55 protein-coding genes and 2 pseudogenes (1 of these 57 only partly in view) are annotated in these 55,802 nt (G+C 58.8%); 29 read left to right on the forward strand and 28 right to left on the reverse strand.

All coding sequences use genetic code 11. The features are described from left to right. The first annotated feature begins 83 nt into the window (after positions 1-83). Positions 84-1,043: a Fe2+-enterobactin ABC transporter substrate-binding protein gene (gene fepB / locus LRS40_RS24335; protein ID WP_156263169.1), complete on the forward strand. Its 960-nt coding sequence runs from the start codon at positions 84-86 to the stop codon at positions 1,041-1,043. A gap of 110 nt (positions 1,044-1,153) precedes the next feature. Here fepB and entS read toward each other — a convergent pair whose 3' ends face one another. Then, positions 1,154-2,389, reverse strand: a complete 1,236-nt coding sequence (gene entS, locus LRS40_RS24340) for an enterobactin transporter EntS (RefSeq protein WP_142488601.1) — start codon at positions 2,387-2,389, stop codon at positions 1,154-1,156. Between the two features lie 111 nt (positions 2,390-2,500). Between entS and fepD the strand changes: the two genes are divergently transcribed. The 5 genes from fepD to LRS40_RS24365 all read left to right on the forward strand — a co-directional run bounded on the left by fepD (position 2,501) and on the right by LRS40_RS24365 (position 6,074). Beyond that, a complete protein-coding gene (gene fepD, locus LRS40_RS24345) occupies positions 2,501-3,505 on the forward strand; it encodes a Fe(3+)-siderophore ABC transporter permease (RefSeq protein ID WP_231312902.1) in 1,005 nt (334 codons plus the stop codon). Further along, complete coding sequence (fepG, locus tag LRS40_RS24350; RefSeq protein ID WP_231312903.1) at positions 3,505-4,494, forward strand: iron-enterobactin ABC transporter permease; 990 nt, start codon at positions 3,505-3,507, stop codon at positions 4,492-4,494. The genes fepD and fepG overlap by 1 nt, the downstream gene beginning before the upstream one ends. Continuing rightward, positions 4,491-5,285 carry an iron-enterobactin ABC transporter ATP-binding protein gene (gene fepC / locus LRS40_RS24355; RefSeq protein ID WP_231312904.1) on the forward strand — a complete coding sequence of 265 codons (795 nt, stop codon included), beginning with the start codon at positions 4,491-4,493 and terminating at the stop codon, positions 5,283-5,285. The genes fepG and fepC overlap by 4 nt, the downstream gene beginning before the upstream one ends. A gap of 122 nt (positions 5,286-5,407) precedes the next feature. After that, a complete protein-coding gene (locus LRS40_RS24360; protein ID WP_231313937.1) occupies positions 5,408-5,656 on the forward strand; it encodes a hypothetical protein in 249 nt (82 codons plus the stop codon). Next, positions 5,583-6,074 (forward strand): nucleotidyl transferase AbiEii/AbiGii toxin family protein, encoded by a 492-nt coding sequence (locus LRS40_RS24365; RefSeq protein WP_231312905.1) that lies wholly within the window; start codon positions 5,583-5,585, stop codon positions 6,072-6,074. Before LRS40_RS24360 ends, LRS40_RS24365 begins: the two co-directional genes overlap by 74 nt. Before the next feature lie 159 nt (positions 6,075-6,233). Here LRS40_RS24365 and entF read toward each other — a convergent pair whose 3' ends face one another. From entF to fes, 3 genes are read right to left on the reverse strand one after another with little or no spacing between them, the layout of a single operon-like run. Next, the gene (entF, locus tag LRS40_RS24370) at positions 6,234-10,097 is read right to left on the reverse strand and encodes an enterobactin non-ribosomal peptide synthetase EntF (protein WP_231312906.1); all 3,864 of its coding nucleotides are present in this window, start codon (positions 10,095-10,097) and stop codon (positions 6,234-6,236) included. Continuing rightward, a complete protein-coding gene (locus LRS40_RS24375) occupies positions 10,094-10,306 on the reverse strand; it encodes an MbtH family NRPS accessory protein (RefSeq protein WP_142488588.1) in 213 nt (70 codons plus the stop codon). Before LRS40_RS24375 ends, entF begins: the two co-directional genes overlap by 4 nt. A gap of 14 nt (positions 10,307-10,320) precedes the next feature. Beyond that, on the reverse strand, positions 10,321-11,523 hold the full coding sequence (gene fes / locus LRS40_RS24380; protein ID WP_231312907.1) for an enterochelin esterase: 1,203 nt from the start codon (positions 11,521-11,523) through the stop codon (positions 10,321-10,323). A gap of 254 nt (positions 11,524-11,777) precedes the next feature. Between fes and LRS40_RS24385 the strand changes: the two genes are divergently transcribed. Continuing rightward, positions 11,778-14,018, forward strand: coding sequence for a TonB-dependent siderophore receptor (locus LRS40_RS24385; protein ID WP_142488585.1), 2,241 nt, complete (start codon positions 11,778-11,780; stop codon positions 14,016-14,018). A gap of 306 nt (positions 14,019-14,324) precedes the next feature. On the opposite strand, the gene LRS40_RS24390 is transcribed toward LRS40_RS24385, so the two are convergent. The 3 genes from LRS40_RS24390 to LRS40_RS24400 are packed head-to-tail and all read right to left on the reverse strand — an operon-like array spanning position 14,325 to position 16,745. After that, positions 14,325-14,564: a bacteriocin immunity protein gene (locus tag LRS40_RS24390; RefSeq protein ID WP_231313935.1), complete on the reverse strand. Its 240-nt coding sequence runs from the start codon at positions 14,562-14,564 to the stop codon at positions 14,325-14,327. Positions 14,565-14,574: 10 nt separating this feature from the next. After that, positions 14,575-16,251 (reverse strand): S-type pyocin domain-containing protein, encoded by a 1,677-nt coding sequence (locus LRS40_RS24395; protein ID WP_231312908.1) that lies wholly within the window; start codon positions 16,249-16,251, stop codon positions 14,575-14,577. Next, positions 16,251-16,745: a hypothetical protein gene (locus LRS40_RS24400; RefSeq protein ID WP_231312909.1), complete on the reverse strand. Its 495-nt coding sequence runs from the start codon at positions 16,743-16,745 to the stop codon at positions 16,251-16,253. Before LRS40_RS24400 ends, LRS40_RS24395 begins: the two co-directional genes overlap by 1 nt. Positions 16,746-16,954: 209 nt before the next feature. Between LRS40_RS24400 and entD the strand changes: the two genes are divergently transcribed. The 5 genes from entD to LRS40_RS24425 all read left to right on the forward strand — a co-directional run bounded on the left by entD (position 16,955) and on the right by LRS40_RS24425 (position 21,912). After that, positions 16,955-17,599, forward strand: coding sequence for an enterobactin synthase subunit EntD (gene entD / locus LRS40_RS24405; protein WP_231312910.1), 645 nt, complete (start codon positions 16,955-16,957; stop codon positions 17,597-17,599). 135 nt (positions 17,600-17,734) lie between these two features. Continuing rightward, positions 17,735-18,676 (forward strand): D-ribose ABC transporter substrate-binding protein, encoded by a 942-nt coding sequence (locus tag LRS40_RS24410; protein WP_142488581.1) that lies wholly within the window; start codon positions 17,735-17,737, stop codon positions 18,674-18,676. Between the two features lie 11 nt (positions 18,677-18,687). Then, the gene (locus tag LRS40_RS24415; protein ID WP_231312911.1) at positions 18,688-19,296 is read left to right on the forward strand and encodes a DUF2291 family protein; all 609 of its coding nucleotides are present in this window, start codon (positions 18,688-18,690) and stop codon (positions 19,294-19,296) included. Further along, positions 19,296-20,822: a sugar ABC transporter ATP-binding protein gene (locus LRS40_RS24420; RefSeq protein WP_185902339.1), complete on the forward strand. Its 1,527-nt coding sequence runs from the start codon at positions 19,296-19,298 to the stop codon at positions 20,820-20,822. The genes LRS40_RS24415 and LRS40_RS24420 overlap by 1 nt, the downstream gene beginning before the upstream one ends. Before the next feature lies 1 nt (position 20,823). Further along, a complete protein-coding gene (locus tag LRS40_RS24425; protein WP_142488577.1) occupies positions 20,824-21,912 on the forward strand; it encodes an ABC transporter permease in 1,089 nt (362 codons plus the stop codon). Positions 21,913-22,017: 105 nt separating this feature from the next. Here LRS40_RS24425 and LRS40_RS24430 read toward each other — a convergent pair whose 3' ends face one another. Further along, a complete protein-coding gene (locus LRS40_RS24430; protein ID WP_156263163.1) occupies positions 22,018-22,968 on the reverse strand; it encodes a sugar-binding transcriptional regulator in 951 nt (316 codons plus the stop codon). Positions 22,969-23,142: 174 nt separating this feature from the next. Here LRS40_RS24430 and LRS40_RS24435 point away from each other — a divergent pair. Continuing rightward, positions 23,143-23,241 (forward strand): annotated as a pseudogene (locus LRS40_RS24435) (transketolase); the annotation flags it as partial. Here LRS40_RS24435 and LRS40_RS24440 read toward each other — a convergent pair. The 4 genes from LRS40_RS24440 to LRS40_RS24455 form a co-directional block, all read right to left on the reverse strand. Continuing rightward, positions 23,240-23,749, reverse strand: coding sequence for a type VI secretion system tube protein Hcp (locus LRS40_RS24440; protein WP_231312912.1), 510 nt, complete (start codon positions 23,747-23,749; stop codon positions 23,240-23,242). The pseudogene LRS40_RS24435 and the gene LRS40_RS24440 sit on opposite strands and share 2 nt — an antisense overlap. An 11-nt stretch (positions 23,750-23,760) precedes the next feature. Continuing rightward, positions 23,761-24,105, reverse strand: a complete 345-nt coding sequence (locus tag LRS40_RS24445; protein ID WP_231312913.1) for a putative T6SS immunity periplasmic lipoprotein — start codon at positions 24,103-24,105, stop codon at positions 23,761-23,763. Next, entirely contained in the window at positions 24,102-24,644 is a 543-nt protein-coding gene (locus tag LRS40_RS24450; RefSeq protein ID WP_156263160.1) for a type IV secretion protein Rhs, read from the reverse strand. Before LRS40_RS24450 ends, LRS40_RS24445 begins: the two co-directional genes overlap by 4 nt. 184 nt (positions 24,645-24,828) lie before the next feature. Continuing rightward, positions 24,829-25,017, reverse strand: coding sequence for a hypothetical protein (locus tag LRS40_RS24455; protein WP_142488567.1), 189 nt, complete (start codon positions 25,015-25,017; stop codon positions 24,829-24,831). A gap of 485 nt (positions 25,018-25,502) precedes the next feature. Here LRS40_RS24455 and LRS40_RS24460 point away from each other — a divergent pair, with 485 nt between their 5' ends. Genes LRS40_RS24460 through LRS40_RS24475 form a run of 4 tightly spaced genes read left to right on the forward strand, consistent with a single transcriptional unit; the run spans position 25,503 to position 30,244 of the window. Beyond that, positions 25,503-26,333 (forward strand): transketolase, encoded by an 831-nt coding sequence (locus tag LRS40_RS24460; protein ID WP_156263159.1) that lies wholly within the window; start codon positions 25,503-25,505, stop codon positions 26,331-26,333. Continuing rightward, complete coding sequence (locus tag LRS40_RS24465; RefSeq protein WP_142488563.1) at positions 26,326-27,276, forward strand: transketolase family protein; 951 nt, start codon at positions 26,326-26,328, stop codon at positions 27,274-27,276. Before LRS40_RS24460 ends, LRS40_RS24465 begins: the two co-directional genes overlap by 8 nt. A gap of 34 nt (positions 27,277-27,310) precedes the next feature. Continuing rightward, entirely contained in the window at positions 27,311-28,729 is a 1,419-nt protein-coding gene (locus LRS40_RS24470; protein WP_231312914.1) for an L-fucose/L-arabinose isomerase family protein, read from the forward strand. Positions 28,730-28,744: 15 nt separating this feature from the next. Next, entirely contained in the window at positions 28,745-30,244 is a 1,500-nt protein-coding gene (locus LRS40_RS24475) for an FGGY family carbohydrate kinase (protein WP_231312915.1), read from the forward strand. A gap of 96 nt (positions 30,245-30,340) precedes the next feature. Here LRS40_RS24475 and LRS40_RS24480 read toward each other — a convergent pair whose 3' ends face one another. The 3 genes from LRS40_RS24480 to LRS40_RS24490 form a co-directional block, all read right to left on the reverse strand. Next, positions 30,341-30,493, reverse strand: coding sequence for a Hok/Gef family protein (locus LRS40_RS24480; RefSeq protein WP_231312916.1), 153 nt, complete (start codon positions 30,491-30,493; stop codon positions 30,341-30,343). A gap of 345 nt (positions 30,494-30,838) precedes the next feature. After that, positions 30,839-30,991, reverse strand: a complete 153-nt coding sequence (locus tag LRS40_RS24485) for a Hok/Gef family protein (RefSeq protein WP_142488557.1) — start codon at positions 30,989-30,991, stop codon at positions 30,839-30,841. Between the two features lie 240 nt (positions 30,992-31,231). After that, positions 31,232-31,945, reverse strand: coding sequence for a GNAT family N-acetyltransferase (locus tag LRS40_RS24490; protein ID WP_142488555.1), 714 nt, complete (start codon positions 31,943-31,945; stop codon positions 31,232-31,234). 209 nt (positions 31,946-32,154) lie between these two features. Here LRS40_RS24490 and LRS40_RS24495 point away from each other — a divergent pair, with 209 nt between their 5' ends. The 5 genes from LRS40_RS24495 to LRS40_RS24515 all read left to right on the forward strand — a co-directional run bounded on the left by LRS40_RS24495 (position 32,155) and on the right by LRS40_RS24515 (position 37,234). Beyond that, a complete protein-coding gene (locus LRS40_RS24495) occupies positions 32,155-33,723 on the forward strand; it encodes an ABC transporter substrate-binding protein (RefSeq protein ID WP_231312917.1) in 1,569 nt (522 codons plus the stop codon). A 138-nt stretch (positions 33,724-33,861) separates the two neighbouring features. Next, positions 33,862-34,875 (forward strand): ABC transporter permease, encoded by a 1,014-nt coding sequence (locus LRS40_RS24500; RefSeq protein WP_231312918.1) that lies wholly within the window; start codon positions 33,862-33,864, stop codon positions 34,873-34,875. Next, positions 34,875-35,708, forward strand: coding sequence for an ABC transporter permease (locus tag LRS40_RS24505; protein ID WP_142488549.1), 834 nt, complete (start codon positions 34,875-34,877; stop codon positions 35,706-35,708). Before LRS40_RS24500 ends, LRS40_RS24505 begins: the two co-directional genes overlap by 1 nt. Continuing rightward, positions 35,701-36,537 (forward strand): ABC transporter ATP-binding protein, encoded by an 837-nt coding sequence (locus LRS40_RS24510; protein WP_156263153.1) that lies wholly within the window; start codon positions 35,701-35,703, stop codon positions 36,535-36,537. The genes LRS40_RS24505 and LRS40_RS24510 overlap by 8 nt, the downstream gene beginning before the upstream one ends. Next, positions 36,524-37,234, forward strand: coding sequence for an ABC transporter ATP-binding protein (locus tag LRS40_RS24515; protein WP_231312919.1), 711 nt, complete (start codon positions 36,524-36,526; stop codon positions 37,232-37,234). The genes LRS40_RS24510 and LRS40_RS24515 overlap by 14 nt, the downstream gene beginning before the upstream one ends. Positions 37,235-37,309: 75 nt before the next feature. On the opposite strand, the gene LRS40_RS24520 is transcribed toward LRS40_RS24515, so the two are convergent. From LRS40_RS24520 to LRS40_RS24540, 5 genes and pseudogenes are all read right to left on the reverse strand, one after another. Next, entirely contained in the window at positions 37,310-37,792 is a 483-nt protein-coding gene (locus tag LRS40_RS24520; protein WP_156263151.1) for a cold-shock protein, read from the reverse strand. Positions 37,793-37,888: 96 nt separating this feature from the next. Further along, the gene (locus LRS40_RS24525) at positions 37,889-38,134 is read right to left on the reverse strand and encodes a YmjA family protein (RefSeq protein WP_142488543.1); all 246 of its coding nucleotides are present in this window, start codon (positions 38,132-38,134) and stop codon (positions 37,889-37,891) included. 79 nt (positions 38,135-38,213) lie between these two features. Continuing rightward, positions 38,214-38,576 carry a cupin domain-containing protein gene (locus LRS40_RS24530; protein ID WP_156263150.1) on the reverse strand — a complete coding sequence of 121 codons (363 nt, stop codon included), beginning with the start codon at positions 38,574-38,576 and terminating at the stop codon, positions 38,214-38,216. A 35-nt stretch (positions 38,577-38,611) separates the two neighbouring features. Continuing rightward, positions 38,612-38,686 (reverse strand): annotated as a pseudogene (locus LRS40_RS24535) (AraC family transcriptional regulator); the annotation flags it as partial. Then, the gene (locus LRS40_RS24540; RefSeq protein WP_142488542.1) at positions 38,682-39,119 is read right to left on the reverse strand and encodes a nuclear transport factor 2 family protein; all 438 of its coding nucleotides are present in this window, start codon (positions 39,117-39,119) and stop codon (positions 38,682-38,684) included. The pseudogene LRS40_RS24535 and the gene LRS40_RS24540, both read right to left, overlap by 5 nt. Before the next feature lie 193 nt (positions 39,120-39,312). On the opposite strand from LRS40_RS24540, the gene LRS40_RS24545 reads away from it, so the two are divergent. Next, positions 39,313-40,434 carry a YbdK family carboxylate-amine ligase gene (locus LRS40_RS24545; protein ID WP_231312920.1) on the forward strand — a complete coding sequence of 374 codons (1,122 nt, stop codon included), beginning with the start codon at positions 39,313-39,315 and terminating at the stop codon, positions 40,432-40,434. Here the strand turns inward: LRS40_RS24545 and LRS40_RS24550 are convergent. The 3 genes from LRS40_RS24550 to LRS40_RS24560 form a co-directional block, all read right to left on the reverse strand. Further along, the gene (locus LRS40_RS24550; RefSeq protein ID WP_231312921.1) at positions 40,424-43,519 is read right to left on the reverse strand and encodes an efflux RND transporter permease subunit; all 3,096 of its coding nucleotides are present in this window, start codon (positions 43,517-43,519) and stop codon (positions 40,424-40,426) included. The two genes, LRS40_RS24545 and LRS40_RS24550, sit on opposite strands and share 11 nt — an antisense overlap. A gap of 9 nt (positions 43,520-43,528) precedes the next feature. Then, positions 43,529-44,593 carry an efflux RND transporter periplasmic adaptor subunit gene (locus tag LRS40_RS24555; protein WP_231312922.1) on the reverse strand — a complete coding sequence of 355 codons (1,065 nt, stop codon included), beginning with the start codon at positions 44,591-44,593 and terminating at the stop codon, positions 43,529-43,531. A gap of 63 nt (positions 44,594-44,656) precedes the next feature. After that, positions 44,657-47,377 (reverse strand): cation-transporting P-type ATPase, encoded by a 2,721-nt coding sequence (locus tag LRS40_RS24560; protein WP_231312923.1) that lies wholly within the window; start codon positions 47,375-47,377, stop codon positions 44,657-44,659. Positions 47,378-47,865: 488 nt separating this feature from the next. Between LRS40_RS24560 and LRS40_RS24565 the strand changes: the two genes are divergently transcribed. Both LRS40_RS24565 and LRS40_RS24570 read left to right on the forward strand, forming a co-directional pair. After that, positions 47,866-48,114 (forward strand): DUF1158 domain-containing protein, encoded by a 249-nt coding sequence (locus LRS40_RS24565; protein WP_142488536.1) that lies wholly within the window; start codon positions 47,866-47,868, stop codon positions 48,112-48,114. 244 nt (positions 48,115-48,358) lie between these two features. Then, the gene (locus tag LRS40_RS24570; protein WP_370649938.1) at positions 48,359-49,300 is read left to right on the forward strand and encodes an omptin family outer membrane protease; all 942 of its coding nucleotides are present in this window, start codon (positions 48,359-48,361) and stop codon (positions 49,298-49,300) included. A gap of 46 nt (positions 49,301-49,346) precedes the next feature. Here LRS40_RS24570 and LRS40_RS24575 read toward each other — a convergent pair whose 3' ends face one another. Together LRS40_RS24575 and LRS40_RS24580 are read right to left on the reverse strand one after the other, a co-directional pair. Beyond that, a complete protein-coding gene (locus tag LRS40_RS24575; RefSeq protein WP_106992253.1) occupies positions 49,347-49,688 on the reverse strand; it encodes a RamA family antibiotic efflux transcriptional regulator in 342 nt (113 codons plus the stop codon). Between the two features lie 32 nt (positions 49,689-49,720). Continuing rightward, positions 49,721-50,824: an MBL fold metallo-hydrolase gene (locus tag LRS40_RS24580; protein ID WP_231312924.1), complete on the reverse strand. Its 1,104-nt coding sequence runs from the start codon at positions 50,822-50,824 to the stop codon at positions 49,721-49,723. A 190-nt stretch (positions 50,825-51,014) separates the two neighbouring features. Here LRS40_RS24580 and LRS40_RS24585 point away from each other — a divergent pair, with 190 nt between their 5' ends. The 3 genes from LRS40_RS24585 (at position 51,015) to nfsB (ending at position 52,710) form a co-directional block, all read left to right on the forward strand. Further along, the gene (locus LRS40_RS24585; protein WP_142488534.1) at positions 51,015-51,605 is read left to right on the forward strand and encodes a TetR/AcrR family transcriptional regulator; all 591 of its coding nucleotides are present in this window, start codon (positions 51,015-51,017) and stop codon (positions 51,603-51,605) included. Further along, on the forward strand, positions 51,595-51,966 hold the full coding sequence (locus tag LRS40_RS24590) for an MmcQ/YjbR family DNA-binding protein (protein WP_142488532.1): 372 nt from the start codon (positions 51,595-51,597) through the stop codon (positions 51,964-51,966). Before LRS40_RS24585 ends, LRS40_RS24590 begins: the two co-directional genes overlap by 11 nt. A gap of 90 nt (positions 51,967-52,056) precedes the next feature. After that, positions 52,057-52,710: an oxygen-insensitive NAD(P)H nitroreductase gene (gene nfsB, locus LRS40_RS24595; RefSeq protein ID WP_142488531.1), complete on the forward strand. Its 654-nt coding sequence runs from the start codon at positions 52,057-52,059 to the stop codon at positions 52,708-52,710. Between the two features lie 27 nt (positions 52,711-52,737). Here nfsB and LRS40_RS24600 read toward each other — a convergent pair whose 3' ends face one another. The 3 genes from LRS40_RS24600 to LRS40_RS24610 form a co-directional block, all read right to left on the reverse strand. Further along, complete coding sequence (locus tag LRS40_RS24600) at positions 52,738-53,328, reverse strand: hypothetical protein (protein WP_231312925.1); 591 nt, start codon at positions 53,326-53,328, stop codon at positions 52,738-52,740. A gap of 164 nt (positions 53,329-53,492) precedes the next feature. Next, the gene (locus tag LRS40_RS24605; RefSeq protein WP_142488528.1) at positions 53,493-54,527 is read right to left on the reverse strand and encodes a DUF2157 domain-containing protein; all 1,035 of its coding nucleotides are present in this window, start codon (positions 54,525-54,527) and stop codon (positions 53,493-53,495) included. Continuing rightward, a complete protein-coding gene (locus tag LRS40_RS24610) occupies positions 54,524-55,393 on the reverse strand; it encodes a helix-turn-helix transcriptional regulator (protein ID WP_231312926.1) in 870 nt (289 codons plus the stop codon). The genes LRS40_RS24605 and LRS40_RS24610 overlap by 4 nt, the downstream gene beginning before the upstream one ends. A 107-nt stretch (positions 55,394-55,500) precedes the next feature. Here LRS40_RS24610 and LRS40_RS24615 point away from each other — a divergent pair, with 107 nt between their 5' ends. Continuing rightward, positions 55,501-55,802: the beginning of an MFS transporter gene (locus tag LRS40_RS24615; protein WP_231312927.1), read on the forward strand. 1,135 nt of this gene lie beyond the right edge of the window; 302 of the gene's 1,437 nt are visible here — the first part of the coding sequence; the start codon lies at positions 55,501-55,503; its stop codon lies off the right edge, out of view.

Below are 55,802 nucleotides of genomic sequence, written 5' to 3' on the forward strand. Positions count from 1 at the left end.
CTTGTGCGACTATCGCTTGCATCCCTGCGGCTCATTCATGAAAATGAGAAGCATTAACTTCAACGAAAACAGGATGCCCCTTAGTGAAACTGCCCGCTGTTTGTCGTAACACCCTGCTTTTAACCGGACTTTTAATTTCAGGATTAACCTCAGCGCTTGCCGCCGACTGGCCGCGTCAGGTCACTGACAGCCACGGAACCCACACGCTGGAAAGCAAACCGACGCGGATTGTCTCCACCAGCGTGACCCTCACCGGCTCCCTGCTGGCGATTGATGCCCCGGTGATTGCCAGCGGCGCCACCACGCCGAATAACCGGGTGGCGGACGATCAGGGCTTTTTGCGCCAGTGGGGCGAGGTGGCAAAACAGCGTAAGCTGGCGCGCCTGTATATCGGTGAGCCGAGCGCCGAAGCCGTTGCCGCCCAGATGCCGGATCTGATCCTGGTCAGCGCCACCGGCGGGGATTCTGCCGTGGCGCTCTACGATCAGCTCTCGGCCATTGCCCCGACGCTGGTGATCAACTACGACGACAAAAGCTGGCAGGCGCTGCTGACCCAGCTGGGCACCATTACCGGACAGGAGAAGCAGGCCGCGGCGCGGATTGCGGAATTTGATACACAGCTCACCCGGGTCAAACAGCAGCTGAAGCAGCCGCCGCAGCCGGTGAACGCCATTGTCTATACCGCCGCCGCCCACAGCGCCAACCTGTGGACCGCCGAGTCGGCGCAGGGCAAGCTGCTGCAACAGCTGGGCTTCTCTCTTGCCACTCTGCCCGCCGGGCTGAACCCGTCGCAGAGCCAGGGCAAACGCCACGACATTGTGCAGTTAGGGGGAGAAAATCTGGCGACCGGGCTGAACGGCGAAGGGCTGTTCCTGTTTGCCGGGGATCAGAAGGACGTGGATGCGATCTACGCCAACCCGCTGCTGGCCCATCTCCCGGCGGTGCAAAACAAACGCGTCTGGGCGCTGGGCACCGAGACCTTCCGCCTGGATTATTTCAGTGCGATGCGGGTGCTGGAGCGTTTAGAGGGGTTGTTTAAGTAAGGGGCGGCCTTGTGCCCGGTGGCGCTGCGCTTACCGGGCCTACGGTTCGTGCGGTTGTGGGTGTTGTAGGCCGGGTAAGGCGTAGCCGCCACCCGGCACATTCCACCGCATTAAACCGGAGCAGGCTCCTGCCGGAACCGGCGCAACTCCGCTAACCCCACCAGCAGTATTGCCCCCACCATCGCCAGCATAAACCCGCTGCTGCTGGCCGACGCCACCGGGGTCATAATCACCCCCAGCCCGCCGAGAATGGCGGCGCCAATCGCATCGCCGGTCACGTTCTGCGCCGTCCACAGGCCGTTGATGCGCCCGAGCATCGCTTCCGGGGTCTGGGTCTGGATCAGGGTGTATTGCAGCAATGAACTGACCGCGCTCAGCCAGCCGAACAGCGCCAGGCAGATCGCGCCCAGGGCCCAGAACGGCATCAGGCTGAAGAAACCAATCGCAATAAACGAGGCCAGGGTTGCCACCAGCATAATCAGCCCCGGACGGGCGCTCTGCGCCAGGTTGCCGCTGGTGAGCGCGCCAAAAGCCGCACCCAGCGGGATCGCCGCATACAGCAGGCCAATCTGCGACACGCTCATCTGCCACTCAATCGCCAGCGCCGGATAGAGCACCCGCACCGCGCTCGCCATCGTCAGCAGACCACCCAGCAGGGCGATGCCGCCAATCAGCGGGTTGCTGAACAGAAAGCGGATCGCCGCCATCAGGGATTTCAGCGGATGCTCACGCGGCTGCGGCGGAGGTGGCAATAAAGGCAGGCGCAGCAGGGTTAAGGTGGTGATAAAGGTACCCGCCGCCGCCAGGCCGTAGTTCCAGGCGACGTTCCCGGTGCCGAGCAGCAGGCCGCCGACCATCGGCGAGATCACCGAGCCCAGACGCACGGTGAGCATAGTGATGGCGCCTGCCTGCATCAGGTTTTCGCGCCCTACCAGCGCCGGCGTTGCCGCCAGCAGCGCCGTTACCCCGAGGGAGGCAAAAAAGCCGTCCCACAGGCCCAAGGCATAGATGGCGATTAACGACGGCTCCGGCAGCATCGCGTTCAAACATAGCCCGACAAAGCCCACCCCACAGGTGCCGCGCGCCAGCAGAATCAGCTTCTTACGCTCGTAGCGATCCGCCAGCACCCCGCCGACCATCAGACCGATAAACATCGCCCCGCCGGTCAGGGTGACGGAGAGCCCCACCAGCCAGCTGGAGTGGGTCATTATCTGGATTTGGACCGGTACGGCCACGCCGAGCAGGCCAAGGGATAAAATGGAGATAAAACGGGCAATAAAAACAGCACGAAACGCCGGATGGGTCTTCAGCAGGCTCAGATTGAGCAGCCAGGATTGTCGGGTCATTACAAAGCCTTAATGGTTTCTTTTGTACCAATTCCATGGCCGCACATGCTAACATAGCTAAATAAGATAGATAACGATAATTACTATCATTATCAAATCATGGACGTTGCTATGTCGTACTCCTCTTCCGCGTCACGCGCCCTTGCCGTGCCCGGTTTACTGTTACTGCTCGCGTTTGCCGTCGCCCTCAGCCTGTCGGTGGGTGCGAAACCGCTGCCGTTTTCCGTGGTGGTCGATGCTCTCACCGCCACCTGTCAAAGCGCCGACTGCACCATCGTGCGGGATGCCCGACTTCCGCGCACCCTCGCCGGACTGCTGGCCGGTGCCGCTCTCGGTCTCGCCGGCGCGCTGATGCAAACCCTGACCCGCAATCCGCTGGCCGACCCGGGCATTCTCGGGGTTAACGCCGGGGCCAGCTTCGCCATCGTGCTGGGCGCGGCGCTGTTTGGCTTCTCCTTCCCCGGCGAGCAGCTGGTGATGGCGCTGTGCGGGGCCTTTGCCGCCTCGCTGCTGGTGGCCTTTACCGGCAGCCAGGGCGGGGGCCAGCTTAGCCCGGTTCGCCTGACGCTTGCGGGCGTGGCGCTGGGGGCGGTGCTGGACGGTCTCTCCAACGGCATCGCCCTGCTCAACCCCGACGTCTACGACCAGCTGCGCTTCTGGCAGGCGGGCTCGCTGGATATCCGCACCCTGCAAACGTTACAGGTGGTGAGCGTGCCGGTGCTGATCGCCGCCGCCGTAGCGCTGTTGTTAAGCCGGGCGCTCAACAGCCTGAGCCTCGGCAGCGACACCGCCACCGCCCTCGGCAGCCGCGTGGCGCGCACCCAGTTTCTCGGATTACTGACCATTACCGTCCTGTGCGGCAGCGCCACGGCGGTGGTGGGCCCCATCGCCTTTATCGGCCTGATGATGCCGCACATGGCGCGCTGGCTGGTGGGAGCCGATCACCGCTGGTCCCTGCCGGTGACGCTGCTTGCCACTCCTGCCCTGCTGCTGTTTGCCGATATTATCGGGCGTCTGCTGGTGCCCGGCGAGCTGCGGGTGTCGGTGGTCAGCGCCTTTATCGGCGCGCCGGTGCTGATTTTCCTGGTGCGCCGCAAGCGCGGAGGTGGATTGTGATGGCCCCGTCCCGTCGTTTAGTTATCAGCTGCCTGATGCTGATTCTGATCAGCCTCGGCGTGGCCCTGTTTAGCCTGCGCAGCGGGGCGGTGACGCTCGATTTCGCTCAGGTCTTCAATGCCCTGACCGGCAGTGCGCCGCGTAATATCACCATGGTGGTCACCGAATGGCGTTTACCGCGGGTGATGATGGCCCTGCTGGTCGGCGCGGCCCTTGGGATCAGCGGCGCGATTTTCCAGTCGCTGATGCGCAACCCCCTCGGCAGTCCGGACGTGATGGGCTTTAACACCGGGGCATGGAGCGGCGTGCTGGTAGCGATGGTGCTGTTTGGTCAGCACTTGACGGCCATTACGCTGGCGGCAATGGCGGGCGGTATTCTCACCTCGCTGATCGTCTGGGCGCTAGCCTGGCGCGACGGCATTGAAACCTTCCGCCTGATCATCATTGGCATCGGCATGCGCGCCATGCTGATGGCCTTTAACACCTGGCTGCTATTGCAGGCGTCGCTGGAGACCTCGCTCTCTGCCGGGCTGTGGTTCGCCGGGTCGCTCAACGGCCTGACGTGGGCCAAAACCCTGCCCGCCGCCCCGCTGATCCTGCTGATGTTTGTCTGCGCATTACTGCTGGTAAAACGGATGCGTCTGCTGGAGATGGGTGACGACAGCGCCTGCGCGCTGGGCGTCAGCGTCGAGCGTTCGCGTCTGATGCTGATGCTGGTGGCGGTGGTGTTAACCGCCGCGGCCACCGCCATTGCCGGGCCGATCTCCTTTATTGCGCTGGTAGCACCGCATATCGCCCGCCGTCTGTGCGGTACCGCACGCTGGGGGTTAACCCAGTCGGCGCTGTGCGGATCGCTGCTGCTGCTGGCGGCGGATCTCTGCGCCCAGCAGCTGTTTATGCCGTATCAACTTCCGGTGGGCGTAGTGACCGTCAGTCTTGGCGGTATCTACCTTATCGTCTTGCTTGTTCAGGAGTCCCGCAAGAAATGAGTGCCAATCTGACCCGCTTGCGCGGCGAAAATCTGACCCTCGGCTACGGCAAAAAAACCGTGGCTGAAAATTTACAGGTGGCGATCCCCGACGGCCACTTCACCGCCATTATCGGCCCTAACGGCTGCGGGAAATCGACCCTGCTGCGCACCCTCAGCCGCCTGATGACGCCGCTTCAGGGCAACGTTTTCCTCGATGGCGAGCAGATCCAGCGCTTTGCCAGCAAAGAGGTGGCGCGCCGGGTCGGGCTGCTGGCGCAAAACGCCACTACGCCGGGGGATATCACGGTGCAGGAGCTGGTGGCGCGCGGGCGCTATCCGCACCAGCCGCTGTTTACCCGCTGGCGTAAAGAGGATGAACTGGCGGTCACCAAAGCGATGCAGGCCACCGGTATTACCGACCTGGCGGCGCAAAGCGTGGACACCCTCTCCGGCGGACAGCGTCAGCGGGCGTGGATTGCGATGGTGCTGGCCCAGGAGACATCGATCATGCTGCTGGATGAGCCGACCACCTGGCTGGATATCAGCCATCAGATCGACCTGCTGGAGCTGCTGAGCGACCTGAACCGCACCCAGGGCTTTACCCTTGCGGCGGTGCTGCATGACCTGAACCAGGCCTGCCGCTATGCCACCCATTTGATTGCCCTGCGTGACGGAAAAATTGTGGCGGAAGGTGCGCCGAAAGAGATTGTCACCCCGGAACTGATCGAGCGGATCTACGGGATGCGCTGCATGATTATTGACGATCCGGTGGCGGGCACGCCGCTGGTGGTGCCACTGGGACGGCGGTAAAATAAAAAATATCTCTACACTAAAGACACCTAATGGTGTCTTTAGTGTTTATATAACTATGTTAAACTCGCTATGTGCACACTAAAAACACTTGGAGATGTCTTTTTTGTAGAGATAGCGCCATGGATAAACTGACCGCCATTAACACCCTGGATACTTTCAGCCGACACGGAAGGTATGTTTTTCATATAAACGACCTGAAATACCTGTTTTCTGATGAGTCAGACCGCACGCTGAAAGCTTCCCTTAAACGTCTTGTTGAGGCAAATATCCTGACCCGCGCGGTACAGGGAGTTTATGTCTACAACCGCGCGCCCCGCTTATACCTACTCGTACCGACAGCTCGTGCGCAATTACAGCGTGTTGCCTGACGGCTATAGCGATACCCTCATCAGAGTCGAATCATTAGATGAGATCATGCCGGATAAACTGGTCTCGCTACCTGCAAGTACCCTCAGGATCCGATATCGCGATATGTGGGATTTGATCTGGTTAAAACAGCAAGGCGCAAAAATGAATGTCGGGCTGGTGAGTCAAAAACTCGCTGACTATAAGATCGAGAATTTTGAGCAATTAATTCAGTTCAGAATTGATTCTCTTCCAACAATCATCGCCGAAGGTCATTTTTATAATGAAATGACGCGGTTTATTCCATCGGCAGTATATGAAACCAGCCTGGGTAGAGAAGGCTTTTCATCGTTTTTACTCGATAGCCTTAGCGATTTATTAAACCAGCTCAGAACAGAACTCTATGCAAAGAAAAATAACCCCGCCTTATTCAAATTATAAACAGACCCGCGTTTTCCCGTAGGCCCGGCAAGCGTAGCGCCGCCGGGCGTCAGCCGCAACGCTGCTGCAACGCCGGGTGGCGGCTTCGCCTTACCCGGCCTACGAAACCCATTACGGCACGGACCCCAGGCCCGGCAAGCGCAGCGCCGCCGGGCGTTTTTACTCCCCCAGAATCCTCTTCAACACCGGTCCTATCGTCTCAAACGCCTGCGGGGAGATGATGTCCACGTGGGCACAGTCCTGGTGATAGATCTCCAGCTCCCCCACCCACGGTGCCCAGGCGGCGAGCGGGTCCATGGTTCGCGTGCGTTCAGCGACAAACAGCGTCGCTTTGCCGTCGAACTTCGCGCTGTGCGCCGTGGTCAACAGACGCACCGCATCGGCATAGTTGCCCTCGATGGCGCTGAACAGCTCCCCGGATGCCTGCCCCTGCTGGGCGGCGAGGAACGCCTGACGCTCACGCTCGATCTCCGCTAAGACCTCCGGATCGAGGCCGTTAGCCTCTTTTTCACGCCAGTTTTGCGTCTCCGGCGGCCAGGTATCCAGCAGGCCAAGGAACGCAACGGCTTCCCCTTGCCCACGCAGGCGGGCGGCGATGCCCTGCGCCAGCGTGCCGCCGAGAGAGTAGCCGAACAGGTGATAAGGCCCGTGCGGCTGCTGGGCGCGTAGCGTCTCCAGGTGCTGGTCGATCACCTCGTCCAGGGTGGCACAGTGCTGCATCGGTCCCGGTCGCGGCGACTGGATACCGGTAATCGACCAGCGCGGATTGAGATAGCGCGCCAGGACGCTGAACTGCCAGGCAAAACCGGAGGCCGGATGGAAGCAGAACAGCGTCGGGCCGTGGCTTTCGCGCAGGGGCAATATCGTCTCATACCCCAGACGCCGGGCCTGCTCGTCGCTGATGTCGGATCCCAGCAGGGCGCTCAGCTTGCCCACCGTCGAGGCCACCATCACCTGGCCGGGGGTAACCTGGCGGGCAAAGTGGCGGCTCAGGCTGGCGGCAAGGCGCATCGCCAGCAGCGAGTGGCCGCCGAGGGCGAAGAAATCCGCCTCGATGTCGTTGATCTCGCAGCCCAGCAGGGCAGAAAACGCCGCGGCAATCGCCTGTTCGGCGTCGCTTTCCGGTGCGCGGCCCCGGGTCTTCATCGTCAGCTCCGGCAGCGGCAGCGCCTTGCGATCCAGCTTGCCGTTGGCGCTGAGGGGCAGCGCGCTGAGTTGCAGTAACACCACCGGCACCATATGCGGCGGCAGTTGGGTTTTCAGGGCAGTTAAAAGCGCGTCGCGATCCAGCGGCAGACCGGATTCCGAGACCACATAGCCCACCAGCTGACGGGCGTCGCCGCCGGTATCCGCCGCCTGGTTGATGACGCAGGCGTGGGTTACCGCCTGAGCCACGTCCGGCAGGGTCAGCATCGCCCGGTCGATTTCCCCCAGCTCAATACGCTGGCCGCGAATTTTCAGCTGATCGTCGCTGCGGCCCAGATACTCTACCGCGCCATTATCCAGCCAGCGGGCCACGTCTCCGGTGCGGTACATGCGCTCGCCCGGCACGTACGGGTCGGCGATAAAGCGGCTGGCGGTCAGATCCGGGCGGCCCAGGTAGCCCTGCGCCAGCTGGATCCCGGTAAGATAAAGATCGCCCGCCACGCCGAACGGCACCGGGCGCATCATCGCATCCAGAATGCGCAGACCGGTATTCCACACCGGGAAGCCGATCGGCACGCTGTTGCCCTCTATCGCCGCCAGTTCCGGGCCAAAGGCCGGATACCAGCTGACGTCCACTGCCGCTTCGGTCGGGCCGTAGAGGTTATACAGCGGCGCATGGGTGAGCTGCTCCCACTCCCGGCACAGCGCGGTCGGCAGGGCTTCGCCGCTGCAGAACACCTGCTTCAGGCTGGCGCAGCAGGCGGCGTTTTCCGGAGTCAGCGAGGCGACAAAGGCTGCCAGCATCGACGGCACAAAGTGGGTGGTGGTGACGGCGTACTTCGCGAAGAAGTCCTGCATCGCCAGCGGATCGCGGTGCGCCTCCGGCTCGGCCATCACCAGCTTCGCCCCGGCAATAAACGGCCACCAGAACTCCCACACCGAGACGTCAAAGCTGCACGGCGTTTTTTGCGCCACCACGTCGGCTACGGTGAGCGGGTAGTGGTTTTGCATCCACAGCAGGCGGTTAACGATGGCGGTCTGGCCGACCATCACCCCTTTCGGCCGTCCTGTTGAACCGGAGGTAAAAATGATATAGGCGGTCTGTTCCGGGGCACTGAGGATGAGCGGTGCGCTGCTCTCCGCAGGCATTAGTGTGTTGTAACTAAACAGAGCCGGATGGTTAAAGCGCGGGCGCTGGTCGTCGGTGGTGATTAACAGCGACGGCTTCGCGTCCTCGATCATCATCTGCAGACGATCGTCAGGATATCCGGTGTCCAGCGGCAGCCACGCGGCCCCCGCTTCGACGATGGCGTGCAGGGCCAGCGTCAGGAACACCGAACGCGGTAACGCCACCGCTACGCTGTCGCCGGGCTTCACGCCCCGGGCACGCAGCTGGTTCGCCAGGGCCACCACCTGCTCGCGCATCTGGCAATAGGTCAGTTCGTGGTGCGCATCAGCCAGCGCCGGGGCGTCCGGGGTTTTCGCCGCCTGCTCCGCCACCAGCGCGCTCAGGGTGGTGAGCGGCAGAGGAACCGCTGTCTGGTTAATCTTTTCCAACTGCTGATATTCGGCGTCAGAAACCGTTTCGGCCTCGCCGCAGCGCAGGTCGATATTGGCGGCAAACTGCGCCAGCAACCCATGCAGGCGATCGACATGGCGCACCAGAGTGGCCTCATCGTAACGCTGCTTGTTGGCGAGGATCTCAATGCTCAGACCGCCCTGCTCGTCCGGGAACAGCGCCATCTCAAGGTCGTTGACCGGGCCGGTGGCGAGGGTATGCGTCACCGCCTGAACGCCATCGATATCCAGCTGGTAGTCAAAGACCTTGACGTTAAACACCGGGCCAAACAGCGCCTCGTCGCTGGCGGCGCGCCCGCTGTCGCGGACGATCTGCTCGGCGTCATACCGCTGATGGCGACGCATCTTTTTCATCTGCCCGGCCAGGCGCTGGGCCAGCTCCGGCAGCGTCTCCTGAGCGTTGATGTTCACCGCCAGCGGCAGCACGTTCAGCACCGGCCCGGTAGCGGTGAGCGCCGCGGAGCCCATCCGGCGCATAAAGATAAACCCGGCGGCATAGTTCATGCGTCCGGTCAGACGGGCGAGCCACAGGGCCACCAGCGCCAGAGCGAGGTCGGTGCGCTGGATCTGGCTGGTACTGGCGAGCTGGCTGAAGGCGTAACGATCGGCGGTCAGCTTCAGGCGCAGAATGTCGGTGGTCGCGGCGCGACCCGGCAGCGGCGCGCTGGAGAGCGATACCGGCGGCGGGAGCTGCTTACGCTGCCCGGCCCAGAAAGCACCGTCGCGGACATACGCCTCGCTGTCGCGGTAGCGCTGATACTCCTCCACCACCTCGGCAAAGGGCGTAAACGGCGACGCCGGCGTGGCGTCGCCGTTAGACCAGGCGCGATAAATGGCGGCGATCTGACGGGTAATAGCGGGGAAGCTGAAACCATCCACCACTAAATGGTGATAGCGCTGATACCAGTACCAGCGGTTGTCCGCCACCTGAATCAGCAGGTGGAAAGCCAGCGGCTGGCCGCTGTCGACGCGCAGGTTCTGGTTAAGATCGGCGTGCATCTGCGCCTGCGCCGCGGCATGCGGATCGGCGTGAGCGCGAAGGTCAATAATCTGCGGCTCCGGCAGGGTAGCACTCTCGTCCACCCACTGCCCGATCTCGCCGTTGTCCTCGGTAAACCGCGTACGCAGGGTGTCGGCCTGCATCATGCCCGCCACCACCGCTTTCGCCAGCAGCGGCGCATCAACCGGGCCGATCAGCTCGACGTAATGGGCCACGCTCCAGGCGTTGGGCAGGTCGGAAAGCTGTTCCGCCATCCAGATCCCCGGCTGGGCGGCCACGAGAGGAAGTTGTGCGCTCATGGGGTCACCTGTGCAAAATGGGCCGGGATCAGGGTTTGCCACTGGGCTGCAAGCCACTGCTGACAGGCTTCCTGCGACTGCGGCTCGCACACCACGCGCCAGCCCTCAGGCAGGGCGCACTGCTGCGGCCACAGGCTGTACTGCTGTTGCGCGTTTTGCACAATGGCGAACAGGCCCTGCGGATCGTCGAAGGGGTTACTGAATTCCATACCAGACTCCATTATTAAATAAGCGGCTGCCAGAGAGTCATCAGCCCCTGCGTCAGCCCTCCCCGCCAGCAAAGTGCATCATGTCCGCCGTCCACCGGACGCCAGTAAACCTGCTGCTGTGTGTGCTGTAGCTCGGCGTACAGCGCCTGGCACGCGCGGTAGATCAGCGGTTCGCGTCGCCCCGCCTCAAGGACAATGCGCAGTCCCTGCGCCGACAGCTGTTGGTTTTTGAGTTGTTCGATAATCACGCCGTCCTGTTTGCCACCGCGATGGGGCCACCAGAAGGATCCCGACTGGCTGAGCACGCAGGCAAAACGCCCGGGCCAGTGCAGTCCGGCATAGAGCGCCGAGAGCCCGCCAAAGCTCTGTCCGGCGACCACCGTACGATCGGCCCGGTCGCTGAACGGGGCCAGCGCCTGCGCCTGCGGGAGTAATTCCTCCTGCACCGCCAGCCAGAAGTCGGGGTTGCAGGGCAGCTCGTGGCTGCGATGGGCGGTATCGATAACGTCGATCAGCACATAAACGGCGGACGGCAGCTGGCCTGCGGCGGTGAGCGCAGAAAGCGCGGGCCAGATCGGCATACTTTCGGCCCAGAACTGGCCGTCGAGCAGCACCGCCAGCGGGCGCTCGTCAGAGGTATCCTCGCCGGTGGTAAAGATCCAGACCCGGCGGGTGTTGCCAAGCCTGGCGCTCTGCCATGAAATACACTGCGGGGGCATATAAGGGGTATCGAGCCGATCCCAGCCCGGCTGAACCGGTGCCTCGGGCATCTCCAGCGCCGAGACCGGATGGCCGCGCCCGCCGCGCCAGTGCTGGCGGTTTAGCGGATCGGCAATAGCGCGCGGCAACAGCTTGCGCCAGCCTTCGCGCAGCGCCATGCGGTCCGGCGGATCGGTGGCAAACACCGCCTCGCTGAAGTCGTCCTCGTGAACAGAGGGGATAAAGCAGTAGCTACCCCGCCAGTTTGGGCTGAACTCGCCCTGCCACTGCCAGACGTCGGTGCCGGCAATGCGCTCCAGCGTCTGCGGACGGGCATTGTGGTGGTGATCGGTCACGCCGGTGATATAGAGCCATACCCGCTTCAGCGGCGAAGTCTGCTCTGTTCCGCCCGGATCGCGCCACCAGAAGGTCACCCGATAGTGATCCCCTTCCCGCACCCCTTCGGGCCCCTGTTTCGACTGCCACCAGGCGTCACTTCCTGTTTCCAGCGTCGTCACCGATATAACCCCATGACCTGTTCTGTTTTTTTGATAAAAGATAAACAATATCGATAATATTATTGATAACTATTTTCATTTGCAATAGCGTATGGGCGCGCTGTGGGAAGCGCGAACATTAAATAACCATGCCATGCGCTGCGTACTGACTCAGGACTGAGGGGTTTTCGCAGACTGCGGGCGATAGCCTCCCGCCGCCTCACCCATTCGGGACGGAGCCATGAGGCATGCGGCATCGAAAAGCAGGACATACAATGAATAACAAGCTTCACTCACTGGCCTTACTGGTCAATCTGGGGATTTACGGTGTGGCACTGCCTGCGATGGCAGCCGATACCGCGGGCAACGAAGACACCATGGTGATCACCGCCGCCGAGCAGAACCTGCAGGCACCGGGCGTATCGACCATCACCGCCGATGAAATTCGTAAAAACCCGGCGGCACGCGATGTGTCAGAGATTATCCGCACCATGCCGGGCGTCAACCTCACCGGTAACTCCACCAGCGGCCAGCGCGGCAACAACCGCCAGATTGATATCCGCGGCATGGGCCCGGAAAACACCCTGATCCTGATTGACGGTAAGCCGGTGACCAGCCGTAACTCAATCCGTCTGGGCTGGCGCGGCGAGCGTGACACCCGCGGCGATACCGGCTGGGTGCCGCCAGAGATGATCGAGCGCATCGAAGTGATCCGTGGCCCCGCCGCTGCGCGTTACGGCAACGGCGCGGCGGGTGGCGTGGTGAACATCATCACCAAAAAGGTCAGCAACGAGTGGCATGGCTCCTGGAACACCTATCTGAATGCCCCTGAGCACGATGAAGAAGGCTCCACCAAACGCACCAACTTTAGCCTCAATGGCCCGCTGGGCGGGGATTTCAGCTTCCGCCTGTACGGCAACCTGGATAAAACCCAGGCCGATGCCTGGGACATCAACCAGGGCCATCAGTCTGAACGTACCGGCGCCTATGCCGATACGCTGCCTGCCGGCCGTGAAGGGGTCGAGAATAAAGACGTCAACGGCGTGCTGCGCTGGGACTTTGCCCCGATGCAGGCCCTGCAGTTCGAAGCGGGTTACAGCCGTCAGAATAACCTCTACGCGGGCGATACCCAGAACACCAACAACGATAACAGCAGCAACGGGCTGGTGAAGAAGAACTACGGCAAAGAGACCAACCGTCTCTATCGCCAGAACTTCGCGGTCACCTGGACCGGCGGCTGGGATAACGGCATCACCACTAACAACTGGGCGCAGTACGAACACACCCGCAACTCCCGTCTGGGGGAAGGGCTGGCGGGCGGCCTGGAAGGGCTGTTTAACAGCAACAAATTTACCGACACCGACCTGTCCGACGTGATGCTGCACAGCGAAATCAACCTGCCGATCGACTTTATCGTCAATCAGAACCTGACGCTGGGTACCGAGTGGGATCAGCAGCGGATGAAGGATATGTCCTCCAATGGTCAGGCCCTGCAGGGCGGTGCTGTTCCGGGAATGAGTGACAGCCGCAGCCCGTACTCCGATGCGGAGATCTTCTCTCTGTTCGCGGAGAACAACATGGAGCTGACCGACAGCACCATGCTGACCCCGGCGCTGCGCTTCGATCATCACTCTATCGTGGGCAACAACTGGAGCCCGTCGCTGAACCTGTCGCAAGGGCTGGGGGATGATTTTACCCTGAAGATGGGGATCGCCCGGGCCTATAAAGCCCCGAGCCTGTACCAGACCAACCCGAACTACCTGCTCTACAGCAAGGGCCAGGGTTGCTACGCGAGTGCAGACGGCGTCGGCTGCTATATGCTGGGTAACGAGGATCTGAAAGCCGAAACCAGCATCAACAAAGAGATTGGCCTGGAGTGGAAACGCGACGGCTGGCTGGCGGGCGTGACCTGGTTCCGTAACGACTACCGCGACAAGATTGAAGCGGGCTATGCCCCGGTGGGTCATACCTCTTCCGGTAAGGTGCAGACCGATATCTACCAGTGGGAAAACGTGCCGAAAGCCGTAGTGGAAGGGCTGGAGGGCACCCTGAACGTGCCGGTCAGCGACACCATCAACTGGACCAACAACATTACCTACATGCTGCAAAGCAAGAACAAGGAGACCGGCGACCGTCTGTCGATCATCCCGGAGTACACGCTGAACTCAACCCTGAGCTGGCAGGTACAGCAGGATGTCTCCCTGCAGTCGACCTTCACCTGGTACGGCAAGCAGCAGCCGAAGAAGTATAACTACAAAGGTCAGCCGGTGAGCGGTTCTGAGAAGGACGAAGTCAGCCCTTACAGCATCGTCGGCCTGAGCGCGACCTGGGACGTAACCAAATACGTCAGCCTGACCGGCGGCGTGGATAACGTCTTCGATAAACGCCAGTGGCGTGCGGGGAATGCCCAGACGACCGGGAATACCACCACCGGGGCCTATATGTATGGCGCAGGGGCGTATACCTATAACGAACCGGGCCGTACCTGGTATATGAGCGTGAATACGCAGTTCTGACAGTTAAAAGCAAAACGGCGACCTGGTCGCCGTTTTTGAGGGTCGTACCGCCCATGTACCATTGGTAGCAAAGCGTCCGCCAATCTGTTCAAGAACGTTAACCCCGGCGGTAACTGTCTCTGCTCTGGTTGCACTGGCTGCGGCTGCAACAGCGGCCTGATACTCTATTTCTTCATGGATGCCGTTAAGCCACTTGTACAGTGCATTGCGCTTCTTCGGTATTCTATTTTGTGTTGCAGATAAAGTGAATTAGCAAACAACAGAAAGGCCGGGATAAAGCCCAGCCTTTCTGTTCACACATGTGATTTACTCACCGCGAAAGCCGGGCTTGCCGTTGGCTTTACGCCATTTCTGCACTTCATCAGCAATCGCTTCTGGGGTTGCTTGTTTACCCGATTCTGGGTAATAGATTAAATCAGAACCTGATGGATGCTCCGATAAATCAATAAACTGTTCTAAAAGTTCGTCCTGATGACTTTCTCCCCCTTCAGCACTAATAATTTCTGCAATTAGCTTTATGAAATCTTTTCTTGATAATTCGCTCATATTTTTCAAACTATGTCCCTCGATGAACATCAATGTGGCGTTTAGGTGTCGTGATGCCCATATTGTCCACGTTATAGACATCACCACCTTGGCTTATTGGCTTGATGTGGTGAATTTCAAAAGAACGCCTTTTCCCAACTGTATCTGCAAATCTTGTTCGCGGCGACAATCCATACTTCATTCGAGCTGAGTTGCTGGGGATAAATTGCTTTGATAGTTCAGAATCTTTACTTACCTCTTCCCAGAATGCTTCCCTAAACCCATCAAAATTGGAGAAGGTACGACCGCGCAGTTTATCGGCTATCTGAGATGGGACAGGCGAGCCGTTGCCCTGATTCGCATCAGCTAACCATGTACCTGTAACCTTCTGACCTTTACCTGTGACTTGCCCCGGATTGTTGCGAATGTAGATATAAATCGGCGGAATATCTGATACGGGAAGGATCAGAATGTAATCCGCGAAATTTTTCTCATCCGGTGCCGGGGTTGTCGTACTGGTGATATGAGTTCCATCGGGTAACGGGTTAATAAGGATTGTTCCTGGCAGCCTCGGCGGGGTCTGATTACCCGTGTTTGTCGGAGTGTTAGCACCAGAATGATCGGGGGTCCAGATGATGGTTACCGGGCTTTCTTCCTCGGTGGTGAAGATGTACGCCTGTCGGGTGCTGTCCCACTGCATTTTACGCACCCGCACCATATCTTTACCCGGTGGGGTGTGCCAGCCATGCGGAACGGGATTTCCGTTGCTGTCATTCTCCCATGTATAGCGTACACGGGTAGGCGCTTCACTCATCTGTGCAAGCCGCATACGGTCGATGAAATCCTGTTCACCGTCGTTCAGCCGTCCGGGCATCATGCCAACTAAAAACCCGGCAACGGATGCACCTGCACCAGCCGTTGCGATTTCAGCCCCGCGTACCGCCCATGTACCATAGGTAGCAAAGCGCCCGCCAATCTGTTCAAGAACGCTAACCCCAGCGGTAGCTGTCTGTGCCCGGGCTGCACTGGCGGCGGCTGCAACAGCGGCCTGATACTCCATTTCCTCATGGTTGCCGTTAAGCCATTTGTACAGGGCACTGCGCTTCTTCGGTTTTGGGATACCCTCCGGAGCTGGTGACTTTTTCTTTGCTGTCTGTGCGTGCTGTGGTGTATCTGAGGCGGTTGCTGCATCATTGACCGGAGCAGCTTTAAATAGCCCCATATCAGCAAAGTTAGTATGAGGCTCCTGCTGCGTCCCTGCATCGTTACAGCCTTCACCACGAAGACAGGATTTAGCAAAAACCCGGTTACGTTCCTGCTCTTCTGCCCGTCGCCTCTCTTCGGCTTCCTGAGCAGCTTTACGTTCTGCAAATAGTTGTACTCGTGCGGCAATCGACGGATCCACTCCCGGCCCTACCCACTGCCCGGCAGGTGCGATAATCCAGTTAGACCCTGAAGGGCAGGCACAGCGCACGACTGAACCATCTACAGCTGCTATTTTTCCCATATTGGTATCGCGTGGTTCTCCCGAAACCACAACACCAGGTTCGCCACATTTGGGGCACCGGGTCGTTTTATCACCGACACGCATGACTCTGCGCCCGTGCTCGGTATCATTGGACATAGAAGCAATACATACAGCGCCAGTGGTCGTTTTATCACCTTCCAGCGCCGTTCCCCGTCCGTAGCAATCTGAACGATTTCCCATTACGCTACCTCATGGGCCGATAAAAAATCCTCCGGTACAGGGTCATCTTCATACTTAACAATAAATCCGCTGTCAGTAGGCGTGCTGACAATTTCATCCCCGTTTTCCAGAAGGCTTCCAACCAGCCCCATTCCTTTACCTGCCACGGTGTGAGACTGACCTGCGCTGGTGGCGATTCTGCTTTTTGTGCCATCAGCGTAGGTAACGGTGCAGCCTTCATACAGTACACTGGCGTACTGACCATTACTGAGCAGGGCTTTTACGCCTTTGTTCGGATTGGGTTCAAATTCATCAGCAATACCACCCTGCCGGGTCAGACTCCCTGCAACAGCAGGTCGATAAATGGCAGCAACAGGACGTTGTTGTAACGCCAGTTGTTGCATGACATTTTTGCGGGCATCTTCGGGCATTTCAGCGATTTGTTCAGGGGTGAATGCTGGTTTTTGCAAGGTAGCCAGAATTTCCGGAGTAAGATCATTGTTGTACTGTTTCATAAGTCCATCTACTTGTTATAAAAATAATCACAGCGGTCATTTTACAAGCAATAACCATATGTTCAACAAGGATTTGACTTAGGGGAAATTCCCATCGGTGACATTCAATAAAGGGTCTTTCATGCTTCCACTACTCTCACCAGAGGGGAGAGGGAACAGTCGGAAAGCGTGTGCTACCATGGCGTTCCTTTTTTAGCGGTGAGAAACAGATGTACACCACTTACTCCACGTTTCTTCTTGCCGGGCAAACAGTTCACTGCATCACCTTCGATCCCACGACGTTCAACGATACGGATCTGCTTTGGCTTCCACATCATCACCAGCTAATCCACGCTGGGCGCAAGCGCAAAGCCGATCACCTGGCCGGACGGATCGCCGCCTTTCATGCCCTGAACCGGCAAACTATTCCCAGCATCGGCCACAGCGGCGAACCGCTGTGGCCTGAGGGCGTAAGCGGCAGTATTTCTCACAGCGGTACGCAGGCTGTGGCGATATGCCGGAAAAATGGCCTTATCGGCATTGATTGTGAAGCGATCATCGACAAGCACGAAGTCCGTGAAATCCAGGACGGCGTAATCGATGCCCGGGAAGCACAACTCCTGGCCGGGAGCGGCATTCCCTTCGATCTGGCCTTCACCCTCACCTTCAGCGCCAAAGAGAGCCTGTTCAAAGCCCTGTTTCCGCAGGTGCAGGCGTGGATGGGCTTCGACAGTGCGCGCGCCACGGCATTGACGGCCAACACCCTGACCTTATCCCTCTCCCGCCCTTTTCCGCCCTTTGCACAAAATCAGGCATTTACCCTGCACTGGAGCCAGATTAATACCCAGGTCATCACCCTGATCTGTGATGCATAACGGCTCAGGATCGTGATCCTTTTCTCCTTTTAAACAAATTAGCTGCCTAAACCGTAGACAGTTTTATCAGGCAGTCTTATCGTTACATTGAATAATAAATCATTATTGAATAAATATTCAATGTGGAGAAAAAGAATGAACACGACCTTTGTAAAATCCGCTTTACTGGCCTCAATGATCGCCGCTTCCGGCTCCCTGTTTGCCGCCGATAACGGACTCATTGCGATAATTACCCCCTCACACGACAACCCGTTCTTCAAGGCTGAAGCCGACGGCGCGGCGGCGAAAGCGAAAGAGCTGGGTTACACCACCCTTGTCGCCTCGCATGACGATGACGTGAACAAACAAAACCAGCTGATTGAGACCGCTATCGCCCGTAAAGCGAAAGCGATCATTCTGGATAACGCCGGGGCAGATGCCACCGTCGGTCCGCTGGAGAAGGCCAAAGCGGCAGGCGTCCCTGCCTTTCTGATCGATCGTGAAATCAACAAAACCGGCGTGGCGGTGGCGCAGATTGTCTCGAACAACTATCAGGGGGCGCAGCTGGGTGCGGAGAAATTCGCCAAACTGCTGGACGGCAAAGGCAAATACGTTGAGCTGCTGGGCCGTCCGTCGGACACCAACGCCCACGTGCGCTCCCAGGGCTACCACGACGTGCTGGATGACTATCCGGACATGAAGATGGTGGCGCAGCAGACCGCCAACTGGAGCCAGACCGAAGCCTTCACCCGTATGGAAGCCATCCTGCAAACCAACCCGGATATCGTCGGCGTGATCTCCGGAAACGACACCATGGCGCTGGGTGCCGAAGCGGCGCTGAAGGCCGCCGGGAAAAACAACGTGATTGTGGTCGGCTTTGACGGCAGCGACTACACCCGCGACTCGATCCTGAAGAAGGGCAATATCAAAGCTACCGTTCTTCAGCCGGGCTGGGAGCAGGCGCAGATGGCCGTTGAGCAGGCGGATTACTACCTGAAAAACGGCAAAGCGCAAAAAGACGAGAAACAGCTGATGGACTGCGTGCTGATCGATGAGTCCAACGCCAGCAAGCTGAATGTGTTCAACCTCAGCAAATAAGCGGAGGCAGTATGCGGTTAAAACAATGGGGCGCCGCGCTGACAGGCGCAGCCGCCCTGTTGCTGACGGCCTGCACCGTGGTGGATCTGGATGAGAACGGCAAGCCAATCATGCCTGCCGATCCCAACGCCAAAGCGAGCTTTGACAACCAGACCCCACAGCAGATCGCGCAACAAACCTGGCAGCCGCGGATCCTCGACGCCGCTAAAAATCATGCGCTGGACGCCAGCGCCCTCTCCACCCAGCTGAAAACGCCGTCTGACAAAGCGCAGAGCGTCTTCGTGCGCCTCAGCGGCAAAGTGGAGCGTGTGGAGGCCAGCAGCGCCAACGAGCAGAAACTGGTGATGACGGTGAACGGCCAGCCGCTTCAGATCCAGACCGGGCCGGTAATGCGCGGCAACGCCATCCGCGACGCGGCCGGCTTCCGCTTCGATGAATTTACCAATCAGGTGCAGTACGCCCAGCTCTCCCGGGCGTTAAACCGCGAGGCGGTGAAACATCTGCCAAAAGTCGATGACAGCTGGAGCGGCAAAAATGCCACCGTGCTGTTCGCCACCACCCTGACGGGCGGCAAAGCGAATGAAGCGGCGGCGCTGGAACTGAAACAGGAGGCGCCGTGATGAGCGATAACCCGGCAGAGGACATTATCCTCAGCACCCGCGGCATCTCGATGCTGTTTCCCGGCACCGTGGCGCTGGATAAGGTCGATTACCGCGTCTGGCGCGGCAAAGTGAACGTCATTATCGGCGAGAACGGCGCCGGAAAATCGACGCTGATGAAGATCCTTGCCGGGGTGCAGCAGCCCAGCCTCGGCGAGATGTGGCTCAACGGTAAGCAGGTGGCGTTCACTAACACCCGGGATGCCGCTGCCCACGGGATCGGCATGGTGCACCAGGAGCTGAACCTGTTTGAAAACCTCAACGTGGCGGAGAACGTCTTTCTCGGTCGCGAGCTGCAAAAAGGGGTGACGCCGATTAACGAGGCGGAGCAGGAGTCCCGCACCGCGGCGCTGCTGAAACGCCTCGATCAGCCCATCTCCCCGCGGGAGCTGGTGGGCAACCTGAAGGTCGGGCAGCAGCAGCTGATCGAGATAGCCAAGGCGCTGGCCGAGGATGCCGACATCCTGATCCTCGACGAGCCCACCTCGGCGCTGAGTAAAACCGAGGTGGAGATCCTGTTTAGGGTGATCCGCGAGCTGACCCGCCAGGGCGTCACCATCATCTATATCTCCCACCGGCTGGAAGAGCTGATGGCGATAGGCGATGTGATCACCATTCTGCGCGACGGCAAATTCCAGGCCGAGGCGAAGGTGCAGGATATCGACGTGCCCTGGATCGTGCGCGAGATGCTCGGCAGCGATCCGGTAAGCAACTTCCTTGAGCCGGGCCGCACCTTCGGCGCGCCGGTGCTGGAGGCGGAACACATCACCTGCGTCAATGCCGCCGGGAATACGGTGGTCAACGACGTCAGCTTCCAGGTGAACGCCGGCGAGATCGTCGGCATCTACGGCCTGATGGGTGCCGGGCGTACCGAGCTGTTCGAGTGCATGCTCGGCACCGAGCGCAACTATCTGGGCAAACTGTGGCTCGACAGCAAACCGGTGCCGCAGCGGCTTACCACCGCCGAGCGCATCCGCATGGGGATGAGCCTGGTGCCGGAAGACCGCAAACGCACCGGGATCTTCCCCGGCTCGTCGGTGGCCAGCAACCTGACCATCGCTAGCCTGTGGCGCCGTCTGCAGCGCGGTTTCACCATCGCGCAGAAAGCGGAGCAGGAGGTGGTGGCCAGCACCATCGGCAATCTGTCGATCAAGGTCTCCACCCCGGAAGTCGAGATCCAGGCGCTCAGCGGCGGCAATCAGCAGAAAGTGGTGATTGGCCGCTCGCTGCTGACCAATCCGAAGGTGCTGTTCCTTGATGAGCCGACGCGCGGCATAGACGTGGGTGCCAAAGCGGACGTGTTTCGCATGATGGTGCAGCTGTCGCAGCAGGGCATCGCGGTGGTGTTCTCCACCTCGGATTTGAAAGAGATTATGGCGGTATCGGACCGCATTCTGGTGATGTCCGGCGGCAAACTGACCGCCGATATTGTTCGCGATCGGGCCGACGAATCGGCGCTGGTCACCGCAAGTGCTCAGGGGTTCTAAGATGAAAACGACACAGTCTGTCGCGCTGACGCCGCAAAAAGGGGCCGCGCCTTCCCGGGAAAAATTACTTCTGCTGCTGCTGAAGATGCGCACTTTCATTGCGCTGTTTCTGATTGTCGGCTTTTTCACAATGACCGTGCCAGGCTTTCTCTCCGCCGGTAGCCTGGTGATCATGATTAAGCATATCGCCATCAACGCGTTTCTGGCGCTGGGGATCACCTTCGTGATCATCACCGCCGGGATCGACCTGTCGATTGGCGCCACGCTGGGGCTGTGCGGGATGATCGCCGGGTGGATGATCACCAAAGGGATTGTGCTGCCGATGTTCGGCATCGCTATCTTCCCGAGCGTGTGGGTGATTGTGCCCATCGTGCTGCTGATTGGCGCGCTTATCGGGGCGGTTAACGGCTGGATCATCACCCGCTATAACGTCGCGCCCTTTATCTGCACCCTTGGCACCATGTACGTGCTGCGCGGGGCGGCGATGCTCACCTCCGACGGCCAGACCTTCCCGGGCCTGTCAGGCAACCCGCAGCTGGGGAATACCGGCTTCGATGAGATTGGCGCCGGTACGCTGCTCGGCATCCCGTGGGCCATCTGGATGATGATCGTCCTGGCGCTGGCGATCGCCTACATCGCCCGCCGCCTGCCGTTTGGCCGCCACGTCTACGCCATCGGCGATAACGAACGCGCGGCAGAACTCTCCGGAGTGCGGGTCAAGCAGGTGAAAGTGCTGGTCTATACCCTGTCGGGGTTCTGCGCCGCCATCGCCGGGATTGTGGTCTCCGCGCAGCTGCTGGCGAGCCATCCGGCCAACGGCACCGCGTTTGAGATGAACGCCATCGCGGCGGTGGTACTGGGCGGCACCTCGCTGGCCGGTGGCCGCGGCACCATTCTCGGCACCCTGATTGGCGCCTTCGTCATCGGCTTCCTTGCCGACGGCCTGGTGATGATGGGGGTCAGCGAGTTCTGGCAGATGGTGATCAAAGGGATCGTGATTATCGTGGCGGTGATCATCGACCAGATGCAAAACCGGATGCAGCAGAAAGCGGCGGTGGTGGCGCAAAAAGCGGTGATGGAAGGAAAGTAGCGCGGTTGTGCGGTCTTTGTGCCGGGTGGCGGCTTCGCCTTACCCGGCCTACAAGGTCAACGGCAGTTTTGTAGGCCCGTGCAAGCGAAGCGCCGCCGGGCAAAACTACGCTTTCAACAAACTCCGCGCCGTCGGGTAATCGGTGATCAACACGTCGATGTACTTCCCTTCCAGCGCCCCGCGAATGGCGTTGCGCTTTTCTTCCCCACCGGCCAGGGCAATCACCTGCGGACAGGCGCGGATCTGCGCCAGCTCCATGCCGATCACCGGATCTTCTTCCGGGCTCAGCACCGGCTCGCCTTTCGCATCGTAGTAGTGCAGGCAGATGTCCCCTACCGCCCCGCGCTCGGCCAGCAGTTTGAGCATATCTTCGTTGTAGTAGTTGCCGGAGTTTTTCAGCAGCTGCGACGGCTCCAGTTCGCCGATGCCGACAATCGCCACGTCCACTTCGGCGAATTTGCCCACCACCGCCGCCACGTCCGGGCTGCTCACCAGCCGGGCGCGCTCCTCCACCGAGTGCTCAATGCTCTGGGACGGCAACAGCCCCGCCGGGCAGCCGAGGTGCGCCGCCAGCTGCTGGGTGAGGATCGTCGCCTGCACGTTGCCGTTGGGGCCGACGCCGCCCAGCAGCTGGATCACCCCGGCGGCGCGGATATTCTGCGGGTGCATCTCATCCACCATGCAGCGGATGGTGCTGCTCCAGGAGGAGATCCCGACCAGGTCTTCCGGGCGCAGGCGGGTTTCAACATAGTGCGCCGCCGCGCTGCCGATGGCGTGCTTAATCTGGGCGCTGGACGGGTTCTCCCCCACGTCCACCACGATGGCCTGGCGGATGCCATACTGCTCTTCCAGCGCCTTCTCCAGCGAGACAAAAATGTTGGTCGGTTGCACCACGGTAATTTTGACCAGCCCCTCTTTCTGGCAGCGGGTCAGCGCCCGTGAGACAAAGGACTGCGAGAGATGCAGCAGCGAGGCAATCTCAGACTGCTTTTTATTCTCGCTGTAGTAAAGTGTGGCGATCTTGACCAGCAGTCGCTGTTCATCCTGCTTCGACATAACGTTCCCCTTAATCGACTGTCGTTATTTTTATTCATCCCTGAATATTTAACAAGCAAGCACCGTCGCGATCCGCCGGGCAAATGTGATCCTTTTCTCTTTTCTTCGAAATTTGCCTGCGCAAACCGTAGACAAACCCTGCTTATGGCGCTGCACTCCCTGCTAAGGGGCCGACTGGCGGCAAAAGGCAGCAATAACAAACGTCGGGTGTTTGTCGTGATCGGGGATGGTGAACTGACCGAGGGCAGTAACTGGGAAGCCGCACTCCATGCTACTTTTTCTGCTGGTTGTAACCCACTGGGCGGCTCCAGTCATCGTCATACTTGATATTCCCTTCGATATAAAACCACTCAATTCCTGAATAGGAAATTGCGATATTCTCCATCATTCCTGGCGTGCGAGAGCCCGGGATATAAGCATGAGAAGCATGAGAAGCATTAACTGACATGATCACAATGCTGGTAAGCGTAATTCTGTAAATCTCGTATTCAATGCCAGCCTCGTTGATGTCGTAATAGTGTATTACTGCCTTTTGCAGCCGCTTACTTTGGCAGACTGCAACCGCAAAATATGGCGAGGTTTTATCAATCTCTTTGTGCAGGGTAAAAGCGTTGTGTTCGCGCGAGCCCATAAGTTTACCCGTGTTGCGGCATGTGTTCTGGTACACACCGTAACTGCTGTTCATAATTTCAATTGCACCCTCACGGTCCAGCGCTATACAACTGCCTTTGATCAGCTGTCCATTTTCATCATAGAGATACATATAAGCTGGTAATGACATCGTTATTTCCCTTATTGATTACTTGAGACGTTCCAGTCATTGTCGATAAAGAACACGTAGCGATAATTTGAACCATTCAGCGTGTACGACACGCCATAGGTATAACCCGGCCTAAGCATCAGATTTAAACAGGAGTCTGGCCAGGAGAAAGAAACGTGCTCATTAGTGGCAAATTCTTTGTATTCTCCGCCCTGCATTGAAGAAATGTTATAGCGACTCAGGACGTCGGTTTTATCCGCCGAAAAGCAAACATGCCCCTTATCAACGATGATTGAGCGCCAGGGGGCTGCACGATCACCTTTACCACATCCGACAAGGGTTACAGATAACAGAATCAAGGATAAGTAGCGTTTCAATGCGGGAAACTCCCAAGCACTTTCTGATATCGAGCCATAAGTTTGAGGGTAGGCTCTGACGAGTCATAGTTTTTGAGGCGATACAGGTCGTTTCGATTTCCGAATCCATAGGTTTTGAGCAACCAGTAATCACTCACGATACATGCCTGATTTTCTATGCCGTAGTCCATCAAATTTGGTTTATTGAGCTCATAGTTGTAATCAACAGCCCATGAGAATGCGCCACGCGTTCTTACCATCATCCCGCGCTGGTGTTGCCAGACATGCATCATTTCATGCAGAAATATGTGCTGACCGCCTATGCGATCATTTTTGACGTGTGGCTGTGAAAAATCAGGCTCATACACCCCTTCCTGAAAATATATTTCGCCGTTTGGCGCCATGGCGACGTTGTTCGCCTGCATATTGAAAGGAAGGTAGCTGCTGCGGTGAATCCATACTTCGTTATAACGAATACTAAAAGCGTAGAGCGTGCGGGCCAGGTTAATTTCACCAAGGGTCAATAACCGCAGACCTCCGCGATTTATTCCATTCGACATTTAATCCCTCCAATAAGAAGGATTTATCATATCAACTGCGTAAAATTGTACAATTGTTTATGTGCTCAATAAAAATAGATAATACATTGATCTCGTTTATCATATTTCACATCGTTAAGCGCTAAACATAGCACCTATCTATTTTCGTTAGCATAGCTAATATTTAAACAATTCATATTGGTATTTAAACGGCCATTAATCCGGCATGACTGAGGTCAACATATTTTATTAGTCTGCCTTCGTAACCCTTTAAAATAAAAATTACTACAATTGCCTTAGGTCTTACTAAACCATTTTCTTTATAGCCTTTTACAGCCCTTATGTAGACCGGCGACCCTGCAACGATAAATGTGTCCTTCTGATTCTTCGCCATTAGTCCCCTATCGACGAGGATCATTCTGAAACAACTGGCGTAAAAACAGTATTACGCAGCGGTATGGCGCACCGCGATTGCGTTATTCCGCTCAGCCCGCCAGGGCAATCACCTGTGGGCAGGCGCGGATTTGCGCCAGCTCCATGCCGATGACCGGGTCTTCTTCCGGGCTCAGCACCTGCTTCGACATAACGTTCCCCTTAATCGACTGTCGTTATTTTTATTCATCCATGAATATTTAACAAGCAAGCGCCGTCGCGATCCGCCGGGCAAATGTGATCCTTTTCGCTTTTCTTCGAAATTTGCCTGCGCAAACCGTAGACAAACCCCAGAGCAGGGCATATCTTACTATCATGAATAATAAATCAGCATTGAATATATATTCAAAGCGGTCATAAACCCCTGCTCTGACAGAGAGAACAGGGAAAAAACGTACCCGGCTGGAATAATTATTCACAACAGATTATAAATTCAGGAGGTATGTTATGAATCCGTTTTCGCTCTCCGTCGCGGAGCTCGAAACCCGGGCGCGTTCGATTCGTCGCCGGATCATCGTGCTGAATGCCGAAAGCCCGGCGGGCGGCCATACCGGCGCCGATCTTTCGCAGGTCGAACTGCTGACCGCCCTCTACTTTCGCATTCTGAACTGCTCCCCGCAGCTGAAGGACAGCGATGATCGCGATATCTATATCCAGTCAAAAGGCCATGCGGTGGGCGGGTATTACTGCGTGCTGGCCGAGGCCGGGTTTATTCCCGTCGAGTGGCTCTCCACCTATCAGCATGCCGACTCTCACCTGCCGGGCCACCCGGTGAAACACAAAACCCCTGGCATTGAGCTGAATACCGGCGCGCTGGGACATGGTCTGCCGGTAGCGGTGGGGATCGCCCTGGCCGCGAAACGCAACAACAGCAAGCGTCGGGTGTTTGTGGTGACCGGCGACGGTGAACTGGCGGAAGGCAGCAACTGGGAAGCCGCGCTGGTCGCCGCTCATTATCAGCTGGATAACCTGTTTATTATCAATGACAAAAACAACCTCCAACTGGCGGGCTCTACCAAAGAGATCCTCAACACCGATCCGCTGGATGAGAAGTGGAGAGCCTTCGGCCTGGAAGTGACCGGCTGCAACGGCAATGACATGGCGGATGTGGTCGCCACGCTGGAAGGACTGAAGCCCAACGGCAAGCCGCATGTGGTGATTGCCCATACCACCAAGGGCGCGGGAATTTCATTTATTCAGGGACGGCCGGAATGGCACCACCGGGTGCCGAAAGGGGAAGAAGTTGAACTGGCGCTGGAGGAACTGAAAGATGAGTAATAGCGAACATCTCGCCACGGTGATGGTTAATGCCTTTATTGACGCCGTCGAACGCGGCGTAGACCTGGTGCCGGTGGTGGCAGACTCGACCTCCACGGCGAAAATCGCCCCCTTTATGCAGCGTTTCCCGGGCCGGCTGGTTAACGTCGGCATCGCCGAGCAGACGCTGGTTGGCGCCGCTGCCGGTCTGGCGATTGGCGGCAAGATCGCCGTCACCTGTAACGCCGCGCCCTTTTTGATTTCACGTGCCAACGAGCAGATCAAAGTCGACGTCTGCTACAACAACACCAACGTTAAGCTGTTCGGCCTGAACGCCGGCGCCAGCTACGGCCCGCTCGCCAGTACCCACCACAGCATCGACGATATCGCCATTATGCGCGGATTCGGCAATATCGAAATTTACGCCCCGTCGAGCCCGAACGAGTGCCGCCAGATCATCGACTACGCCCTCGACCATGTGGGCCCGGTCTATATCCGTCTCGATGGCAAAAATCTGCCGGAACTGCACGATGAAAGCTACCGTTTTGCCCCGGGCAAGATTGACGTCCTGCGCACCGGCCACGACGTGGCGCTGGTGGCGATGGGATCGACGGTGCATGAAATAGTGGAAGCCGCCGCACAACTCGCGGAAGAAGGTATTGACGCCACTGTTATCAGCGTTCCATCTATTCGTCCCTGTGATACCCAACAGCTGCTGGCGGCAATCGCCCCCTGCAAGGCGGTGGTGAGCGTCGAGGAGCATAACGTCAACGGCGGCGTCGGCAGTCTGGTAGCGGAAGTGCTGGCCGAGGCCGGATGCGCCGTGCCGCTGAAACGTCTGGGGATCCCGGATGGACAATACGCGATTGCCGCCGACAGAGCGTCAACGCGGGCACGTCATGAGATTGATGTCGCTGGGGTGGTGAAACACGCCCGGGAAATGCTGACGCGACAGATTTGCTGAAAATAACAACAACATCTTACTGGAGAGAGAAGCAATGTCCCGAATTCCTCAACAACTTACGATGGGCGTGATCATCGGCAACCGTGGGTTTTTCCCGAGCTATCTGGTGGCAGAAGCACGCGAGCAGGCGATCGCCCTGTTTGGCCGCCTGGGGATCAACACCGTGATGCTCGATCCGAGCCAGACCGAACTCGGCGGCGTCGAAACCCGTCAGGATGCCAAAGCGTGCGCCGAGCTGTTTCGCGCCCATCGCGATCGCATTCATGGCGTGGTGGTGCTGCTACCGAACTTTGGCGATGAAAAAGCGGTGGCGGAAACCCTGCGTCTTTCTGGCCTGAACGTGCCGGTGCTGGTGCAGGCCGAGGAAGATAACCTCGATAAAATGGGGCTGGCGACCCGCCGCGACAGCTTCTGCGGCAAGATCTCCCTGTGCAACAACCTGCGTCAGTACGGCATTCCCTTTACCCTCACCACCCAGCACGTCTGCGCCCTCACCGGCGAGGTGTTTGAACAGGATCTGAAGCGCTTCGAGCAGGTGTGCCGCGTGGTGAGCAGCATGCGCGGAGTGCGCGTGGGGGCGATTGGTGCCCGTCCGGCGGGCTTTAACACCGTGCGCTACAGCGAGAAGCTGCTGGAAAGACTGGGCATTGCCGTGGAAACTCTCGATCTGTCCGAAGTCTTTACCCGCATTAAAACCCTGCGCGATGACGATATCCGCGTGGATGAAAAACGCCGGATTCTGATCGACAACGCCGACGCCAGCCGCATTCCGGCCGACAAGTTGGTGACTATGGCCAAGCTGTTTGTGGTGATCAGTGAGTGGGTGGTGGCCAACGACATCGACACCACCGCCATCCAGTGCTGGACCTCCCTGCAGGAGAACCTCGGGATTAACGTCTGCTCGATCATGAGCGTGATGTCCGGCCAACTGATGCCGAGCGCCTGTGAAGTGGACGTGATGGGGGCCCTCTCCATGTTCGCCCTGGCGAGCAGCAATATGAATCCCGCCTCGATTGCCGACTGGAACAACAACTTCGGCGACGATCGCGACAAATGTGTCCTGTTCCACTGCGGTAACTTCGCCGCCTCCAGCCTCGAATCCCCGCACATGGGCACCGCCGACATCATCGGTACCACGGTCGGGAAAGAGAACACCTGCGGCGCGGTCCACGGTCGTCTGAAAAGCGGCCCGCTGACCTACTTCCGCCTGAGCACCGACGATCTGACCGGAGAAATCAAAGCCTACGTGGGCCAGGGCCAGTCGGTGGACGATCCGCTGGATACGGTGGGCTGCCGGGCGGTGATCCAGGTCCCGCATCTGGAGAACCTGCTGAACTGGATCTGCCGCAACGGTTTTGAGCATCACGTGGCGATGAACCACTCTGCCAGCGCGGAGATCCTGCATGAAGCCTTCACCCGTTACCTCGGCGTTTCAACTTATCTCCATCGTTAAGGGCAGGAGGCCGCAATGTCGGTGAGCAAGGACATTATTATTGCCCTCGACGAGGGTACCACCAACGCCAAAGCGGTGGCGCTGGACGCAAGCGGTCATGTGGTAGCGAGCTTCTCCCGGGCGCTGGCGATCCAGACCCCGCACGAAGGCTGGGTGGAGCAGTCTGCTGAACTGCTGGTCGAGGCCTCCCTCGAGGTGGTGGCCCGGGCGATTGCCACCGTTGGGGCGGAGAGAGTTGCCGCGCTGGCGATCAGCAATCAGCGTGAAACCGTCGTGGGCTGGTATCGGGCAACCGGCAAGCCCATTGCTCCGGCGCTCAGCTGGCAGTGTTCCCGCACCGCGTCCTTTTGCCATCAGCTACGGGAAAATGGCTACGGGCCGCAGATCAAGGCGGCAACGGGCCTGCCCATCGCCCCGCTGTTCTCGGCCTCTAAAATGCGCTGGCTGCTGGATAATACCCCCGACGGCACGCAGCGCGCCGCCCGGGGGGAGATCTGCCTCGGCACCGTTGACAGCTGGCTGCTGTGGCAGTTGACCCAGGGCCTGTCGTTCAGCTGCGACCACGCCAACGCCGCCCGCACCCAGCTGATGAACCTGCATACCGCCGACTGGGATCCGCAGATGCTGGCGCTGTTTGGCATCCCGCGCGCGGCGCTACCGGATATCAAGCCCTCCAGCGGACTGTTTGGTTACACTTGCGGCTGCCCGTCGATCCCTGACGGACTGCCGGTGATGGCGATGATTGGCGACTCCCACGCTGCGCTCTTTGCCCATGGTCTGGGTGCCGAAGGCTGCGTGAAGGCGACCTACGGCACCGGTTCGTCGGTGATGGCCCCGGTCTCCTCCGCCCGCTGCGACGTCAGCGCGCTGGCCACCACCGTGGCGTGGCATGATGGCGACACCCTGGTCTACGGCCTTGAGGGCAATATTCCCCACACCGGCGACGCGGTGGCATGGATGGCGGACAGCACCGGCTTGAGCGAGCTGTCGCAGGCGGAGCTGGCCCATGAGCTGAACACCCTGCCCCGCTCGGTGGACTCCACCCTCGGCGTCTATTTTGTTCCGGCGCTGACCGGTCTTGGCGCCCCCTGGTGGGATGAAAACGCACGCGGCATGATCCACGGCCTGAGCCGGGGCGTGAAGCGGGCGCACCTGATCCGCGCGGCCCTGGAATCGATCGCCTATCAGATTGCCGACGTCGTTGAGGCGATGCGGGTCCATCCGGGCTTTACCCTCAACGCATTGATGGTTGACGGCGGGCCGACGAAAAACGACTGGCTGATGCAGTATCAGGCGGACCTGCTCGGCTGTCCGGTGATGCGCAGCGACGTGCCGGAGCTCTCCGCGATGGGGGCCGCCCTGCTGGCCCGTAAGGCGCTGTTTAACCTGACCACCACGCAGCTGCGCCAGTATCTGCCGGAACATGTCACTTTTACACCCGACATGGCGCGTCACGCCCGGTTGCAGAGCCGCTGGCAAGCCTGGCAGGAGACCGTTGAACGGGTAAGAACGTAAAAATGCCCCGTCCGGCTCATCACCAGACGGGGCAAAAAAACGGGTGCCTGTACCAAACCGACAACCGGATAAGCGGGGATTGCTCCCCGCATACCGCTACTTCTTCGTTTCGTAAGCGAGAACAGCTTTCACTTCCATATCGCGCTCCTTAAAGCTCAGCTCGCATAACTGCTCGTGAACCAGAAACGTGACTCCCAGCACAGTTAAACCCAGCACCAGGATCGCCGCAAAGGCGTACTTGTTAAGCATGTCATTGCCTCCTTGCTAAGAAGAGGCTACCATCCAAATTGTCTAGGTTTGGTGATGGTAGCCCCGGTTGATGGAAACATCTCCGGGGCTTTTGCTTTCTGGCCCACCACGCCTGCCTGAGCTCAGAAAGCATCAGGCACCCGCCGCAATATTACTCTCGTATCGCTGAAAAAAGCGCCATTAAACTGTATATTTGACCAGTGAAATGACGTTTTCAGAATACGTTTAGGATGCCGCTGCCATAAATAAAAATGCCCCGTCCGGCTTATCACCAGACGGGGCAAAAAAACGGGTGCCCGAACCAAACCGACAACCGGATAAGCGGGGATTGCTCCCCGCGTACCGCTACTTCTTCGTTTCGTAAGCGAGAACAGCTTTCACTTCCACATCACGCTCCTTAAAGCTCAGCTCGCATAACTGCTCGTGAACCAGAAACGTGACGCCCAGCACAGTTAAACCCAGCACCAGGATCGCCGCAAAGGCGTACTTGTTAAGCATGTCATTGCCTCCTTGCTAAGAAGAGGCTACCATCCAAATTGTTTGGGTTTGGAGTGGTAGCCCCGGTTGATGGAAACATCTCCGGGGCTTTTGCTTTCTGGCCCACCACGCCTGCCTGAGCTCAGAAAGCATCAGGCACCCGCCGCTATATTACTCCCGTATCGCTGAAAAAAGCGCCATTAAACTGTATATTTAACCAGTAAAATAACCTTTTCGGAATACGTTCAGATTGCCGGGAAATCAGGCGGTTTCCGGGCGCACATGAAACGTCTCAAGGCGTCTGATTTGTCGTCCCTCCGCATCAAAATTATCCGCGGCCAGCCAGCCGCGAATGGCCGCGTCCCGCTCCGGCCATTCGCTGTCAATGATGGATAACATATCGCTGTCGCGGTTGCGGCCTTTACGCACCAGTTTCTGCCGCAGCCGCCCTTCCCAGACAAAGCCCAGCCGCTCGGCGGCCCGACGCGAAGCAATGTTCATCGAATCGCACTTCCACTCCAGTCGACGGTAGCCCCGTTCAAAGCCATACTTCAGCAGCAGCCAGACGGCTTCGGTGCCGAGCGGGCTGTTTTTCATTTTCCGCGACCATGTGACATGGCCAATCTCCACCGAGCCCAGCTGCTGTTCAATTGCCATGTAACAGACCAGCCCAACGGCGCGCTCGCTGCGGCGATCGATCACCGCAAAAGGCACCAGTCCCTCATCCTGCACCTTGACCTGCAACCAGTCGACGGTAGCTTCCACGCTGGCAGGTTGATTGCTGGCAAGCCAGGTCCAGTCGCTGTCGTCGCCCAGCGCGTACGCCTCGAACAGATCCACCGCATGCTCTACCGCATCCAGCGGTTCAAGACGGCAAAAACGCCCTTCCAGTACCCCACGCTCCAACACGCTGGCCCCCTGCCAGCCGGGAACAGGATCGTTAACGGTCTGCCCCCAGATATTGATTTCCGGCACGCTCTACCCCTTTTGTTTGTTAATAGATTGTTATTTCACAATACAGGATTGCCTGCATAACGGTACCGCTAGCCCCGCTAATAACTATAAATAATTCATTATGCGCTACGGGAATAAGCTAAGCAGAATTAAGACTTTCCTAATTTTTGTCCGCCCCCCTAACGTAACGGTCTATAAAACAATCAAAAACAAGACGTTCAGGGATCGTTATGACCAAAAAACTACTGCCGTTACTGGTGCTGGCTTCGCTGACAGCAACCGCCCATGCCGCTACGCCACCTGATACGCTGGTTGTCGCTCAGGGTCTGGATGACATTGTGAGCCTCGATCCGGCCGAAGCCAACGAGCTCTCCAGTATCCAGACCGTGCCCAGCCTGTATCAGCGCCTGGTGCAGCCTGACCGCGATAACCCGGAAAAAATCACCCCGATCCTGGCCGAAAGCTGGGAGGCGGATGCGGCAGCAAAAACCCTGACCATCAAGCTGAAGCCGGACGCGAAATTTGCCTCCGGCAACCCGCTGCGTGCGGAAGATGTCATCTTCTCGTATACCCGCGCCATCACCCTGAACAAGTCCCCGGCCTTTATTCTTAACGTGCTGGGCTGGGAGCCGGGCAACATCGCCAGCCAGCTGAAAAAGGTGGATGACCACACTCTGCAGCTGCACTGGACGGCAGACGTGAGTCCGGCCGTTGCGCTGAATATCCTTTCCACGCCGATTGCCTCCATCGTGGATGAAAAGCTGGTCACCGCCAATGTCAAAGGCGATGACTTTGGCAACGCCTGGCTGAAGATGCACTCTGCAGGCAGCGGCGCGTATAAAATGCGCGTCTACCAGCCGCATCAGGCCATCGTGCTGGAAGCCAACGCCAGTGCGCCGGGCGGCGCACCGAAGCTGAAAAATATTATTATCAAAAACGTGCCGGATCCGGCCTCCCGTCGCCTGCTGATCGAGCAGGGTGACGCCGATGTCGCCCGCGATCTCGGTGCTGACCAGGTGGGTGCCCTCAACGGTAAGCTGGGCGTCACCGTGCTGAGCATCCCCTCTGCGGAGCAGAACTACCTGGTGTTTAACGCTGGCAACAGCGCCAACCCCCTGCTGAATAACCCGGCCTTCTGGGAAGCGTCACGCTGGCTGGTGGATTATGAAGGCATCACCAAAGATCTGCTGAAAGGCCAGTACTTTGTCCACCAGAGCTTCCTGCCGGTAGGCCTGCCAGGCGCTCTGGAGAATAACCCGTTCAAATTTGATCCGGCCAAAGCGAAAGAGATTCTGGCGAAAGCGGGTATCAAAGACGCGCACTTCACCCTCGATGTGGAGAACAAACCGCCGTTTATCACTATCGCCCAGTCGATGCAGGCGAGCTTTGCCCAGGGTGGCGTGAAGATCGATCTGCTTCCAGCAGCCGGTAGCCAGGTGTATGCCCGCGTGCGGGCCAAACAGCACCAGGCCGCTATCCGTCTGTGGATCCCGGATTACTTCGACGCCCACTCCAACGCCAGCGCCTTCGCCTGGAATGACGGCAAATCCAGCACCGTGGCCGGGCTTAACGGCTGGCAGATCCCGGAACTCAACAAAGCCACGCTGGCGGCAGTGGCCGAGCCGGATCCGGCCAAACGCCTCGACCTGTATAAGCAGATGCAGGAGCAGCTGCAGCAGACCTCGCCGTACGTGTTTGTCGATCAGGGCAAAACCCAGATTGTGGTGCGTGATAACGTGAAGGGTTATCAGCAGGGGCTGAATGCGGATATGGTCTGGTACGATAAGGTCACGAAATAGCCCAGTTTGTCGGCCACGTACATGCGCTCATCGCCCGGCGGCGCTGCGCTTGCACGGGCCTACAAAACCTCTCCACGCACGATGATATTTTGTAGGCCGGGTAAGGCGAAGCCGCCACCCGGCATGAAGAGATCTCCCATGCCACATCTTTCCACCCGCGTGCTCCAGGGCTTTCTGACCCTGTTCCTCACGCTGCTCGGGCTTTTGCTCGTGACCTTTGCGCTCTCTGCGCTCTCGCCGGTCGATCGCGTTTTGCAGATCGTCGGCGATCATGCCAGCCAGTCCACCTACGATCAGGTTCGCCACCAGCTCGGGCTGGATCGGCCGCTTCCGGTGCAGTTCTGGCACTATCTGGTTAATCTGGTGCAGGGCGACCTCGGCACCGCCAGTGCCACCGGGCAGCCGGTGCTGCAGGATCTGCTGCACGCCTTCCCGGCCACCCTGGAGCTGGCCACCCTGGCGCTGATCCTGGGTTCCCTGCTGGGGGTGATGGCCGGGGTGCTGTGCGCCCGTTATGTCGGTTCGCCGCTCGACCTGGTTATCCGCACCCTCACCCTGCTCGGCAACTCGGTGCCCATTTTCTGGCTCGGGCTGCTGATGCTGGCGCTGTTCTACGCGAAGCTGCAGTGGAGCGCCGGGCCCGGCAGGCTGGATGATATCTGGCAATATACCGTTGAGCCGCGCAGCGGATTTGCGCTGATCGACACCTGGCTTTCCGGCGACATGGCGGCCTTTAAAAACGCCGTCAGCCATCTGGTTTTGCCGGTGCTGCTGCTGGCCTACTATTCGCTGGCGAGCATCACCCGTCTGACGCGCTCCGCGTGCCTGAGCGAGATGAACAAAGAGTACATCCTGCTGGCACGAGCCAAAGGGGCGGGTGAGATGACCATTCTGCTGCGCCACGTGCTGCCCAATATTCGCAGCACCCTGCTCACCGTGATTGCGCTGGCCTACACCAGCATGCTGGAGGGCGCGGTGTTAACCGAGACCGTCTTCTCGTGGCCGGGAATTGGTCGCTACCTCACCACCGCCCTGTTCGCCGGGGATACCACCGCCATCATGGGCGGAACGCTGCTGATCGGCGTCTGTTTCGTGCTGATCAATAATCTGACCGACCTGCTGGTGCGGTTCACTGACCCAAGGGTGCGCTGATGCCGTTTTATCTGTTTTTACGACGTCTGCGCCGCTCGCCGGCGGCATTCTGCGGGCTGGTCATCATTACCCTGCTGCTGCTGGTGGCGCTGTTCGCCCCGTGGCTGGCCCCGGTCGATCCGAACTGGCAGGACGCCGCTGCACGACTGCAGGCCCCCAATGCCCAGCACTGGCTCGGCACCGACAGCTACGGCCGCGACCTGCTCTCACGCTTAATTTATGGCAGCCGTCCGGCGCTGGGACTGGTGGCGCTGGTCACCGTTATCACCCTGCCCGCCGGGCTGCTGGTAGGAATTTTATCCGGCTACTACGGCGGCTGGCTGGAACGGGTGTTAATGCGCTTTACCGACGTGGTGATGTCGATGCCGCGTCTGATCCTCGCCTTTGCCTTTGTCGCCATGCTCGGTCCAGGGCTGGTCAACGGCGCGCTGGCGCTGGCGTTAACCACCTGGCCGGCCTACGCCCGGCAGGCGCGCAGCGAGATCCAGCGTCTGCGCCACAGCGACTATCTGGCGGCGGCCGAAATGATGGGCATTCGCGGTTTTCGCCTGCTGCTGGGGCATCTTCTGCCGCTGTGTCTGCCCTCGGCCATCGTGCGTCTGGCGCTCGATCTGGCCGGGATTATCCTGGCGGCGGCCGGGCTGGGCTTCCTCGGCCTCGGCGCACGTCCCCCGATGGCGGAATGGGGGGCGATGATTGCCGACGGGATGCAGGTCATTTTCGATCAGTGGTGGATTGCCGCTATTCCGGGCGGAGCGATCCTGATTGCCAGCCTGGCCTTTAACCTGCTGGGCGACGGCCTGCGCGACGTGCTGGAGCCACAACATGACTGAACCCCGCATTATTGTCGATTCCCTGACGATTGATTATCCCGCCGCGCGGGTGGTTAACAACGTCAGCTTTACCCTGGGCAATGAGCGGCTGGCGCTGGTCGGGGAATCCGGCTCGGGCAAGTCGATGACCGCCCGGGCACTGATGGGGCTGGTGCGCAAGCCAGGCCGGGTCAGCGCACAGCGGCTCAATGTGCTGGGGCACGATCTCACTACCCTGTCGCCGCGCGGCTGGCGACAACTTCGCGGTAACGAGATTGCGATGGTGCTTCAGGATCCACGCTACGCCCTCAACCCGGTGAAAAACGTGCTGGCGCAGCTGGATGAGGCCTTAACCCTGCACCAGAAACTGTCGCGACGGGAACGGCTGGAGCGCATCCGGGAGATGATCCACGCCGTGGGTCTGACCGACGCGGTGCTCAGCCGCTATCCGGGGGAACTCTCCGGCGGCATGGGCCAGCGGGTGATGATTGCCATTGCGCTGATCAACAACCCGCGGGTGCTGATTGCCGATGAACCCACCTCCGCGCTCGACGCCCGCCTGCGTAACCAGATCCTCGCGCTGCTGGTGGAGCAGTGCGCGCAACGCCAGATGGCGATGCTGCTGATTAGCCACGATTTGCCGCTGGTGGCGGAGCATTGTGATCGCGTGCTGGTGATGTATCAGGGCGAAAAGGTGGATGAGATGGCAGCGAGCCAGCTGCCTCAGGCCACCCATCCTTATACGCAAACGCTGTGGACCTGCCGCCCTGCTGCCAACACGTTCGGGCAGATGCTGCCGACGCTCGACCGCACTCAGCCCTGGAAGGAGGTGACTCATGGCACTCGTTAACGTAGAACAGCTACAGGTGACCTTCGGGGAGAAAACGGCGGTTTCTGCCGCCAGCTTTACGATTGAGCAAGGTGAAACCTTCAGCCTGATCGGTGAATCGGGCTGCGGGAAATCGACCATTCTGCGGGTGCTGGCCGGGCTACAGCGCCAGTGGCACGGCAATATTCAGGTGCTGGGCGACAAACTCCAGCCCGGGGTACGTTTTACCGGCTCGCTGCGCCGCAACGTTCAGATGGTGTTTCAGGATCCCTGGGCTTCGCTGCACCCCAATCACACCATCTCGCGCACCCTGGCGGAGCCGTTACGGATCCACGGTGAAACGCAGATAGCGGAAAAGGTGGCGGAGGCGCTGCAGCAGGTGGGGCTGGCTGCCGATGCGGGCAAGCGCTATCCCCACCAGCTCTCCGGCGGGCAGCGTCAGCGTGTGGCAATTGCCCGGGCGCTGCTGTTACGCCCGCAGCTTCTGCTGCTGGATGAGCCCACCTCGGCGCTGGATATGTCGGTGCAGGCCGAAATTCTCAACCTGCTGAATCGCCTGAAACAGCAGCACGGAATGACCTACCTGCTGGTGAGCCATGATGCGGATGTGATTGCCCATATGTCGGATCGGGCGGCGTTTATGGCGGGAGGTGTGATCCAGCGTTTCTTTGACCATGAGGCCTTAAACGCAGGTGAACATCGGATGAACCAGGGGTAGTGCCCGGCGGCGCTGCGCTTGCACGGGCCTACAATTTCGGCCGGGTAAGGCGTAGCCGCCCCCCGGCAGTGCAGATTACACCAGGTTCTTAAGCTGTTTTACCGTAGCATCAATGTCGATTTCATCTTCGGAGAAAATGAACGTTTTGCCCTGGAAGGTGGTGATCGCCAGTTTTTTCAACGTGCGTATCTCGCCTGTTTTCGCGGCTGATTTTGGGGCGATATTTCCCATCAGGCTCTTCACCGACAGCACCTCTTTATCCAGTTTGGTGTCGGCAGACTCTTCTTCGCTGTACACCAGGTAAGACTTGATGGAGGTGATCTTATGACGCTCGCCATCAATGAAGATGTATTTGCTTTCCGGTATCACTTTAACCGCAAACGCTGACAACCCCTTGTTGTTGGTGGTGGGTTCAAACGTCACCGCGGCATCTTTCTTAATCAGATCAGGGTTGGCGACCTTAATCACATGAAAATAGCGGTTGTCGCCGTTTTCATCTTTGATAAATCCAAAACCCTTATCTTCAAACCAGGTTGTGATTGTTCCGTTCATCGCCATCGCCGTTACCGCCCAATTAATCGTTTATCAACTCAATTTTTGCCGCGCGCAGTGTAAAGCACAACGCCTGCGCAGACTACGTCTTTCACGCAGGAACTACTCATTGCCCCACTGATTGAGGAAATTGGCAATATCATCGATACGCTGCGCGTTGATACCCGCTTCCACCGCCATCTCGGTCTGCGCCTCTTCGCTGATCTCTTCGTTATTCATCAAGCGGGTGATCAGCAGCTGGAAATAGAGCGCCAGCGGATCGCGTTCGGCTTCGCTTACCGGGGTGGCGGCTTCCGTCGTGTACTCATCCACGATGTCATAATATTTAATCGGTACGTCGTTGCTCATAAGTGTTCCTCAGGATGTCAGATGCTGCCTGATAATAGCATTCTCCCGCGTTTTTTTCTGGCATCCCTGCCGGATAACCTTAGATCCAGACATCGTTTTCAGCGGTGCGCGCTCCGCCTTCGTGTCCGGTATTCAGGACGCCGCAAGGCTCGATCATCATCATTTTCACTGTCTCTTCCGCAGAGGTTTTATGCTCAACGCCTTTGGGAACCACGTACATCTCTCCCGGATGAATGAGGATATGCCCGTCGCGAAAATCGATCCGTAAAACGCCCTCGATAACAATAAAGGCTTCATCGGTCTCCGGGTGGGCGTGCCAGATAAAATCACCGGAAATTTTGACAATTTTAAACTGGTAATCATTCATCTGAGCGATGACTTTCGGCTGCCAGTGTTCCTCGAACAGAGCAAATTTATCTTCAAGATTAACAGGGCAATACATGGTGACTCTCCGTCAGGGTTAAGAAGAGTCCAGTTTAGCAACGGCTCGGTGGCGGCAAAAAGCCGTGGGTCGGCGGAGATCCCATCTGCAATAAAGGGTAAGGGCTTACCCGCTGCGTACCCTCTTCTTCACGCCGCGTACGGCCCAGCCCAGCAGAGGAAGATGTTCATAAATCATCTCTCCGGCATCGTAGTAATCGCGCTGGCGAACGATCATATCGTCCTCAATTTCCACGAATGAGCACCCCGGCAAAGAGAGCGTTCCGCCTCCGGCCATCCGCGGATGTGACCAGTGCATGGTCCATGTCACGACAAAACGCCGGGCGTCATACAGAGGGGGATCGAGGGTGAAGCGGCATGAGTCGACGTTAGCCAGCAGGTGCATGAAATAGCGCTGGATCGAAAACAGTCCTTTGTGCTCGCCAAAAGGATCGAAAAGTATGGCGTTAGCATCATAGAGCGCGACAAGCGCCGAGGGGGGCTGGTTATCCAGATCGGCGTAGTAATCTACAAATCTGTCGATGACGGATGGCAGTGCGCTCATAAATCCTACCCTGTATTTGAACAACATCGTGGTTGCGGCATAGTTAAAACTTACACAACCAATGTATTTTGTCCAAGTTTAGGCTTTTCTATTTTTTAATGACAGCGCTCACCCGCTGCCAATGCTTTCACCTGCCCGGAGCGAGATCCCCCCGTTGTCTATACTCAACTCATCACAGACAACGGAGTGCGCTATGCCTTTACCCGACTTTCATTCCTCTGAACCCTATACCCTGGGCATCGAACTGGAGCTGCAGGTGGTTAACCCGCCGGGCTACGATCTGAGCCAGGACTCCTCCGCCCTGATCGACGCCGTGAAAAACGACATCAAAGCCGGAGAGGTGAAGCATGACATCACCGAAAGCATGCTCGAGATCGCCACCGGGGTATGCCACAACATCGACCAGGCGGCGGCGCAGTTCTCCGCCATGCAGCAGAGCATCCTGCGCGCCGCGGCGGAGCACCATATCCGGATCTGCGGCGGCGGCACGCATCCGTTTCAGAAATGGCAGCGTCAGGAGGTGTGCGAGGACGAGCGTTATAACGCCACGCTGGAGCGCTTTGGCTATCTGATTTTGCAGGCCACGGTGTTCGGCCAGCACGTCCACGTGGGGTGTCGCACCGGCGATGACGCCATTTACCTGCTGCACGGCCTGTCGCGCTTCGTGCCGCACTTTATCGCCCTGGCGGCAACCTCGCCCTATATGCAGGGCACCGACACGAAGTTTGCTTCATCGCGGCTCAATATCTTCTCGGGGTTCCCGGATAACGGCCTGATGCCGTGGGTTAACAGCTGGCAGGAGTTCGAGGGTCTGTTTCATCGCCTGAGCCACACCAGCATGATCGACAGCATCAAAGATCTGCACTGGGACATTCGCCCCAGCCCGCATTTTGGCACCGTGGAGGTGCGGGTGATGGATACGCCGCTCACCCTCGCCCATGCCATCAATATCGCCGGGCTGATTCAGGCCACCTCGCACTGGCTGCTGACCACGCGGCCTTATAAGCATCAGGAAGCGGATTTTCTGCTGTACCGCTTTAACCGTTTTCAGGCCTGTCGCTACGGGTTAGCGGGGATCCTGACGGACGTGCATACCGGAGAGCAGAAAACCATTGCTGAGGATCTCGCCTGGCTGCTGGAGCGCGTGGCGCCGTCTGCGGAGAAGCTGGGCGCGACGAGCGCGATTCAGGAGATTGGCCTGATGCTGAAGCAGGGCAAGAGCGAGGCGCAGCGCATGCGGGACTTTATCGCAGACGGTGGCTCGCTCATCTCCTTAGTGCAAAAACATGCCGAGCTGTGGGCGACTAGCCCGTAAGCCGGTGCCCCCACTCGCGCAGGCGCTGGAACAGCACAAACAGCGCCGGGATAAAGACAATCCCCACCACGGTGGCCACCAGCATGCCGCTGAACACCGTGGTGCCGATGATGCGGCGGCTCTGGGCACCGGCTCTGGTCGCCAGCATCATCGGCAGGACCCCGATAATGAACGACACGGCGGTCATCATCACTGCCCGGAAGCGGCGGGACGCCCCCTCGCGGGCAGCATCGACAATTGCCACTCCCTCCATGCGCCGCGTGCGGGCAAACTCGACGATAAGGATGGCGTTCTTGGCGGCAAGGGCGATCAGCAGCACCAGCCCAATCTGCACGTAGACGTCGTTGGCGTACCCCGCTATCCACAGCCACACCAGCGCCCCGCCGAGGGCAAACAGCACCGAGAGCATCACGCTCGCCGGCAGCGTCCAGCTTTCGTACTGGGCGACGAGGAACAGCCACGCCATGACCACCGCCGCCAGCACGATCCAGAGCGCCTGGTTGCCGGTCTGCTGCTCCTGATACGACATGCCGCTCCAGGCGTAGTCGTATCCGGCGGGCAGATTCTCTGCCAGAAGCTGACCCATCACCGCCATCGCCGTACTGCTGCTCACCCCTTCCGCCGCCGAGCCGCTCACCGACACCGACGGGAACTGGTTGTACTGCTGCACGAACGGCGCGCCGACGGTCGGGGTGATGGTGACGAGATTGCTCAGGCGTATCCGCTCGCCGTTATTGCTGCGCACGAACAGCTCGCTGATTTGCTCCGCGCGCTCGCGCCACTGCATCTCGTTTTGCATCACCACGTGGTAGACGCGGTTGTTGACGCTGAAATCCCCGGCGCGGGTGCCGCCAAAAGCGGTTTGCAGGCTGCTGAAGATGCGCGACACCGGCACGTCGAGGCGTGCGGCCCGCTCGCGGTCAACGGTTAGGGTCAACTGGGGCACGTTGCTGCTCCAGGTGGTGAACACCCGGCTCAGCTGCGGGTGCTGGTTGGCTTTCGCCAGCACCTCCCGGGTGACGCGTTCCAGCTCCGCCGGGCTCTGCCCCGCCTGGGCCTGAATGCGCAGGTCGAAGCCGGAGGCGTTGCCCAGCCCCGGCAGCGTCGGGGGCGCGAAGGTCATGATGGTCGCTTCCGGCAGGGCCAGCAATTGGAGCTGCAATGTGCCCATCACCGCATCCAGCGGTGGCCGCTCGCTCCAGTCCTTCAGCATCACGGAGATAAAGCCGCCGTTGGAGGCGCTGGTGCCGTTGAGAATGTTGAACCCGGAGACCTGAATCACGTCCTCCACCGCCGGATTTTTGGCGATCAGCGCCCGCGCCGTCGCCATCACCGCTTCGGTCCGTTCCAGCGAGGCCGACTCCGGCAGTTGGACGCTGGCGAAGAAGTAGCCCTGATCTTCCTGGGGCAGGAAGCCTTTTGGCATCGACATAAAGCTGAACGCGACGACAGCCGCCGCGCCTGCGGTCACCAGCAGCGCCAGCCACGGGCGCAGGTTTAAAACGTTCACGATGCGGGTGTAGAAACCGCGCGTGGCGTCCAGTCCGTGGTTGAAGGTGCGATAGACTGCCGCCGGGCGCGCAGGGCGCGGGCGCAGCAGCATCGCACAGAGCGCGGGCGTCAGGGTCAGCGCCACCAGGCTTGAGAGCGTCACTGCGGTGGAGAGCGTGACCGCAAACTGGCGATACAGCTCGCCGACAATTCCCGGCAGCAGCGCCACCGGCACAAACACCGCCAGCAGCACCAGGGTGGTGGCAATCACCGGCCCGGCAATCTGCCGCAGCGCCTGGGCGGTGGCCGCCGTGCGGCTCTGCCCTTCCGCCATCAGGGTTTCGACGCTCTCCACCACCACGATGGCGTCATCCACCACCATGGTCAGGGCCAGAATAATGGCGAACAGACTGAGGGTGTTGGCGGAATAACCCAGCGTATAGAGCACTGCAAAGGTGCCCACCAGCGACACCGGAATGGCGAGCGCGACAATCAGCGTCGCGCGCCAGCTTTGCAGGAACAGGGAAACCACCACCACCACCGCCAGCAGGGTCAGCGCCAGCGAAACGCCAATCTCCTTGATGGTGGCCGCAACAAAGGAGGTAGTGTCGAATTTCACTTCGTACGTCAGATCGTCCGGGAAGCGTGCGGACAAACGTTCCAGCTCGGCGCGCACCGCGTCAGCCACGCGCAGGGCGTTGGCGGACGGCGTGGGGTAGATGCCGAGGTAGGCGGAGTCATGCCCGTTCAGCTGTGCGCCGGAGCTGTAGCTGCGGGAGCCGAGTTCAATGGTGGCGACATCCTTCAGGCGCACCAGCTGGCCCATCTCCCCCGCGCGGATAATGATCCCGGCGAAATCTTCAGCCTGATTTAAGCGCCCCAGCCCGTTAATGGTCAGGGTCTGCTGCTGGCCGTTAAACACCGGTGGCGTGCCGACCTGGCCTGCCGCCCCCTGCACGTTCTGCTCCCGCAGCGCCTGGGCCACGTCGTCGGTGGTGACGTTCAGGGCGTTCATGCGGTCCGGACGCAGCCAGATGCGCATGCTGTAGTCGCGCGCGCCAAACATCTGCACCTGCCCGACGCCCGGCAGGCGAGACAGCGCTTCGCGCACCTGGGTGCTGGCGTAGTTGCTGACGAACAGTGGCGTGTGGGTGTTATTCGGTGAGTAAAGACTTACCCCCATCATCAGGTTGGTGGCCCGCTTGCGTACCTGCACGCCGTTTTGCTGCGCCTCGGCGGGAAGCTGCGCCACGGCCTGCGCCACGCGGTTTTGCACGTCGATGGCGGCGAGATCCGGATCGGTGCCCGCCGCAAAGGTGATGTTCAGGCTATAAGTGCCTTCGTCCGAACTGGTGGACTCCATGTAAAGCATGTGATCCACGCCGTTTAGCTGGGTCTCCAGCGGCGTGGCGATGGCTTCCGCCACGTCAGCCGAGCTGGCACCCGGCCATGAGGCTGACACATTCACGACCGGCGGCGTGATCTGCGGGTACTGCTCCACCGGAATAATCCTCAGCGCGATGGCTCCGAGCAGGGTGATGACCAGCGCAATCACCATCGCAAAGCGCGGGCGTTTGATGAAAAACGTCAGCATGATGGCTCCTTAATTCAGTATCTGAACGGCAGCGCCGGGCTGCACGCGCTGCGCGCCGTCAGTAATCGCTCGCTCACCGGGCTTAACGCCGGATGCAATCTGGAACTGCTGGCCAATCTGTCCGGCGACCTTCAGCGGGCGCATTTCGGCTTTGCCGTCGGCGTTAACCACCCAGGCAAAGAACCCGTCGCCGTTCTGCTGTACCGCGGCGGCGGGCAGGGTCAGAACCGGCTGCTCGCTTGCCGGGCGCAGGGTCACGTTCACGTTGCCGCCGGGCAGGAGCTGATGGCGCGGGTTGGCAAACTCGGCGCGTAGCATCACGCTGGCGGTGCGCGGGTCGATGCGGTTATCCACGGACGTCAGTTCACCGGGGATGCGCTGACCGTTGCTGTCTATCAGCGCCTGCCAGGCCTGCTTCATGGCGCGAATGTCCGAATGCTGCCCGACTTTAGTGGCGAAGGCTCCCTCCTCCAGTGCAAAGGCAATGCGGATCGGGTCGAGCTGCACCACCTCCACCAGCACGCCGCTGGCCGGGTTCACGAGGCTGCCCACGTGAAAACGGCTGTGTCCCACGCGGCCATCAATGGGCGCGGTAATGCGGGTGTACGCCAGGGTGACGTTACGGGTTTCGAGCCGGGCTTTCGCCTGCTCAAGCGCCGCGCGGGCGACGTCGCGCTGCATGCGGGCGTTATCCACATCGTGACGACTGATGGCGTTGTTACTGCCCAGGCTCTCAAAGCGGGAGAGCTGCTGCTGCGCCTGACGCAGGGTGGCTTCTGCGCTCCTGACCTCGGCCTGCGCCAGGCGCAGGGCGGCCCGCGGCTCGGCGTTGTCCAGCTCAAACAGCAGGTCTCCCTTTTTCACATACTGCCCGTCGCGGAAGTGCACCCGGGCGATCACGCCCTCCGTGCGCGCCCGCAGTTCAACGGTGTGTATGGCTTCGACGCGGCCCGGGATCTGGCGCTCGGCGGCGTGGGCGGTCTGCTCCACGGTGGCGACGCGCACGGGGATGGCGGCGGCAAAGGCGGTTTGCAGGGCGCAGGTGAGGAGTACGCACAGGAAGGTCAGTTTCATGGGGATTATCTCTGAATATGACCCTCTCCCCTGTAGGGAGAGGGTGAGGGGTAAGGTTTGAGGTTATGCAGCCTTACGGAACCTGCGGGTCAGGCGCTTCTCGATTTCGACGATGAAGAACATCACGCTCGCCATCCCCAGGGTGACGCCCCAGTAGCGCAGCGGCAGAGCTTCGGTGCCGAATAGCATCTGCATAAACGGCAGGTAGATAATCGCCAGCTGCAGCAGAAGCAGCACGCCCGTCACCAGCCAGATCCCTTTGTTTGCCAACAGGCCGCGGTTCAGGGAGAAGCCCCCGGTGTTGCGGCAGTTAATCATGTAGACCCACTGGGCACAGACCAGCATCTGCAGCAGCACGGTACGGATAAACTCTGCGCTGTGGCCGCGCGGGGCCAGCCAGGCTTCCAGCGCAAAGGCGGCGACGGCAATCAGGGTACCGACGAAGGCCACGCGCCAGACGGCGTAGGCATCCATCACGTGCTGCCCGGTCTGACGCAGTGGACGACGCATGATGTTGCGCTCGGCGGCTTCAAAGGCCAGTCCGAAAGAGAGCGTGGCGGAGGTCGCCATGTTCATCCACAGGATCAGCACCGGCGTCAGCGGAATGATGTTCCCCGCCAGCAGGGCAATCACAATCAGCAGCCCCTGCGCGAGGTTGGTCGGCATGATGAACAGAATGGTCTTCTTCAGGTTGTCGTAGACGCGACGGCCCTCTTTTACCGCACTGGCAATGGTGGCGAAGTTGTCGTCGGTCAGCACCATGTCGGCGGCTTCTTTGGTCACTTCGGTGCCCTTGATGCCCATGGCAATGCCCACGTCCGCCTGGCGCAGGGCCGGGGCGTCGTTCACGCCGTCGCCGGTCATGCCGACGATCTCGCCCTGCTCCTGCAAGGCCTTCACCAGACGCAGCTTATGCTCCGGGCTGGTACGGGCGAAGATGTCGTACTCCCCCGCCGCTTTTGCCAGCCCGGCATCATCCATATGCTCCAGCTGATAGCCGGTTACCGCCTGGGCGCTGTTGGCGATCCCCAGCATCTGCCCGATGCTCATCGCCGTCTGCGGGTGATCCCCGGTGATCATCTTCACGCGGATCCCCGCCTGCTGGCAGGCGTGAATGGCGTCGATCGCCTCCGGGCGCGGTGGATCCATCATCCCGGCGATGCCGAGGAAGATCAGGCCGTGGCTGAAGTCGTCGTGGGTCAGCTCCTGTTCACCGTTCGCCGGTTTGAACGCCGCGGCCACCATGCGCAGCCCCTGGCGGGCATAGCGCTCCATCTCGGTTTCCCAGTACGCGCGGTTAAAGGCTTCTGCGCCGTTACGGGTCTGCTGCTCTGCGCAGAGGGCGAAAATGACGTCCGGCGCGCCGGTGATCAGGATCTGCTCCTCGCTGCCAATCTGGTAGTGGGTGCTCATGTACTTGTACTGCGAGTCGAACGGGATCTTGTTGAGCAGCGTGGTCATCACCGGCATGAGGTGGGCTTTCGCTGCCAGTACCTTCAGCGCGCCTTCGGTCGGCCCACCGGTAATGCTCCACAGGCCGCGCTCGTCCTGAATCATCTGGCTGTCGTTACACAGGTCAATGGTGCGCAGATACTGTTCCAGCACGGTGCCCGGCTGGATCTGTACCGGCTCGTCGCTGCCCTCAAGGCAGATATTGCCTTCCGGGGAATAGCTGTCACCCTCGACGCGGTAGCAGCTGTCAGCGGTGATGATCGCTTTGACGGTCATCTCGTTCATGGTCAGGGTGCCGGTTTTATCCGAGCAGACCACGGTCATCGCCCCTAACGTCTCTACGGTAGGCAGCTTGCGGATGATGGCCCGCTTACGCGCCATCGCCTGCACGCCCAGTGACAGGATAATCGAGATGATGGCTGGCAGACCTTCCGGCACCGCGGCCACCGCCAGGCTGATTAACGACAGCAGCAGTTCGCCGAGCGGCATATCACGCAGCAGCAGGCTGAAGACAAAGAGCGCGGCCATCATCGCCATAATCAGGCCGAAGATGGCTTTGCCGAGCTTGTCCATCTGCACCAGCAGCGGGGTGCGGTGTTTTTCAATTCCGGCCATCATCTGGTTGATGTGGCCCAGCTCGGTCTGCTGACCAGTAGCAATCACCACACCCAGGCCGCCGCCCGCGCTGACGGTGGTGCCGGAAAACAGCAGATTGGTGCGGTCGCCCAGGGTTAATTCCCCGGTCAGCGGCAGAATATGTTTATCGACCACCGTAGATTCGCCGGTGAGGATCGCCTCTTCCACGCGTAAATTATGCGCCTCGATCACCCGCATATCTGCCGGAATACGATCTCCGGCGCGCAGGACAATAATATCCCCGGGAACTATTTCAGTTGTCGGTATTGTTTCATGGCCCCCTTCGCGAATAACGCGCGCATCGCTGGCAAGCATATTTCGGATACTGCTCAGGGATTTTTCGGCGTTACTCTCCTGAATATGACCAATTAAGGCATTAATCACCGCCACACCCAGAATCACCAGAGTATCGACCCAGTGGCCCATTATTGCGGTTAACACCGCGGCGGCCAGCAGGACGTAAATTAAGACGTCGTTAAAATGGGCCAGAAAACGCAGCCACGCCGGTCTGGCTTTTTTTTCCGGCAGGGCATTGGGGCCATGCTGCTGCAGGCGCGCCTGAGCTTCGGCACGGCTCAGGCCAGACGTGTTGCTGTGCTGCGCCGTGAGGGCCTGCTCGACGGTCTGCTGATAAGCCTGCGTCGGTGCGTGGTCCGCCGTGGACGGTGGCGTGTGAGAGTGATGTATTTTGGTCATATTTCAGCTCCTTTAGTTCGCAGTGAGCAAAAGCCTGAATTCCATTTCTGCTTTTATAAATCGTCAGGCGTTAATTTAATGGGTTGTCACGGCAATTAATTTAACGCACTATTATTTCTGTCGATGGCATTAAACAGAAAACGTTTCATTTCAATGCGGTGATTTTTACAAATTATTTCTAAACCTAAACTAAACGAGGGGTCAGCATGTTTGGAATTTATCGCGGGCGTCGCCTGGCGTTATATATTATCGCAGCCATTGTTATTGCGACGTTAATTGGATATAGCACTTATACCTTTGTAAAACTATTTTTCGGCGGGTGACAATATTTTACATTAACGCAGGTTAATTGAATTAGCGGGTATCTGGCAAGGGAATATCAGCAAATTAGCGGGCGATTATTTATCGCCCGCGCACCTGATAGATGATATTGCTTTACGAAGCCCTATCCGGGAGAATGTTATTTTTAACTGACGATTAACATAATCATGAGACACCCGTTAGAAACACTGTTAACGGCAGGCGGCATCTTGCTGATGGCCTTTCTCTCCGTTCTGCTGCTGCCTGCACCTTCGCTGGGGCTGGTGGTGGCACAGAAGCTGATGAGCACCTTCCATCTGATGGATCTTAACCAGCTTTACACCATTATCTTCTGCCTGTGGTTTTTACTGCTCGGCACCGTTGAGTTCTTTGTCCTGCGCTTCATCTGGCGCCGCTGGTTTTCGCAGGCCGATTAATCTCAGCGATCCGCCGTATCTCCCCTGAATGCGTCCCGTTCAGGGAGAACGTCTCATCACGGGCATAATCATTCTATCAATAAATGATTTTTTATCATTTATAATCAATGGCATATAAGAAATAATCAAAATCCGATTTCCCCCGCCTGAGCACCGCAACAAAACCCGTTAATGCTAATCTTGTCCGCCCCTTTCACCACGTAACATTGCCGTTACGTAGAGTTAATATCAGCACAAGGATGTCATGATGCGACAAAAAGGACTGTCCCTATTTTTAATGTTATCCGCTGGCCTGCCGTGGGCCGGCGCGCAAGCGTCAATCATTAACTTATCCCCGGAAAGCTTTTCCGCAGCCTTATCTACGGGCATTCTCGCTGGCGAATCACACGAGCGGGTGTATAACGCCTCTACGGGCCATCAACAGAGCGAGCTGGACTGGAAATTAAAAAATTCGCCGGTGATTAAAGGAGAGCTCTCGTGGGACATTTTCCCGCGGCTCACGCTCACTGCCCGCGGCTGGACGACCCTTGCCTCCAGCGGATCGCATATGGATGATTACGACTGGATGGATCCCAACCAGGAGAGCCCGACAGACTGGTCAACCCATCCGGCAAGCCGCCTCAATCATGCCAACGAATTTGACCTGAGTGCCAAGGGCTGGTTGCTGAAGCAGGAAAATTACCGGCTTGGCGCAATGCTTGGCTATCAAAAAACCCGCTTTAGCTGGTCATCCCATGGCGGGACCTACAGTTACGGCAACGGCGAAATGACCGGCGAGTACCCGGATAACGATCGCGGTATCTCGTACAAACAGCGTTTTGGTGTCGCCTATGCTGGCCTTGTGGGAATGTATCGCTATGAGAATATTGAGATCAATGGTCAGGTCAGATATAGCCCGTGGGTACGCGCCAGAGATAATGACGAGCATTACGATCGCCAGTTCACCTACCGCGATGAAGCCAATAATGCCGATTATTATGCCGCAATGGTGGATGTGGGCTACTACGTGACGCCGAATGCCAAAGTGTTCGCGGAATTTAGCTGGACGCGCTATGACGAGGGAAAAGGCGGTACCGAAATCAGGGATAACCTGCTCGGGGGACCTTCCTTATATGTGCATGGCGATGCGGCGGGGATCGAAAACGAAAACTATGTTTTCGCCGTCGGCCTGCAGTATCGTTTCTAAAATAGTGGCCTTAAATATCCCCTCCCGCACGGGAGGGGAATGCGCATTAGTGCGCCCGGCTGTGGTTATCCTTGCGATACGCGCCAGGCGGCTGGTTGAAGGTACGGGTGAAGACGCGGGTAAAGGTCTGCTGGGAGTCAAAGCCGTAGCGCAGACAAATGTCGTAGACCTTTTCGTCTGACTCCAGCAGATCCCGCGCCGCCAGCCGCAGCTTACGTTCACGAATATAGCGCCCAAGGCTCTCGCCTTTATACTGCATAAACAGCCGCTGTAAGTGCCACTTGGAATAGCCCGCGTGACGGGCAATATCCTCGATCCGCAACGGCTGATGAAGGTTGTCGTCGATCCACTCGACAATGGTGTCGATAACCTGAGCGGAAATAGTCATGCTGCTCTCCCCCTCTGCTCTTCGATTTAACATTATTCCCACCACGCGCGAAATTGTTGCGTGGCATCATCCACTCTGACCGGCTCACCGAGCTCCGGCGTCAGCAGGCGATACGGCTTATCCTTGCTGGCCTGCGACAGCTTGATCAGCGGGTCGTTCCAGGTGTGTTTTGCCAGCACAAAGCGCCCGGAGTGGCCCGGCACCACCGCCCGGGCATTCAGATCCGCAGCGGCCTGCGCCGTCTCATTAGGCTGCATGTGGATGTACTTCCAGTCCTGGTCGTACTGTCCGTTCTCCATGATCGCCAGATCGATGCTGCCAAACTGCTCCCCGATGGCGCTAAAGTGCGGGCCGTAACCGGAATCCCCGCTGTAGAACACCTTTTGCTGCGGGGTGACAAACATAAAGCTGCCCCACAGCGTCTGGTTGCGCTTCAGTCCCCGCCCGGAGAAATGCCGCGCCGGCAGAACGTGCACGGTCAGGTCATCGCTGATGCGCACCGACCGATCCCAGTCCCGCTCCTCGATGATTGACGGATCCATACCCCAGTAACGCAGATGCGAACCTACCCCGAGCGGCGTGACCACGCGCTTCACTTTCGGCATCAGCGCCTTGATGGTGGCGTAATCGAGATGATCGTAGTGATCGTGAGAAATAATCAGCAGATCGATGTCGGGCATCTCTTCGGCATGCCAGGGGTACTCTCCGGCAAAGGCTTTGTTGAGGAAGGAGAAGGGTGCAGCGTAACTGCTGAACACCGGATCGATCAGGATACGTTTGCCTGCCAGCTGCAGATACCATGAGGAGTGGCCGAGCCAGACCAGGGTGTCCTGATTCAGGGGCAACCGCGCCAGATCGGTTTTAATCAGCGGCAGCGGCTGGGCCGGACGGGCGTTCTCACGCTTCGTCACCAGAAAATCCCACCACGCCGCCAGCATGTTCTTGTTGCCGGTAAACCCCGACGTGGGCAGGGTGTTATGGAACTGACCGTCGCGATACTGCGGCGAAGCGGCAAACTCACTCAGCTGCGCGCCCTGTGGCGGCTGGCCGAATCCGGCATTCAGTACAAACGGCAAACTCGCCGCTGATGCAATAATCATCACTACCACCAGGCTAATAATAAAACGCTTTTTCATATCCCGACCCGAATTCGCGCCCCATCCGATGGCCTGCGCGGGCAAAACTTGATTATGAGTGAGTAAGCACTCATTATAGAAGTGATGCGAAAGTCGTCAAGACGTTTTAAGATCTTTGACATTCCGCGTTGCAGCCCCGCAAAGGGCATGATTCAATCGGGGTTTTTGCACATAAACTGGAGGAAATGCAGTGGCTCGTCCGAAAAGTGAAGATAAAAAACTGGCGTTGCTGGACGCGGCAACCACCGCTTTTGCCCAGTCGGGCATTGCGGCTTCTACCGCGTTAATCGCCCGCAGCGCAGGGGTGGCTGAAGGCACCCTGTTTCGCTATTTCGCCACCAAAGACGATCTGCTCAACGCCCTCTACCTGCACCTGAAACAGGATCTGTGCCAGACCATGCTGGCGAATATGGATCGTGCCCTCACCCAGCCGAAAGAGCATACCCGCAATATCTGGAACAGCTACGTTGACTGGGGGATCCGCAACCCGGTGGCCCACGGCGCAATACGCCAGCTCGGGGTGAGCGAGAAGATTAACGCCGAAACCGAACAGGCGGTACACGAGATGTTCCCGGAACTGCATGAGCTGTGCCGTCGTCATATCCGCCCGGTATTTATGTCAGAGGAATTTCGACTGTTTGGCGATGCCCTGTTCTTGTCGCTGGCGGAGACGACGATGTCCTTCGCCACCCGCGAACCGGCGCGCGCCGCCGAATTTAAGGCGCTGGGTTTTGAAGCCATGTGGCGAGCGCTAGCCGAAGAGGATATTCATGGACAGTAAAACGCTCGCCGCCTGCGCAAAGCAGGTGGCGCTGGAGTTGCCCTTTACCGAGCACTGCTGGCCCTTTGGCCCGGAATACGATGTGTTTAAAGTGGGCGGCAAAATTTTTATGCTGATGGGCGTGGCGCATGGACGCCAGCACGTCAGCCTGAAGTCAGATCCGCAAAAATCGCTGCTCAACCAGCAGATCTACCGGGGGATCGAGCCCGGCTACCATCTGAATAAAAAGCACTGGATTTCGATTTATGCAGCCGAAGATATCACCCCGGCGCTGCTAGCCGATCTGATCGATGATTCGTGGCATCTGGTGGTGGATAAACTGCCGAAAAAAGAGCAAAAACGTTTACGCCCCGGCGGTTAAGCGCTCTTAATGCCCTTATCTTTGTCCCCTTCCCCTTGTACCCTTTTCCCTTTCTCGCCCCCGGTGGGCGATGTTAACCCAGGAGTAGTTATGGATATCATTTCCGTTGCCTTAAAACGTCACTCCACAAAGGCGTTTGATCCGAGCAAAAAACTGACTGCCGACCAGGCGGAACAGATTAAAACCCTGCTGCAGTACAGCCCGTCCAGCACCAACTCGCAGCCGTGGCACTTTATCGTTGCCAGCACCGAGGAAGGTAAAGCGCGGGTGGCGAAGTCCGCAGCCGGCGGCTTTGTCTTTAACGAACGCAAAATGCTGGATGCCTCGCACGTGGTGGTGTTCTGCGCCAAAACCGCGATGGACGATGCGTGGCTGACGCGCGTGGTGGATCAGGAGGAGGCCGACGGCCGTTTCAACACGCCAGAAGCGAAAGCCGCCAACCACAAAGGCCGCACCTTCTTCGCCGATCTGCACCGTGTCGATCTGAAAGATGACGACCAGTGGATGGCGAAACAGGTTTACCTGAACGTCGGCAACTTCCTGCTGGGCGTGGGCGCGATGGGCCTGGATGCAGTGCCGATTGAAGGCTTCGACGCCGCAGTCCTCGACGAAGAGTTTGGTCTGAAAGAGAAAGGCTTCACCAGCCTGGTGGTGGTGCCGGTTGGGCATCACAGCGTGGAAGATTTCAACGCCACCCTGCCAAAATCCCGCCTGCCGCTGAGTACCATTGTGACTGAGTGCTGATACAAACGGGCCGCGATTTGCGGCCCGTTACTTTTTACTGATAACCAGGCTGCGATGCGGATGCACGTCGCGATCGTTACGCCAGGCGAACGCTATCCAGCGCTCTTCCAGTTCTGCGTATGAATTAACTGGCGTTAAGTGCCACTCTTCACCAACCATGCCGTCCGCCACACCGATCTGATAATTCATGGTAAACGCCCAGTCGATCATCCGCAGCCAGAAGCGCTGTCCGTCGCCGGTTTGCTCGCTGTCTGATACCACAATGTCGTATTCGCTTAGCACCCACTGAAAGAATAATTGGGGTAATCCGCTTATCACGCGTTGATGGACTGCGCGTGGCGTACGCCAGACCATCACTTGCGTAGCGGCACCGTGGGGAAAGGTAATTTCTTTATGAAATGCCAGCTTTACGGCATACGCCGTATAAGGCTTGCCGTCGTCGGTAGTGACGAGTCGGTATTCATCGCCATAACGCGATTTCAGGAGCTGGTACCCCACAGGAAGCAAAAAACCCGGCAGGTGAAACTCCACTGTGCCCCTTGCCAGAAACGTTTCGGTATGTTCGACGTTTCGGGAGATAAGCCCGAGTTTTTGGCTGAAATCTGCGGAATCAATCATCAGTGGGACATGGCTGGTTTCTCATCGCGTAAGTATAGCCCACTTCACTACTCAGCTAAATGACGTAGATTCAGCAGGTTGGTTTACATTAAACCTCACCTTACACGCTTTGACAGCCTTCAACAGAAGGGGCTCCGGATCCCGGAAGCCCTCTCGCAAAAGATCTACTTCGCCCCGCTCCCCGCGTGCCAGATCCGCTCCGCATAGCGCCCTATCACCGCCAGCGACGCCGCCAGGATCAGGAAGAACAGCACCTTGTTCATCCCGTCCCAGAAGTATTCGAAATAGCGGGTATAGAGGTTGATCGCCAGAAACGTCAGGCCAAATCCGCGCAGCATGCCGTCGTCGGTTTTCAGGCTGATATAAATACAAATCCCGGCCGCCACCGCGAACAGCAGCGCCCACGGCAGCAGCGCCGCCCGGGTGGTGCCGTACCCGTTATCGATATCGTAATTGCCAAAAATCGACATGATCCACAGGGCAACAAACAGATAGGTCAGCCCCATCGCTTTACTGGTGGTGTACAGATGGCGTTTACGCAGCATCCCGCGCAGCCACCAGCACAGCGCCAGCAGCGCGCCGCCGAAGAAGATAAAGCGCACCGGATAGCTCATCCCCAGCCAGTAGGCGCCCCAGCCGGACATGTAGCCGGTCTCCGCGCCAAACCAGTTGCCCAGCGAGAGCAAAAAGAACAGCCACACCAGCCCCGAACGCCCGAAGAAGCCCACCAGCCCGTAAACGGCGCAGCCGAGCAGGAACAGCGGCGCGATATGGCCGCTACCGGTATCCAGCCGTTCCCCCAGCTGCCAGAGCGCGATGGCGGTGAAGAACACGCCGAGGAACAGAATTGCCTCGGTGCTGTAGTGCCACTGGGTTTCCCGCCGCTGGCGGCTGAATCCCCACAGATAAAACAGCCCTGCCATCAGCGCAGGCAGTCCGATGCGGGCGATGGAGGAGAAGGCGAAGAACTCGATGATGCGCGCCATCAGCTCGCTGTCGGCAAACAGGCTACCGATGGCGATGATGACGCAGGCGATTGCCGTCCAGAAGGCGTAGCGGCTGAGGCGCTGCCAGTCCATGGCGACGCGTTTTAAGCTGGCAGCCAGACGCTGATGCTCGTCGGCGGTTAATGCCCCCTCCTGTTGCCATTCGTTGAGGGCGCGGCGCAGGAGGCGTTCCTGTTTGCGGGTGACGTTCATTGTGCCTGCTCCGCCAGCCACGTCAGCGCGCGCTCGCCCTCGTCATCCACCGGCAGATAGACCAGCAGGCGGGAGCCGTTGCGCGGGGCGGAGTACCAGTACATCTGCTGGAGATGAAAATCGCCGAGTTCGGGATGGGTAAACAGCTTGAGCTGGTTTTCCACGCCGCGCACGTCGTTACGCTGGTGCCACAGGGCTTCAAACTCCTCGGACACCGCAAAGAAGCGCGCCAGTTTGGCTTCCCACTGCGGATCGCCGCGGTGCTCCGCCATTGCAGCGCGGAAATAGGAGACGAAAATCGGCAGCACGTCGCCGCGCTTACCGAGGCGGGCGCGCCACGCCGGGTGGGTGAGGAACAGATAAATACAGTTGCGGTCTTCCGGCGGGATGTCATTGAAATCGACGCCCATCAGGTACCCAAAACTGTCATTCCACGCCACGATATCGAAGTTCGGTTTCTGGATGCTGGCGGGTTTCGGCATCAGGGTGTCGAGAAGACGACGGGTGCCTTCGCTGATCCCCTCGCAGCAGAGCGCCTGGGGCGCTTCGCCCGGTGGCAGACCTGCCAGCAGGAAGAGGTGGCGGGCTTCGGTCGGGGTGCACTGCAGCGCCTTCGCCACCGCCGCCATCACCGTGATTGAAGGGTTGACGTCCCTGCCCTGTTCCAGCCAGGTGTACCAGGTGACGCCCACGTCCGCCAGCAGGGCCACCTCTTCCCGGCGCAGGCCTGGGGTACGGCGTCGACCGCTGCGCGGTAAACCAAGGCGCTGCGGGTCGAGACTTTCGCGTCGGGCGCGTAAAAATGCGCCGAGCTGTTTACGGGTGTCATCCTGAAGTGAGGTGACGGGTTCAGACATTAGCGCCATATTGCCCCCTGCATGGTAGTGCCAGTACCAGTATAAGCAAGAACTGGTACCCGTTTATCAGATGGTTGATGCTACGACGCTACGCTGTTTGACGCAATGGAGTCACCATGAATACGTCAGTTGTTTCACCAGGTCGCGCAGGCCTGATATTGCTGTTAACCGGCCAGATGCTGCCGCTGATTGATACCTCAATCACCAACGTGGCGCTGGACGCCATCACCCACTCGCTGCACGCCACCGCCACCGGGCTGGAGCTGATTGTCGCCCTTTACGGCGTGGCCTTTGCCGTCTGCCTGGCCCTTGGCAGCAAGCTGGGGGACAACCTCGGCCGCCGTCGTCTGTTTATGTGGGGCGTGGCGAGCTTTGGCCTGGCCTCGCTGCTGTGCGGCATGGCGGGCAATATCGAGCA

The sequence above is a fragment of the Leclercia sp. G3L genome (genome assembly GCF_021117075.1).
GTDB lineage: Bacteria > Pseudomonadota > Gammaproteobacteria > Enterobacterales > Enterobacteriaceae > Enterobacter > Enterobacter adecarboxylatus_C.

Bases quoted from the DNA above. Each gene is read 5' to 3' on its own strand.
- fepG (WP_231312903.1), top strand. From the start codon at position 3,505: ATGGCCCCGTCCCGTCGTTTAGTTATCAGCTGCCTGATGCTGATTCTG.
- LRS40_RS24570 (WP_370649938.1), top strand. From the start codon at position 48,359: ATGATGCGACAAAAAGGACTGTCCCTATTTTTAATGTTATCCGCTGGC.
- LRS40_RS24475 (WP_231312915.1), top strand. From the start codon at position 28,745: ATGTCGGTGAGCAAGGACATTATTATTGCCCTCGACGAGGGTACCACC.
- LRS40_RS24580 (WP_231312924.1), bottom strand. From the start codon at position 50,824: ATGAAAAAGCGTTTTATTATTAGCCTGGTGGTAGTGATGATTATTGCA.
- LRS40_RS24575 (WP_106992253.1), bottom strand. From the start codon at position 49,688: ATGACTATTTCCGCTCAGGTTATCGACACCATTGTCGAGTGGATCGAC.
- entD (WP_231312910.1), top strand. From the start codon at position 16,955: ATGTACACCACTTACTCCACGTTTCTTCTTGCCGGGCAAACAGTTCAC.
- LRS40_RS24500 (WP_231312918.1), top strand. From the start codon at position 33,862: ATGCCACATCTTTCCACCCGCGTGCTCCAGGGCTTTCTGACCCTGTTC.
- LRS40_RS24385 (WP_142488585.1), top strand. From the start codon at position 11,778: ATGAATAACAAGCTTCACTCACTGGCCTTACTGGTCAATCTGGGGATT.
- LRS40_RS24425 (WP_142488577.1), top strand. From the start codon at position 20,824: ATGAAAACGACACAGTCTGTCGCGCTGACGCCGCAAAAAGGGGCCGCG.
- LRS40_RS24610 (WP_231312926.1), bottom strand. From the start codon at position 55,393: ATGGCGCTAATGTCTGAACCCGTCACCTCACTTCAGGATGACACCCGT.
- LRS40_RS24545 (WP_231312920.1), top strand. From the start codon at position 39,313: ATGCCTTTACCCGACTTTCATTCCTCTGAACCCTATACCCTGGGCATC.
- LRS40_RS24470 (WP_231312914.1), top strand. From the start codon at position 27,311: ATGTCCCGAATTCCTCAACAACTTACGATGGGCGTGATCATCGGCAAC.
- LRS40_RS24590 (WP_142488532.1), top strand. From the start codon at position 51,595: ATGGACAGTAAAACGCTCGCCGCCTGCGCAAAGCAGGTGGCGCTGGAG.
- fepC (WP_231312904.1), top strand. From the start codon at position 4,491: ATGAGTGCCAATCTGACCCGCTTGCGCGGCGAAAATCTGACCCTCGGC.
- LRS40_RS24465 (WP_142488563.1), top strand. From the start codon at position 26,326: ATGAGTAATAGCGAACATCTCGCCACGGTGATGGTTAATGCCTTTATT.
- LRS40_RS24515 (WP_231312919.1), top strand. From the start codon at position 36,524: ATGGCACTCGTTAACGTAGAACAGCTACAGGTGACCTTCGGGGAGAAA.
- LRS40_RS24480 (WP_231312916.1), bottom strand. From the start codon at position 30,493: ATGCTTAACAAGTACGCCTTTGCGGCGATCCTGGTGCTGGGTTTAACT.
- LRS40_RS24485 (WP_142488557.1), bottom strand. From the start codon at position 30,991: ATGCTTAACAAGTACGCCTTTGCGGCGATCCTGGTGCTGGGTTTAACT.
- LRS40_RS24510 (WP_156263153.1), top strand. From the start codon at position 35,701: ATGACTGAACCCCGCATTATTGTCGATTCCCTGACGATTGATTATCCC.
- LRS40_RS24390 (WP_231313935.1), bottom strand. From the start codon at position 14,564: ATGAGCGAATTATCAAGAAAAGATTTCATAAAGCTAATTGCAGAAATT.
- LRS40_RS24430 (WP_156263163.1), bottom strand. From the start codon at position 22,968: ATGTCGAAGCAGGATGAACAGCGACTGCTGGTCAAGATCGCCACACTT.
- LRS40_RS24400 (WP_231312909.1), bottom strand. From the start codon at position 16,745: ATGAAACAGTACAACAATGATCTTACTCCGGAAATTCTGGCTACCTTG.
- LRS40_RS24550 (WP_231312921.1), bottom strand. From the start codon at position 43,519: ATGCTGACGTTTTTCATCAAACGCCCGCGCTTTGCGATGGTGATTGCG.
- LRS40_RS24450 (WP_156263160.1), bottom strand. From the start codon at position 24,644: ATGTCGAATGGAATAAATCGCGGAGGTCTGCGGTTATTGACCCTTGGT.
- LRS40_RS24440 (WP_231312912.1), bottom strand. From the start codon at position 23,749: ATGTCATTACCAGCTTATATGTATCTCTATGATGAAAATGGACAGCTG.
- LRS40_RS24415 (WP_231312911.1), top strand. From the start codon at position 18,688: ATGCGGTTAAAACAATGGGGCGCCGCGCTGACAGGCGCAGCCGCCCTG.
- LRS40_RS24360 (WP_231313937.1), top strand. From the start codon at position 5,408: ATGGATAAACTGACCGCCATTAACACCCTGGATACTTTCAGCCGACAC.
- LRS40_RS24455 (WP_142488567.1), bottom strand. From the start codon at position 25,017: ATGGCGAAGAATCAGAAGGACACATTTATCGTTGCAGGGTCGCCGGTC.
- LRS40_RS24375 (WP_142488588.1), bottom strand. From the start codon at position 10,306: ATGGAATTCAGTAACCCCTTCGACGATCCGCAGGGCCTGTTCGCCATT.
- nfsB (WP_142488531.1), top strand. From the start codon at position 52,057: ATGGATATCATTTCCGTTGCCTTAAAACGTCACTCCACAAAGGCGTTT.
- LRS40_RS24495 (WP_231312917.1), top strand. From the start codon at position 32,155: ATGACCAAAAAACTACTGCCGTTACTGGTGCTGGCTTCGCTGACAGCA.
- LRS40_RS24565 (WP_142488536.1), top strand. From the start codon at position 47,866: ATGAGACACCCGTTAGAAACACTGTTAACGGCAGGCGGCATCTTGCTG.
- LRS40_RS24505 (WP_142488549.1), top strand. From the start codon at position 34,875: ATGCCGTTTTATCTGTTTTTACGACGTCTGCGCCGCTCGCCGGCGGCA.
- LRS40_RS24530 (WP_156263150.1), bottom strand. From the start codon at position 38,576: ATGTATTGCCCTGTTAATCTTGAAGATAAATTTGCTCTGTTCGAGGAA.
- LRS40_RS24420 (WP_185902339.1), top strand. From the start codon at position 19,296: ATGAGCGATAACCCGGCAGAGGACATTATCCTCAGCACCCGCGGCATC.
- LRS40_RS24605 (WP_142488528.1), bottom strand. From the start codon at position 54,527: ATGAACGTCACCCGCAAACAGGAACGCCTCCTGCGCCGCGCCCTCAAC.
- LRS40_RS24520 (WP_156263151.1), bottom strand. From the start codon at position 37,792: ATGGCGATGAACGGAACAATCACAACCTGGTTTGAAGATAAGGGTTTT.
- LRS40_RS24395 (WP_231312908.1), bottom strand. From the start codon at position 16,251: ATGGGAAATCGTTCAGATTGCTACGGACGGGGAACGGCGCTGGAAGGT.
- LRS40_RS24525 (WP_142488543.1), bottom strand. From the start codon at position 38,134: ATGAGCAACGACGTACCGATTAAATATTATGACATCGTGGATGAGTAC.
- LRS40_RS24600 (WP_231312925.1), bottom strand. From the start codon at position 53,328: ATGATTGATTCCGCAGATTTCAGCCAAAAACTCGGGCTTATCTCCCGA.
- LRS40_RS24410 (WP_142488581.1), top strand. From the start codon at position 17,735: ATGAACACGACCTTTGTAAAATCCGCTTTACTGGCCTCAATGATCGCC.
- LRS40_RS24460 (WP_156263159.1), top strand. From the start codon at position 25,503: ATGAATCCGTTTTCGCTCTCCGTCGCGGAGCTCGAAACCCGGGCGCGT.
- fepD (WP_231312902.1), top strand. From the start codon at position 2,501: ATGTCGTACTCCTCTTCCGCGTCACGCGCCCTTGCCGTGCCCGGTTTA.
- LRS40_RS24555 (WP_231312922.1), bottom strand. From the start codon at position 44,593: ATGAAACTGACCTTCCTGTGCGTACTCCTCACCTGCGCCCTGCAAACC.
- LRS40_RS24365 (WP_231312905.1), top strand. From the start codon at position 5,583: ATGTCTACAACCGCGCGCCCCGCTTATACCTACTCGTACCGACAGCTC.
- entF (WP_231312906.1), bottom strand. From the start codon at position 10,097: ATGAGCGCACAACTTCCTCTCGTGGCCGCCCAGCCGGGGATCTGGATG.
- LRS40_RS24540 (WP_142488542.1), bottom strand. From the start codon at position 39,119: ATGAGCGCACTGCCATCCGTCATCGACAGATTTGTAGATTACTACGCC.
- entS (WP_142488601.1), bottom strand. From the start codon at position 2,389: ATGACCCGACAATCCTGGCTGCTCAATCTGAGCCTGCTGAAGACCCAT.
- LRS40_RS24560 (WP_231312923.1), bottom strand. From the start codon at position 47,377: ATGACCAAAATACATCACTCTCACACGCCACCGTCCACGGCGGACCAC.